Annotated in this window: 52 protein-coding genes and 1 pseudogene (2 of these 53 only partly in view); 23 read left to right on the forward strand and 30 right to left on the reverse strand. The window is 73.5% G+C overall.

The window, feature by feature from the left end; translation table 11 throughout:
• Positions 1–204 carry the end of a MucR family transcriptional regulator gene (locus H288_RS0114325; protein WP_020093268.1) on the forward strand. 225 nt of this gene lie to the left of the window's left edge, so the window shows 204 of its 429 coding nt (coding positions 226–429); the start codon falls outside the window, past its left edge; its stop codon occupies positions 202–204.
• Positions 205–424: 220 nt separating this feature from the next.
• Here H288_RS0114325 and H288_RS0114330 read toward each other — a convergent pair whose 3' ends face one another.
• Entirely contained in the window at positions 425–1,378 is a 954-nt protein-coding gene (locus tag H288_RS0114330) for a PAS domain-containing protein (protein WP_020093269.1), read from the reverse strand.
• A gap of 63 nt (positions 1,379–1,441) precedes the next feature.
• Between H288_RS0114330 and H288_RS35115 the strand changes: the two genes are divergently transcribed.
• The 3 genes from H288_RS35115 to H288_RS32390 all read left to right on the forward strand — a co-directional run bounded on the left by H288_RS35115 (position 1,442) and on the right by H288_RS32390 (position 3,997).
• Positions 1,442–1,660: a hypothetical protein gene (locus H288_RS35115; protein ID WP_158684214.1), complete on the forward strand. Its 219-nt coding sequence runs from the start codon at positions 1,442–1,444 to the stop codon at positions 1,658–1,660.
• Between the two features lie 496 nt (positions 1,661–2,156).
• Positions 2,157–3,092, forward strand: a complete 936-nt coding sequence (locus H288_RS0114335; protein ID WP_020093270.1) for a sugar kinase — start codon at positions 2,157–2,159, stop codon at positions 3,090–3,092.
• Between the two features lie 119 nt (positions 3,093–3,211).
• Positions 3,212–3,997: a DUF502 domain-containing protein gene (locus H288_RS32390; RefSeq protein ID WP_234083002.1), complete on the forward strand. Its 786-nt coding sequence runs from the start codon at positions 3,212–3,214 to the stop codon at positions 3,995–3,997.
• Between the two features lie 311 nt (positions 3,998–4,308).
• Here H288_RS32390 and H288_RS0114345 read toward each other — a convergent pair whose 3' ends face one another.
• Both H288_RS0114345 and recG read right to left on the reverse strand, forming a co-directional pair.
• Positions 4,309–4,632: a hypothetical protein gene (locus tag H288_RS0114345; protein WP_012318646.1), complete on the reverse strand. Its 324-nt coding sequence runs from the start codon at positions 4,630–4,632 to the stop codon at positions 4,309–4,311.
• Positions 4,633–4,929: 297 nt separating this feature from the next.
• The gene (gene recG, locus H288_RS0114350; protein WP_245274505.1) at positions 4,930–7,149 is read right to left on the reverse strand and encodes an ATP-dependent DNA helicase RecG; all 2,220 of its coding nucleotides are present in this window, start codon (positions 7,147–7,149) and stop codon (positions 4,930–4,932) included.
• A 98-nt stretch (positions 7,150–7,247) separates the two neighbouring features.
• On the opposite strand from recG, the gene H288_RS0114355 reads away from it, so the two are divergent.
• Positions 7,248–8,132: an alpha/beta hydrolase gene (locus H288_RS0114355; protein WP_020093273.1), complete on the forward strand. Its 885-nt coding sequence runs from the start codon at positions 7,248–7,250 to the stop codon at positions 8,130–8,132.
• A 281-nt stretch (positions 8,133–8,413) separates the two neighbouring features.
• Positions 8,414–9,628: a UbiH/UbiF family hydroxylase gene (locus tag H288_RS0114360; protein ID WP_020093274.1), complete on the forward strand. Its 1,215-nt coding sequence runs from the start codon at positions 8,414–8,416 to the stop codon at positions 9,626–9,628.
• A 177-nt stretch (positions 9,629–9,805) separates the two neighbouring features.
• Here the strand turns inward: H288_RS0114360 and H288_RS0114365 are convergent, their stop codons facing one another.
• Positions 9,806–10,150 (reverse strand): hypothetical protein, encoded by a 345-nt coding sequence (locus H288_RS0114365; RefSeq protein ID WP_020093275.1) that lies wholly within the window; start codon positions 10,148–10,150, stop codon positions 9,806–9,808.
• A 161-nt stretch (positions 10,151–10,311) separates the two neighbouring features.
• Positions 10,312–11,643 (reverse strand): AMP-binding protein, encoded by a 1,332-nt coding sequence (locus H288_RS0114370; RefSeq protein WP_234080755.1) that lies wholly within the window; start codon positions 11,641–11,643, stop codon positions 10,312–10,314.
• 487 nt (positions 11,644–12,130) lie between these two features.
• On the opposite strand from H288_RS0114370, the gene H288_RS0114375 reads away from it, so the two are divergent.
• Positions 12,131–12,910, forward strand: a complete 780-nt coding sequence (locus tag H288_RS0114375; RefSeq protein ID WP_020093277.1) for an invasion associated locus B family protein — start codon at positions 12,131–12,133, stop codon at positions 12,908–12,910.
• An 89-nt stretch (positions 12,911–12,999) separates the two neighbouring features.
• On the opposite strand, the gene H288_RS0114380 is transcribed toward H288_RS0114375, so the two are convergent.
• From H288_RS0114380 to H288_RS0114395, 4 genes are all read right to left on the reverse strand, one after another.
• On the reverse strand, positions 13,000–14,082 hold the full coding sequence (locus H288_RS0114380; protein ID WP_020093278.1) for a DUF4424 domain-containing protein: 1,083 nt from the start codon (positions 14,080–14,082) through the stop codon (positions 13,000–13,002).
• A 12-nt stretch (positions 14,083–14,094) separates the two neighbouring features.
• Complete coding sequence (gene hspQ, locus H288_RS0114385; RefSeq protein ID WP_012318638.1) at positions 14,095–14,433, reverse strand: heat shock protein HspQ; 339 nt, start codon at positions 14,431–14,433, stop codon at positions 14,095–14,097.
• Positions 14,434–14,480: 47 nt separating this feature from the next.
• A complete protein-coding gene (locus H288_RS32395) occupies positions 14,481–14,771 on the reverse strand; it encodes a hypothetical protein (RefSeq protein WP_020093279.1) in 291 nt (96 codons plus the stop codon).
• 96 nt (positions 14,772–14,867) lie between these two features.
• On the reverse strand, positions 14,868–15,590 hold the full coding sequence (locus H288_RS0114395; protein WP_020093280.1) for a DJ-1/PfpI family protein: 723 nt from the start codon (positions 15,588–15,590) through the stop codon (positions 14,868–14,870).
• 54 nt (positions 15,591–15,644) lie between these two features.
• Here H288_RS0114395 and H288_RS0114400 point away from each other — a divergent pair, with 54 nt between their 5' ends.
• Positions 15,645–16,628, forward strand: coding sequence for a helix-turn-helix domain-containing protein (locus tag H288_RS0114400; RefSeq protein WP_026604942.1), 984 nt, complete (start codon positions 15,645–15,647; stop codon positions 16,626–16,628).
• Here H288_RS0114400 and H288_RS35945 read toward each other — a convergent pair whose 3' ends face one another.
• The 7 genes from H288_RS35945 to H288_RS0114435 all read right to left on the reverse strand — a co-directional run bounded on the left by H288_RS35945 (position 16,629) and on the right by H288_RS0114435 (position 26,058).
• Positions 16,629–17,216, reverse strand: a complete 588-nt coding sequence (locus H288_RS35945) for a DUF559 domain-containing protein (RefSeq protein ID WP_244534921.1) — start codon at positions 17,214–17,216, stop codon at positions 16,629–16,631.
• Positions 17,217–17,335: 119 nt separating this feature from the next.
• Positions 17,336–18,385, reverse strand: coding sequence for a CoA ester lyase (locus tag H288_RS0114410; RefSeq protein WP_020093283.1), 1,050 nt, complete (start codon positions 18,383–18,385; stop codon positions 17,336–17,338).
• 142 nt (positions 18,386–18,527) lie between these two features.
• Positions 18,528–19,928, reverse strand: coding sequence for a DUF2778 domain-containing protein (locus H288_RS0114415; RefSeq protein WP_020093284.1), 1,401 nt, complete (start codon positions 19,926–19,928; stop codon positions 18,528–18,530).
• Between the two features lie 187 nt (positions 19,929–20,115).
• Positions 20,116–21,468, reverse strand: coding sequence for an MFS transporter (locus tag H288_RS0114420; protein ID WP_020093285.1), 1,353 nt, complete (start codon positions 21,466–21,468; stop codon positions 20,116–20,118).
• A 65-nt stretch (positions 21,469–21,533) separates the two neighbouring features.
• Positions 21,534–25,124, reverse strand: coding sequence for a transcription-repair coupling factor (mfd, locus tag H288_RS0114425; RefSeq protein ID WP_020093286.1), 3,591 nt, complete (start codon positions 25,122–25,124; stop codon positions 21,534–21,536).
• 381 nt (positions 25,125–25,505) lie between these two features.
• Complete coding sequence (locus H288_RS0114430) at positions 25,506–25,736, reverse strand: hypothetical protein (protein WP_020093287.1); 231 nt, start codon at positions 25,734–25,736, stop codon at positions 25,506–25,508.
• 25 nt (positions 25,737–25,761) lie between these two features.
• Positions 25,762–26,058, reverse strand: a complete 297-nt coding sequence (locus tag H288_RS0114435) for a succinate dehydrogenase assembly factor 2 (protein ID WP_020093288.1) — start codon at positions 26,056–26,058, stop codon at positions 25,762–25,764.
• Between the two features lie 190 nt (positions 26,059–26,248).
• Between H288_RS0114435 and H288_RS0114440 the strand changes: the two genes are divergently transcribed.
• The 3 genes from H288_RS0114440 to H288_RS0114450 all read left to right on the forward strand — a co-directional run bounded on the left by H288_RS0114440 (position 26,249) and on the right by H288_RS0114450 (position 28,162).
• The gene (locus H288_RS0114440; protein WP_020093289.1) at positions 26,249–27,226 is read left to right on the forward strand and encodes a quinone oxidoreductase; all 978 of its coding nucleotides are present in this window, start codon (positions 26,249–26,251) and stop codon (positions 27,224–27,226) included.
• Between the two features lie 9 nt (positions 27,227–27,235).
• On the forward strand, positions 27,236–27,862 hold the full coding sequence (gene pncA / locus H288_RS0114445; protein ID WP_020093290.1) for a bifunctional nicotinamidase/pyrazinamidase: 627 nt from the start codon (positions 27,236–27,238) through the stop codon (positions 27,860–27,862).
• A gap of 99 nt (positions 27,863–27,961) precedes the next feature.
• Positions 27,962–28,162: a hypothetical protein gene (locus H288_RS0114450; protein WP_020093291.1), complete on the forward strand. Its 201-nt coding sequence runs from the start codon at positions 27,962–27,964 to the stop codon at positions 28,160–28,162.
• Positions 28,163–28,210: 48 nt separating this feature from the next.
• Here H288_RS0114450 and H288_RS0114455 read toward each other — a convergent pair whose 3' ends face one another.
• The 3 genes from H288_RS0114455 to rimO all read right to left on the reverse strand — a co-directional run bounded on the left by H288_RS0114455 (position 28,211) and on the right by rimO (position 31,362).
• Positions 28,211–28,435, reverse strand: coding sequence for a hypothetical protein (locus H288_RS0114455; protein WP_020093292.1), 225 nt, complete (start codon positions 28,433–28,435; stop codon positions 28,211–28,213).
• 284 nt (positions 28,436–28,719) lie between these two features.
• Positions 28,720–29,802 (reverse strand): DNA polymerase IV, encoded by a 1,083-nt coding sequence (gene dinB, locus H288_RS0114460; RefSeq protein WP_020093293.1) that lies wholly within the window; start codon positions 29,800–29,802, stop codon positions 28,720–28,722.
• 213 nt (positions 29,803–30,015) lie between these two features.
• Positions 30,016–31,362: a 30S ribosomal protein S12 methylthiotransferase RimO gene (gene rimO / locus H288_RS0114465; RefSeq protein ID WP_020093294.1), complete on the reverse strand. Its 1,347-nt coding sequence runs from the start codon at positions 31,360–31,362 to the stop codon at positions 30,016–30,018.
• A 357-nt stretch (positions 31,363–31,719) separates the two neighbouring features.
• Between rimO and pabB the strand changes: the two genes are divergently transcribed.
• The 6 genes from pabB to H288_RS0114495 all read left to right on the forward strand — a co-directional run bounded on the left by pabB (position 31,720) and on the right by H288_RS0114495 (position 36,028).
• Positions 31,720–33,093 carry an aminodeoxychorismate synthase component I gene (gene pabB, locus H288_RS0114470; RefSeq protein ID WP_020093295.1) on the forward strand — a complete coding sequence of 458 codons (1,374 nt, stop codon included), beginning with the start codon at positions 31,720–31,722 and terminating at the stop codon, positions 33,091–33,093.
• On the forward strand, positions 33,090–33,704 hold the full coding sequence (locus H288_RS0114475; RefSeq protein ID WP_020093296.1) for an aminodeoxychorismate/anthranilate synthase component II: 615 nt from the start codon (positions 33,090–33,092) through the stop codon (positions 33,702–33,704). Before pabB ends, H288_RS0114475 begins: the two co-directional genes overlap by 4 nt.
• Positions 33,691–34,554 (forward strand): aminotransferase class IV, encoded by an 864-nt coding sequence (locus tag H288_RS0114480; RefSeq protein ID WP_020093297.1) that lies wholly within the window; start codon positions 33,691–33,693, stop codon positions 34,552–34,554. Before H288_RS0114475 ends, H288_RS0114480 begins: the two co-directional genes overlap by 14 nt.
• Positions 34,551–35,057 carry a DoxX family protein gene (locus tag H288_RS0114485; protein WP_020093298.1) on the forward strand — a complete coding sequence of 169 codons (507 nt, stop codon included), beginning with the start codon at positions 34,551–34,553 and terminating at the stop codon, positions 35,055–35,057. Before H288_RS0114480 ends, H288_RS0114485 begins: the two co-directional genes overlap by 4 nt.
• 126 nt (positions 35,058–35,183) lie before the next feature.
• Entirely contained in the window at positions 35,184–35,366 is a 183-nt protein-coding gene (locus H288_RS0114490) for a hypothetical protein (protein ID WP_026604943.1), read from the forward strand.
• Between the two features lie 116 nt (positions 35,367–35,482).
• Positions 35,483–36,028, forward strand: coding sequence for a ferritin-like domain-containing protein (locus tag H288_RS0114495; protein ID WP_020093300.1), 546 nt, complete (start codon positions 35,483–35,485; stop codon positions 36,026–36,028).
• Positions 36,029–36,106: 78 nt separating this feature from the next.
• On the opposite strand, the gene H288_RS0114500 is transcribed toward H288_RS0114495, so the two are convergent.
• The 6 genes from H288_RS0114500 to H288_RS0114530 form a co-directional block, all read right to left on the reverse strand.
• Entirely contained in the window at positions 36,107–36,436 is a 330-nt protein-coding gene (locus H288_RS0114500; RefSeq protein WP_020093301.1) for a hypothetical protein, read from the reverse strand.
• 206 nt (positions 36,437–36,642) lie between these two features.
• A complete protein-coding gene (locus tag H288_RS0114510; RefSeq protein ID WP_020093302.1) occupies positions 36,643–37,020 on the reverse strand; it encodes a hypothetical protein in 378 nt (125 codons plus the stop codon).
• A 136-nt stretch (positions 37,021–37,156) separates the two neighbouring features.
• On the reverse strand, positions 37,157–38,074 hold the full coding sequence (gene mazG, locus H288_RS0114515; protein WP_020093303.1) for a nucleoside triphosphate pyrophosphohydrolase: 918 nt from the start codon (positions 38,072–38,074) through the stop codon (positions 37,157–37,159).
• A 98-nt stretch (positions 38,075–38,172) separates the two neighbouring features.
• Positions 38,173–38,409 carry a hypothetical protein gene (locus H288_RS0114520; protein WP_020093304.1) on the reverse strand — a complete coding sequence of 79 codons (237 nt, stop codon included), beginning with the start codon at positions 38,407–38,409 and terminating at the stop codon, positions 38,173–38,175.
• Positions 38,406–38,783, reverse strand: a complete 378-nt coding sequence (locus H288_RS32400; RefSeq protein ID WP_020093305.1) for a hypothetical protein — start codon at positions 38,781–38,783, stop codon at positions 38,406–38,408. Before H288_RS32400 ends, H288_RS0114520 begins: the two co-directional genes overlap by 4 nt.
• A gap of 130 nt (positions 38,784–38,913) precedes the next feature.
• Positions 38,914–40,797, reverse strand: coding sequence for a glycosyltransferase family 2 protein (locus H288_RS0114530; RefSeq protein WP_020093306.1), 1,884 nt, complete (start codon positions 40,795–40,797; stop codon positions 38,914–38,916).
• Between the two features lie 45 nt (positions 40,798–40,842).
• Between H288_RS0114530 and H288_RS0114535 the strand changes: the two genes are divergently transcribed.
• The 4 genes and pseudogenes from H288_RS0114535 (at position 40,843) to H288_RS0114545 (ending at position 44,799) form a co-directional block, all read left to right on the forward strand.
• A complete protein-coding gene (locus H288_RS0114535) occupies positions 40,843–41,790 on the forward strand; it encodes a transporter substrate-binding domain-containing protein (protein WP_026604945.1) in 948 nt (315 codons plus the stop codon).
• 73 nt (positions 41,791–41,863) lie between these two features.
• Positions 41,864–42,077: pseudogene (locus H288_RS35950) on the forward strand (hypothetical protein); the annotation flags it as partial.
• Between the two features lie 396 nt (positions 42,078–42,473).
• Positions 42,474–44,180 carry a lysine--tRNA ligase gene (locus H288_RS0114540; RefSeq protein WP_020093308.1) on the forward strand — a complete coding sequence of 569 codons (1,707 nt, stop codon included), beginning with the start codon at positions 42,474–42,476 and terminating at the stop codon, positions 44,178–44,180.
• Positions 44,181–44,187: 7 nt separating this feature from the next.
• Positions 44,188–44,799: an MSMEG_1061 family FMN-dependent PPOX-type flavoprotein gene (locus H288_RS0114545; protein WP_020093309.1), complete on the forward strand. Its 612-nt coding sequence runs from the start codon at positions 44,188–44,190 to the stop codon at positions 44,797–44,799.
• Between the two features lie 123 nt (positions 44,800–44,922).
• Here H288_RS0114545 and H288_RS0114550 read toward each other — a convergent pair whose 3' ends face one another.
• From H288_RS0114550 to H288_RS0114560, 3 genes are all read right to left on the reverse strand, one after another.
• The gene (locus H288_RS0114550; protein ID WP_020093310.1) at positions 44,923–45,822 is read right to left on the reverse strand and encodes a transglutaminase family protein; all 900 of its coding nucleotides are present in this window, start codon (positions 45,820–45,822) and stop codon (positions 44,923–44,925) included.
• Positions 45,823–45,937: 115 nt separating this feature from the next.
• Positions 45,938–48,475 (reverse strand): circularly permuted type 2 ATP-grasp protein, encoded by a 2,538-nt coding sequence (locus H288_RS0114555; RefSeq protein ID WP_020093311.1) that lies wholly within the window; start codon positions 48,473–48,475, stop codon positions 45,938–45,940.
• A gap of 169 nt (positions 48,476–48,644) precedes the next feature.
• Positions 48,645–51,935, reverse strand: a complete 3,291-nt coding sequence (locus H288_RS0114560; protein WP_026604946.1) for a transglutaminase family protein — start codon at positions 51,933–51,935, stop codon at positions 48,645–48,647.
• A gap of 197 nt (positions 51,936–52,132) precedes the next feature.
• On the opposite strand from H288_RS0114560, the gene H288_RS0114565 reads away from it, so the two are divergent.
• Positions 52,133–53,329 carry a putative zinc-binding metallopeptidase gene (locus H288_RS0114565; RefSeq protein ID WP_026604947.1) on the forward strand — a complete coding sequence of 399 codons (1,197 nt, stop codon included), beginning with the start codon at positions 52,133–52,135 and terminating at the stop codon, positions 53,327–53,329.
• A gap of 80 nt (positions 53,330–53,409) precedes the next feature.
• Here H288_RS0114565 and mntR read toward each other — a convergent pair whose 3' ends face one another.
• On the reverse strand, positions 53,410–53,871 hold the full coding sequence (mntR, locus tag H288_RS0114570; RefSeq protein WP_020093314.1) for a manganese-binding transcriptional regulator MntR: 462 nt from the start codon (positions 53,869–53,871) through the stop codon (positions 53,410–53,412).
• Positions 53,872–54,044: 173 nt separating this feature from the next.
• Here mntR and H288_RS0114575 point away from each other — a divergent pair, with 173 nt between their 5' ends.
• Positions 54,045–55,373: an Nramp family divalent metal transporter gene (locus H288_RS0114575; RefSeq protein WP_020093315.1), complete on the forward strand. Its 1,329-nt coding sequence runs from the start codon at positions 54,045–54,047 to the stop codon at positions 55,371–55,373.
• Positions 55,374–55,430: 57 nt separating this feature from the next.
• On the opposite strand, the gene H288_RS0114580 is transcribed toward H288_RS0114575, so the two are convergent.
• On the reverse strand, positions 55,431–56,108 hold the end of the coding sequence (locus H288_RS0114580; protein WP_020093316.1) for a thiamine pyrophosphate-binding protein. It continues 1,011 nt past the right edge of the window; only the last 678 of its 1,689 coding nucleotides appear in the window; the start codon falls outside the window, past its right edge; its stop codon occupies positions 55,431–55,433.

Raw genomic sequence — 56,108 nt, forward strand, 5'->3', positions numbered from 1 at the left:
ATCCAGCAGGACGGCCTGATCAGCTTCATCGACGGCCGGTCCTACAAGACACTGAAGCGTCACCTCACGGCGCACGGCCTCACGCCGGAGCGTTACCGGGCGAAGTACGGCCTGCCGGCCGACTACCCGATGGTGGCCCCGGGCTACGCCGCCAAGCGCTCGGAGATCGCCAAGGCGATCCAGCTCGGACACAAGGCGGCCTGAGGCGGCCAGGCCCGCACCGCCCTGGATCGGCGGCCCCGTCCGGGCCGCCGCGGGACACGGGCGCGGGAATGCCTGACGGCGGATCGCCCGATCCGCCCGTCCCGGTCTCCGCGCTGGGGTCGGGGGGCCCCCGGGGGGGCCAGCGCGGAGACCGACCCCGATGACCCGGTGGGGCGGGGCAGGGCGGATCCCGCGAGCGCCCGCCGGTCGCGGGATCCGCTCAGACCCGGGCGACCGCCAGGGTCCCGTCATCGATGGGGACGAACCGGACGCCCGCCCGGCGCAGCGCCTCGACCGCGTGCAGGCGGGACCGGCTTCCCCGATGCTCGCTGTCCTCTTCCAGACGCCGCACGGTGGAATGCGACAGGCCGCTCGCCTGAGCGAGCTCCATCATCGACCAGTCGAGGAGCGCCCGCGCGGCCCGCAGGTGGTAGCCGCTCACGGAATGCTCCAGCCCCTCGTGCAGGCCGCCGGGGGGCGGGGCGTGGTTGCGGACGGGGTATTTGAGCCCGCAGCGCCCGAGATAGGTCCCGTCCGGATCCCAGACGGGCATCGTGAGGATCCGGAAGTGCCAGAGCTCGCCGTTGGCGAGGCGCTCGTGGGCGCCCCCCTGGAAGAACGCCCGCCGCTCGATCTGCTCCAGGGCCGCTGCCCGGAAGCCCGCGCGCTCCTCGGGAACGATCAGGATATACGGCTCGGCGCAGATCTCCTCCAGCGGGAGCCCGTGGACCTGGGCGACGGCGAACGGGATGTCCCGGACGCGGTCGAGCCCCATCGAGAAGGTCGTGATGTGCTCCGTGAGGTAGAGCGCGCTCTGCCGGCGGCGCTCTTCCTGCCGCAGGCGCGCCAGCTGCTCGCGGTCGCTCACGTCGAGCGCCGTGCCGCTGAGGGCGACGGGCCGCCCCTCCGCCGAGACGCGCACCTCCATCGTCAGCGAGAGCGTGCGCACCGTGCCGTTCGTCCGGATCACCCGGACGATGACCTCGCGGGGCACGTGCCCCTGCCGGATGTCCGCCAGCGCCGGCATGAGAGGCCGGTCCTCGGGATGGATCAGGCTCAGCAACAGGTCGTAGCGCGCCTTCGCGGCGTTCGGAACGAGCCCGAGCAGCCGGTAGAACCCGGGCGACCAGACCTGCTCCTCGCCCGCGAAGATCCAGCTCCAGGCCCCACTCACGCCCCGACTTTCCGTGAGAGTCAGGAACTCTCCCGACGAGAAAGTCAGAGCGCTTAAAGCAGTATGGAACATCTCAGCACCGTTCGAACCGTATCACCGTTCCCGCCGTTCGGCCACGAGAATTTTTTCGGCACAACACTTCACCATTCATCCGGAATTTCTTCAGATCCGGCACGTATCTCCATCGATATGGCGCCCGCGATCGACAAACATCTTGCATCGACATTCCAGCCCGAGGCGGTTTGTTCCCGATCGAACGGATTCGTTCCTGCCGCGCTGTGAACGGAGGTTTCCGGGATCCCCGACCGCATCCCGCCCCTCCGCGCGTTCGGCACACACCGTCACGACAGCAACGCGACCGGATCTCGCTCGACAATGACCCCTGTCGCGAAGTAACTTCTCTGACCTTCGGTGTTTAAGAATGGTGATTTTCCGCTCTGGCATTGAATCGAACTTCAGAAAAGCGCGACGTCGATGTTCTATGACGAGTCATGCACGCATATTACAGATTTTATTGTGAATTTTATTGATTGTATATGATTCATAATCGGTCATTGTGCGAATATTACAATACGTTTGCCAAATTATCGATATGCAAATCCCACGAAATCGAGCGACTGGCGCGCTGATCCTTGGATCGTCGAGGCTCCTCAGACGGGCGCGCGACGGGGCCACGCGAGCGCGGCCGGCGCGGCGAGGTCGGAACCGGGACCGGTGGCGATTGACAGGCCGGGCCGTACAATGCGGGGACACGGGGTCGCGCACCGGGAGGAACCGCATGAGGGTCGCCTGCATCGGCGAGTGCATGGTCGAACTGTCCGAACGCCCGGACGGGAATCTGGTCCGGGGCTTCGGCGGCGACACGCTGAACACCGCGCTCTACCTCGCGCGCCTCGGCGTCGCGGTGGACTACGTGACCGCGCTGGGCGACGACATCTGGAGCGACGAGATGGCGGCGGCCTGGGGCCGCGAGGGCATCGGCCTCGACCGGGTCCGGCGCCTGCAGGGCCGGATGCCGGGCCTCTACATCATCCGCACGGATGCCGACGGCGAGCGCAGCTTCCACTACTGGCGCGACCGGGCCGCGGCCCGGGACCTCTTCACCGAGCCGGGCGCCGCCGAGACGGAGGCGGAGCTGGAGCGCTACGACCTCGTCTACCTGTCCGGCATCAGCCTCTCGCTCTACGGCGAGACCGGGCGCGCCGCCCTGTTCGAGACGCTGTCGCGCCTGCGGGAGCGGGGCGGGCAGGTCGCCTTCGACACCAATTACCGTCCCCGCGGCTGGCCCGACCGGGACGAGGCCTGGGCGGCCTTCCGCGCGGCCCTGGACCTGGCCGACGTGATCTTCGCCTCGGCCGAGGATCTGGACTGGCTGTTCGGCGCGGCGGGCGAGGACGAGGTGCTGCGCCACCGCGGCCGGGCCGAGATCGTGCTCAAGACCCTGGACGGATCCGGCCCCGTCGCCCGGGTGCTGCACGGCCCGGCCGACACCGCCGTGCCGGCCGGGCGCGCCGCGCGGGTCATCGACACGACGGCGGCGGGCGACAGTTTCGCGGCGGGCTACCTCGCGGCGCGCATCGCCGGGCTGGCACCGGAAGCCGCCGCCGCTGAGGCGCACCGCCTGGCCGGGGCGGTGATCGGGCATCGCGGCGCCGTGATTCCCCGGGACGCGATGCCGGTCCCCGCCGCCCGACCGCCGGGTCCGGACGTCTGAGGGAGGCGGGGCCGCCCTTGAGGCGGACAAGCGCAACCGCTACCTCTCTGCCAGCGGGGGACGGCTCCCGCAGCGTCATCGCCGCGCGTGGTGCGGCCGAGAGGGCACCCGTGGCGCCGATTCCCCCGCCGATCCAGGTTCCCGAACCCGACGCCGCGGCGGGCGGCGGCGCGCCGAAGACGCGGGTCAGCGCGCGCGGCCGGCTGCGCACCTATTTCCTCACCGGAATCATCGTCGCCGGCCCGCTCGCCATCACGGCCTACATCACGTGGTGGTTCATCGCGCTGATCGACTCGTTCGTGAAGCCGCTGGTGCCGGCGAGCTACCTGCCGGACCATTACCTGCCGTTCTCGATCCCGGGCCTCGGCCTCGTGATCGCGTTCCTGGCGGTGACGCTGCTGGGCTTCCTCACGGCGAACCTCGTCGGACGCTCGGTGATCGAGTTCGGCGAGGTCCTGCTGGCGCGGACCCCCGTGATCTCCGGCCTCTACAAGGGCCTGCGGCAGATCTTCGAGACGCTGTTCTCGGCCAACGGCACCTCGTTCCGCACGGTGGGGCTCGTGGAGTTCCCCGTGAAGGGCACGTGGTCGGTGGTGTTCCTGTCCGCCCCGGCGGCCCACGAGGTCGAGGGGGCGCTGCGGGCCCGGGGGGCGCCGGCGGACGACCTCGTCGGCGTCTTCCTGCCCTGCGCGCCGAACCCGACCACGGGCTTCTTCTTCTACCTGCCGCGCGCGGAGGTGGTGGAGCTCGCCATCAGCGTCGACGACGCCGCCAAGCTGGTGATGTCGGCCGGGGTGATCCAGCCGGAGGACCCGCAGGGCCGCCTCAACGCCATGGCGGCCACCCTGCGGACGGCCCAGCAGGCCGGCGGACCGCTGCCCCGCCGGGAGCCGCAGGACGCGTGATGCGGCGCCCGGTCGCCGGCTTCGTCGCCGTCTCGGCGGCCTGAGCCACCCCGTCTCGCGCCACGGTGCAGGACGTCCCGCTGCCCTGGGTCGCTTCGCTGCGCTCGCGATGACGGCAGCGTCGAAGCGGAGGCGACCTCCGGTCCGCTCAAGGGGCCTTCCCGAGGCGCCGGCGCGCGATCCAGGCCTCCTGCGCGCCGAGCTCACCGCTCCTCGGCTTGAGGGAGACCGTGGGATTGGCGGCCATCGTCCACGAGAAAGGCCGTCCCGCGCGCGCGGGACGGCCCTGAAATGATCAGACTGCTATCGGCTCAGCGCTGCAGCGAGGCGGTCTGCGGCGCGATGGTCGGCGGCGTCGCCTGCGCGACCGTCACGGCGCTGCGGGGCGCCGTCGGGCCCCAGCCGGAGGCGCATTGCAGGGTAAGGGCGAGGCCCAGCGCGATGCAGAGCCCGTTGGCGGCCAGCCAGAAGGGCCGGGACGCCCGACGCACGGCGGCCTGCAGCTCGTCCGCGGTCTTGCCCGCCGCCTCGGCGGCGCGATCCGAGATCGGCAGGAGCCAGGGCTCGGTCGGCAGGGCGTGGGCACCGGCCATCTCGTGGGAGCCCGGCAGGCCTTGGAACAGTCCGTTCGACATGTCCGTCCTCCAGATTCGTCCGTGATGTCCCGGCTTACCGGGCCATTCGTTCATCTCCAGTTAAGGGAAGAATATGGCTGATGCAAGGTCACGAGGCCTGTCCGGAGCCTCTTGGACCGCCCGTACGGCGCCGCCAAGCTTCCGCGCGATCCCGTCAAACCTCTGAAACGAAACACTTTTTCAGAGAGCCTGTGACATCGGCGCATCGGAGTACCGATCCGGTCGCGCGGCGGCGATTCCGGATCCGGCCGTTCAGGAAGGCCGGACTTTCCTGAACGGATCCGTTCAGGAAACCGTTCATCCGGCCCCGATCAGCCGGATCGCGGCCTCCCGCTCGAACAGGTAGAGCAGCACCCGCAGCGCCTGTCCCCGCGGACTCTTGAGGCCGGGATCGCGCTCCACGATCATCCGCGCGTCGTCGCGGGCGGCCTCCAGCAGGGCGGCGTCGCTCTCCAGCCGCGCCAGCCGGAACGCCGCCATGCCGGATTGCCGGGTTCCGAGCACCTCGCCCTCGCCGCGCAGCTTCAGATCGGCCTCGGCGATGCGGAAGCCGTCCTCGCTCGCGCGCATCATCTCCAGCCGGGCCCGGGACACCTGCCCGAGGGGCCCCCGGTAGAGCAGCAGGCACGAGGAGGCCTTCGAGCCGCGCCCGACCCGGCCGCGGAGCTGGTGCAGCTGCGCCAGCCCGAAGCGCTCCGCGTGCTCGATCACCATGATGGTGGCCTCGGGCACGTCAACCCCGACCTCCACCACCGTGGTCGAGACCAGGAGCTTGGTCTCCCCGGCGGCGAACCGCGCCATGGCGGCGTCCTTCTCGGGGCCGGGCATCTTGCCGTGGATCAGCCCGACCGCGTCGCCGAAGTGCTTCCGCAGATCGTCGAAGCGCTCGGCCGCGGCGGCGAGGTCGACGAACTCCGATTCCTCCACCAGCGGGCAGATCCAGTAGACCCGCTCGCCCCCGGCGATCGCCCGGGCGAGGCCGGCCACGACCTCGTCGATCCGCTCGGTCGGCAGCGTGATCGTCCGGATCGGCTGCCGGCCGGCGGGTTTCTCGTCGAGGATCGAGACGTCCATGTCGCCGAAGAAGGTCAGCGCCAGGGTGCGGGGGATCGGCGTCGCGGTCATGACCAGGAAGTCCACCGCCTCGCCCTTGGCGCCGAGCGCGAGGCGCTGGTGGACGCCGAACCGGTGCTGCTCGTCCACCACCGCGAGGCCGAGGTCGCGGAACGTCACCGCCTCCTGGAACAGGGCGTGGGTGCCGACGAGGATGTCGATCTCGCCCGCGGCGAGGTCGGCCAGCGTGCTCTTGCGCTCCGCGGCCCGGTCGCGGCCGGTCATCAGGCGCAGGCGCAGGGGGCCGGCCAGCGGCCTCAGCCGCTCGAAATGCTGCCGCGCCAGGATCTCGGTGGGCGCCATCAGGGCGGCCTGACGCCCGGCCTCGACCGCCGAGGCCATGGCGAGCAGGGCCACCGCGGTCTTGCCCGAGCCGACATCGCCCTGGAGCAGGCGCAGCATCCGCCGGGGCGCCGCGAGGTCGGCGCGGATCTCCGCCACCGCCCGGCCTTGCGCGCCGGTCAGCGCGAAGGGGAGGGCGGCCTCGAGGCGCCCGCTCAGGGCGCCGTCGCCGGCATTGACCCGGCCGGCCTTGCGCCGCTGGCGGGCGCGCAGGAGCGCCAGCGCCAGCTGCGAGGCGAGGAGCTCGTCGTAGGCGAGCCGCTTCCGGGACGGCGTCGCGGGCGGCGGCTGGAGCGGGTCCTCGGCCTTCGGCGGCGCCTCCTCGGGGCGGTGCTCGAGGCGGAGCGCGTCCGCGAAGGCGGGCAGGCGGTTCCGCTCCAGCCAGGCCGGGTCCTGCCATTCCGGCAGGACCGGCAGCCGGTCGAGGGCCGCGACCGCGAGCTTGTTGATCGCCCGGGAGGTCAGCCCCTCGGTGGCGCCGTAGACCGGCTCGACGGCGGGGAGTTCCGCGAGGCCCGCCTCGTCCACGATCCGCGACGGGTGGATCATCTGGCGGGTGCCGTCCCAGAGGTCGATCCGGCCGGTGATGTAGCGGTGCGACCCGAGCGGCAGCATCTTCTCCACCCGGGCGCGGGGCATGCCGAAGAAGACCAGGGAGATGTCGCCGGAGGCATCCTCCACCAGCACCCGGTGCGGGCGCCGGCCGGGCCCGGCCTGGGCCGGGCGGTGCGCCACCACGGTGACGCCGATCGTCACCGGCTCGCCGGTGGGGGCCTCGCTGATCGAGCCCATGAGCTTCCGCGCCACGCCGCCCTGGGGCAGGTGGAACAGCAGGTCCACGACCCGGGCCTCGCGCTCGGGGGTGCCGAGCAGCTTCTCGATGAGCGGCGCCATCTTCGGCCCGATCCCCGGCAGGGCGCGGGCCGGCGCGAAGAGCGGGTCGAGGATGCTCGGCCGCAGGGGCGGGGCGACGGCAGGCGCGGGGGCGGCCTCCGCCGCCGGCGCCTCGGCCGCGTCGGAATCCTTCAAGGCCGGGTCCTGAGTCGCGCGTGCATCTGTCATGGCGGTTCGGCGGACATGGTGCCGGAGGCGCCTTATCATCCGGTGCATCCCGGCGCGCCAGTGCGGCAGGATGGAGACCGACCCCGGAGACCGAATCCATGGCCCGCGACTTCCTGCCGGGTTTCGACCGGCACCGGATCGAGACCGCGCCCGGCGTGACGATCAACGCCCGCTCGGCCGGGTCCGGGCCGCCGGTGCTGCTCCTGCACGGCCACCCGCAGACCCTGTCGACGTGGCTCCACGTCGCGCCGCGCCTCGCCGAGCGGCACGCCGTGGTGGCGATGGATCTGCGCGGCTACGGCGATTCGGCCAAGCCCCCGGGCGGCGAGCGCCACGTCGCCTATTCCAAGCGCGCCATGGCGGCCGACGCGGTGGCGGTGATGCGGGCGCTCGGCCACGAAAGGTTCGCGGTGGTCGGCCACGATCGGGGCGGGCGCGTCGCCCACCGCCTCGCCCTGGATCATGCGCAGGCCGTGGAGCGGATCGCCGTGTTCGACATCGCGCCGACCGCGACCATGTACGCGCGCACCGACAAGGATTTCGCCACACGCTATTTCTGGTGGTTCTTCTTCATCCAGCCCTATCCCCTCCCGGAGACGCTGATCGGGGCCGATCCGGAATACTTCCTGCGCCACCACGTCGAGGGCCAGTCGAAGACCCCCGGCTCGACCCCGCCGGAGCTCTTCGCCGAGTACCTGCGCTGCTATTCCGACCCGGCCTGCCGCCACGCGATCTGCGAGGATTACCGGGCGGCCGCCGGGATCGACCTGGAGCACGACGCGGCCGATGCCGAGGCCCGGATCACCGCGCCGCTGCTGGCGCTCTGGGGCGCGAAGGGCGTGGTCGGCCGGACCTACGACGTGCTGGAGACGTGGCGCGAGAAGGCGACCGACGTGTCGGGCCGGGCGCTGGATTGCGGCCACACCCTCCAGGAGGAGCGGCCGGACACGGTTGTCTCGGAGCTTGCGGCGTTCCTGGGTTGACGGACTGCGGCGCCGTGGCCCCGCGTCGCCGGTCTTGGCAGATCCGCTGAAAAGCGCAGATACGAGACGTGCCGGGCTCGCGAACAGCGTCCCCGGTTGATGACTTCGACACCGCCGTCATCGCGAGCGGAGCGAAGCGACCCAGGGTGGCACCAGGCTTCCTGACGTCCCGCTGCCCCGGGTCGCTCCGCTCGCGAGGACGGGGCCGCGCATCAACCGGAACCTTGGGAAGCCCGACGCCACACTGTCCCGAGCGGGACGCGTCGATCGTGCAGGACACCATGCCGGAGGACACAAACACCGTCTTCGAGGTCGCCGTGGTCGGGGCCGGGGCCGCGGGGCTCGCCGCCGCCCTGGCGGTCGCCCGCGAAGGGATCCCCACGGCGCTGGTCGGGCGCCACGCCCCGGTGGCGGACGGACGGACCGTCGCGCTCCTCGACGGGTCGGTGCGCTTCCTGGACGCGCTCGGCGCCTGGGAGGCGGTGGCGCCGCACGCGAGCCCGCTCTGCACGCTGCAGATCGTCGACGACACCGGCAGCCTGTTCCGGCCGCCGCCGGCGCGGTTCCGCGCCGCCGAGATCGGCCTCGACGCCTTCGGGTGGAACGTCGAGAGCGCCCGCTTGGTCGAGAGCCTGCGCGCCCGCGCCCGGGCGCAGGACAACCTCACCCTGGTCGAGGCGGACGCCGCCGGCGCCGTGCCCGGCGAGGCGGCCGCCCGCGTCGCGCTGGCGGACGGGCGTGCCGTCGAGGCCCGGCTCGTGGTGGGGGCCGACGGGGCCCGCTCGCCGCTGCGGGCCGCCAGCGGCGTCCGCGTGCGCGACTGGACCTACCCGCAGAGCGCCATCACCACGATCCTGGCCCACGCGCGCCCGCACCGCGACGTCTCCACCGAGTTCCACACCCGGTCGGGGCCCTTCACCCTGGTGCCGCTGCCCGGCGGCCACCGGTCCAGCCTCGTCTGGGTGACCGGGGAGGGGGCGGCCCGGCGGCTCGCCGCCCTCGACGACGCGGCGCTGGGGCAGGCGGTGGAGCGGCAGGCCCGGGCGATGCTCGGCGCCATGCGGGTCGACGGCCCCCGCGGCCTCGTGCCGATGCGCGGCCTCGCGGTGGCGACCCCCGTGGCCCCGCGGCTGGCGCTGATCGGGGAGGCGGCCCACGTCTTCCCGCCGATCGGCGCGCAGGGGCTCAATCTCGGCCTGCGCGACGCCGCGACCCTGCGCGACGCGGTGCTGGCCGCCGTCCGCGACCGCCGCGATCCCGGCTCCCGCGCCGTGCTCGACGGCTACGCGCGGGCGCGCCGCGTCGACACGGCCGCGCGCACCGCCGCGGTCGATCTCCTCAACCGCAGCCTGCTCACCGACCTGCTGCCGGTCGACGCGCTGCGCGGTCTCGGCCTGCTGGCGATGACGCAGCTCGGACCGCTGCGGCGCCTGGTGATGCGGGAGGGCGTGCTGCCCCGGATCGGCGCGCCGGAGCTGATGCGCGCGGCGCGCTAGGACCGTTCCCGATCGTCTCGCGCCAGCGGCGCCCCCTTTCCCGCGCGGGAGAGGGGACCCGCGCCTCGTGCGGCACCGGCAGTGACAGGGAGCGGTCGGACGGCGCTTCCCGGAGGCGGCCTCAGGCCCGGCGCGAGCGCCCGGACGCCGCGACCTCGGCGCGCGCCGGGGCGGGCCTCAGAGATCCGGCTGGGCGGCGACGTAGGCGCCGAGCCGGGTCGCGAGATCGACCGGGCCGCCGCCTCGGGCCTCGCCCGAATCACCGATGAGGATCACCGGGATGCCGCGCTCGCGCAGCTGGCCGCGGAGGCGGGCCGCGCGGCGGGCGTAGGCGGGATTCCGGCGGGTGGGCGCCTGGAGCAGCACGGCCGCCGGACGGGCGATCACGGTCAGGACGTCGTCGGCCGCCTCCATCGAGGCGGTCACGCTCGCGTATCCGAGGCTGGCCAGCTCGCCCGAGAGGGACCGGTCCACGGCGCGGACGCCGTCGTCGACCACGAGCACTTGTTGCAGCGCACCCATAAGCTTGAGCGGTACTCCATCCCGGACGGCTTGGAAAGATAGCCGTCACGACAATCCGATGCAGAACCCGCGAAGAGGCGGATCGGATCCGTCGGTTCGTGTGCAGATGCGAGATTATCCGCGCCGCCTGAGTGCCGGATGAACCGGCGATCGTCCGCCGTTCAGGCGGAGGGGACGGTCGCGACGGTGGCGGCGATCGCCGCGACCGCCCCGTTCGCGCCCCCGTCCGCGCGGAGCGGGCGGAAGCCCGTGCTTCGCCACGCCAGGGGGTCCGTCGCCGGGATCACGCCGCGGGTGAGCGGGGAGGCGGCGCAGGCCGCCCCCCGGCAGGCGAGGTCGCCGTCGGCGCCGGCGGCGAGGTCCAGGAGATCGCGGGGTAGGAAGGCCTGCCCGGGCTCGGCCAGGGTCGCGGCGAGGTCGTCCGGGCCGGGGCGGGTCAGTACGAGCGCCTCACCCAGGACCAGCGAATCGAGGCGCTGCGGGCCCGCGGGCCCGGCGCCCCGCGGGGTCAGCCGGGCGGGCGCGCGGTGGACCACGTCGAGGACCCGGACGGTCCAGGGCAGCGGCAGGGCAGCGAGAGCCGATTCGACCCGCGCCGGGACCACCAGCCGGGTCGGAACCGGCCGCAGCAGGGCGGCGCGGAACCCGGTCTCGTCGAAGGGCAGAACGGTCTCCAGGCCGGCGCCGGCCGCCAGGGCGGTGCCCAGGCCGGTCACGAGGCCGCGCAGGTCGTGGCCGGGCAGGAGCGTCAGGACCCGCTCGTCCGCGGTCAGGGGCAGCGCGTCGAGATGGGCGGCGACCGCCGCCGCCAGCGCCGCGGCGGTGCGGTAGACCGGCCGGCCGGGATCGCCGCCCGCGAAGGTGACGAGGCCGCGGCCCGGCGCCGGCTCGACCACACCCCGCTCCAGGGCCATCGCGTCGAGGCTGATCACGCCGTCCGGCACGCTCGGGCCGAAGGCCGCGAGGTAGCGCAGGGCGAAATGGCGCATGGCCGCGCGGGTGAGGTCCTCGGCGGGCCGGCGCGCGCCGCGGCGGCCCTCCGTCAGCACAGCGACGAGGCCCGCGGCCTCGATCCCGGCAGAGAGCTCCGCCTCGTCCCAGAGGGCGGGCATCGCGCAGGGCAGGTGGCCGGCCGCCTCGACGGCGAGGTGGGCGAGGGCCGATTCGGCACCGCCCGAATACCATAGCCCGATCCGGCTGCCGGCCGGGAGCCGCCACGCGGCGATCCCGCGGGCGAGCCGACCGACGATCTCGGCGGCGGCCGCGTAGGTCCAGGTGATGGACGGGCGCCCGCACCACGCGACCCGGTCCCCCGAATCACGCAGGAGGGTGCGCTGCGGGCCCGCCAGGGCGGCGGCGAACAGGCGGGTCGCGAGACCGTCGGACAGGCGTCCGGACAGGACTCCGGACAGGCCGTCGGGCCCGTCCTCGGATCGCGCGGACGCGTCCGGTGCGGCGTCTTCCGCCCACTCCGCCACCGCCAACGCGCTCAAACCCGCCGCCCCCGCCGATCCTGCAGAACGCCTATCATCTCGGCCCGACAGGGTTAACCGACCGCTAAGAGCGGCCGCGCCGCTGGACGCCGCCGATCGCTGCCGGAGGGCGTCCGGAAGGCCTTCGGCGGCGTCCGGCGGCGCGGCCCGATCACGCGCTCGTGCCTCGCGGCCGCGCAACGTCGCGCTTGCGGCCGGGCGGATGGGAGCCTATCGGGGGCCGGGCGCGGTCGGGACGGTTCCGACAGCTTCCCCGGCCGCGGTGTCATGCCTTCGCCTCATTCGAGGGGAAAGGCAGGCCGCCCGGTCGCCGGGGAGAGGGATGCGCGCAGACGGCGCCCGTCCCGCCCGATGGCCGGACCGATTCATCCGGAGTTCCGGGCGGCGCGCCAACGCGGCGGGCAGCCGGACGCTCCGGCGGACCTGCCGCCAGGCCGGCTCCGCATCCTGCCAGCCACACCACGTCTCTTCCAAGGGGTCAGAGCCGATGTCCTTCACCCGCACCGCGACGCTCGCCCGCGCCGCCCTCCTCGGCCTCGCGGGCCTCGGTCTCGCGGCCGCGCCGGCCCTGGCGCAGCCGAAGAAGCCCGCCGCGCCCGCGCCGGCCGCCCCGGCGCCGACCGCCCCGGGCACCCCCGCGGCCAACACCCCGGCCGCCCAGACGGGCCCGCAGATCGTCGCGGTGAAGTCCGAGCCGAGCCAGGCCGACTGGACCAAGGTCTGCGGCAAGGACCAGGGTTCGGGCACCGACATCTGCTACACGACCCGCGACTTCGTGTCCGACCAGGGCCAGCCGGTGCTGGCCGTGGCGGTCTACGAGATGAAGAACGCCGCCCAGAAGCAGGAGGTGCGCGTGGTGCGCTACCTGCTGCCGCTCGGCCTGCTGCTGCAGCCGGGCATCCGCTTCAGCGTCGACGGCCAGGCGGCGACCGCCGGCCGCTTCGCGGTCTGCTTCCCGAACGGCTGCTTCGCCGAGGCCGGCGGTGTCGATGCCGGCGTGATCGCCGCGATGAAGAAGGGCACGACCCTGAACGTCTCGGTTCAGAACCAGACCCAGCGCGAGGTCACCTTCGCGGTGCCGCTGGCCGGCTTCGGCAAGGCCTTCGACGGCCCGGCCATCGACCCGAAGGTCCTCGAGGAACAGCAGAAGAAGCTCCAGGCGGAGCTGGAGAAGCGCTCCGAGGATATGCGCAAGAAGCTCGAGCAGCAGCAGGGCGCCGCCCCGGCCGCCGGCGCGGCTCCGGCGCCGGCCCCGGCCGCCAAGTAAGCGCCATCGACCCGCCGCGCGGCGGGTCCGTACCGGGGGCCGGGCCGCGAGGTCCGGCCCTTCGCGTTCGAGCCGCCCGGCGACGGGACCTAACGCGTCCCCGGGGTCGCCGAAGCCGGCTGGACGATCAGCACGCGCAGGTCCTGGTCGGGCACGTAGTCCCGGGCCTCCCAGCGGAACGTGGTCGGCCCGGTCTTCCGGATGTCCGTGCGGCAGAAGCTGACGACCGCCTCCGGGCTGCCCTTGTCGACCGTCAGGGTGAAGCGCCCGATCGGCGCGGCCCAGTTGCGCGCCGTGGTGACGATGTAGGGCACCACGGTCGCCCGCAGGGTGCCGCCGGGATCCGGCGCCTTCGCGTGCAGGCGCCGGATCGCCGCGAGCCCCGCCTCGTCCAGGCAGTAGGTCGCCCGGTAGGCCGCCCGGGATGCCGCCTTCGGGTCGAGCAGGTGGAAACCGGTCACCGGCGCGTAGCTGTGCGCGATGCGGACCTCCTGCCCGGGCGGGAAGGTCTGGAGCCAGTGGAACTTGGCCTCGCCGCGCCACAGCCCCTCGGTCATCCGGTCCGGCGTGTCGGGGACGTCGGGGAAGAGCCCGGCCTTGACCAGCGCGGCCCATTCGGGCGCGCCGATCCGCTTGGCCGCCGCGCTGATCGCCTCGAAGCGCAGCGGGTTCAGCGGCAGGCCGTGACGGCGCAGCAGGTCCGTCACCTCGCGCTCGCCCACGAAGGCGCGCTCCTCCAGCTCGGGCTCGAGGGGCTTGCCGTCCACCGTGACGGTGAAGCCGACGAAGTTCGGGCTGTCGGGCCGGGGCAGCGCCAGGGCCGAGAAGCTGAGTTCCCGCCCGTCGATCGGCGGCAGCGGGAAGGCGATCCGGACCGTGCGCGCCTCCTGAACCTGATTGCGGAACAGGTAGGACACGTCGATCCGGTCGCGGGCGATCGACAGGTCCTCGCTCACCAGCGCGATCCCGGGCTCGCGCCGCAGGACGAGGCCGCCGGCATCGAGTTCGGCCGCGCTGTCGTTGGCGCGCGCCGTGCCCGTGAGCAGGCCAGCGAGCAGGCCAGCGCGCAGGAACGCGGCGGCGAAGCGCGGTTTGGCGACTATCAGGCGGGCTCGTCCGACGGCACGGGCCGTCGCGGCAGACGAGCGCCCGCCGCTTGCCAGGACCTTCACGGACCGGGCGCCTCAGTTCGTGGCGCGGTCGCGCATCCGGTACGCGCCGGCGGCGTCGCGCTCGAACATCTCGGCGATGCCGGCGTGGCGCAGGGCCTCGCCCGACGTGTCGGGCAGGAGGTTCTGTTCCGACACGTAGGCCACGTACTCGGTCTCGGCGTTCTCGGCGAGCAGGTGGTAGAACGGCTGGTCCTTGCGCGGCCGGACCTCCTCGGGGATCGACAGCCACCATTCCTCGGTGTTGTCGAACACCGGGTCGACGTCGAACACGACGCCCCGGAACGGGTAGATCCGGTGGCGCACCACGGCGCCGATCGCGAATTTCGCGGTTCTCAGTGTTACGTCCGACATGGTTCAACCCGTCCAGATCGGACAGATAGGTCCGATGACGGATCGTGTCACCCGGTCGCCGCGGAAGTCGGCGTTTCCGCGGCGCGGGCCAAGCGGTCCCGGACGGCGATCGCCTCCGGCAGCGGCCGCCACGGGACGGTCATCTCGGCGATGCGCCCGGCCGCGTCGAGGCACCGCTCATCCATCCCGTCGAGCCGCTGCGGGCCGGCCGCCGCGCCGAAGAAGGCGGCGGCGTGCACGGGGCCTTCCAAGATCGCGCGGCTCTCGAAGGCGTCGACCACCGGCCGGATCGCCGCCGTCTCGCGCACGGGCTCGGCGGCGAGCGGGGTGTCGAGCACGCCCCCTCGGCCATCTGCGCCAGCATGGCGTCCCGGTCCTTCGCCGCCAGGACGGCCGCGAAGGCGCGAACGCGGGTCAGGTCCATCGGAGGTCCCCTACGGGATCCGGATGCCGAGCTCGGTCGCGATCGCCCGGGCCGTGGCCTCGCGCCGGGCCGTGATGTCGGCCGCCGCCGCCCGCACCCGCGCCACGGTGTCCGGGGAGGCCGTGTGGGGCGTGCCGCTGTCGAAAGGGGGCTCGGGGGCGTACTGGATGCCGAGCTGGATGGTCCGGGCGGCCTCCTCGCCGCGCAGCGCGGCGGCGAGCTGCAGCGCCCCGTCGATGCCCGCGGTGACGCCGGCCGCGAACACCCAGGTGCGCCCGTCCGCGTCGCGGTCGATCACCACGCGCGCGTCCACCGGCTCGGCGCCGAAGAACGGCAGCAGGTGCACGGCGTTCCAGTAGGTCGTGGCCCGCCGCCCGACCAGCAGGCCGGCCGCGCCGAGGATCAGGGCGCCGGTGCAGACCGAGAGGACGTGGCCGGCCCCGGCCGCCTGGTCGCGGATCCAGCCGAGCACGGCCGGGTCCCGCATCAGGGCCTCCTGGCCGGTGCCGCCCGGGACGTGCAGCACGTCGAGCCGCGGGGCTTCCGCGAGCGTGGCATCCGGCAGCATCCGGAGGCCGCGGACGTCGCGGACGGGCTCCGGGCCCGGCGCGTAGACCCGGTAGGTGCTGTTGGGCACCCGGGACAGGACCTCGAACGGGCCGGTGAGGTCGATCTGGTCCAGCCCCTCGAACAGGAGCGAGCCGATCTGCAGGTGGGTGTCGGGCGGGATCATGCCGGGTCTCCGTGGTGGACAGGGTTGATCCTAGCGCGTCAGGATCTGGCCGAAATGCCAAAGAGCCCTCGTTTCTCGCCAGATCCGCCGCGCCCGGTCGAGGTGCTGGCCTTCCCGTCGGTGCAGCTCCTCGACGTGGCCGGGCCGCTCCAGGTCTTCGCCACCGCCAACGAGCACGGCGGCGCCGGGATGCCCTACGCGCCGCGGGTGATCGCGGCCGGCGACCCGGGGCTCACCGCCTCGGCGGGCCTGCGGCTGGTCGCCGACCCATTGCCGGATCCCGACGCGCCGGTGGACACGCTGGTGATCGCGGGCGGCCCCGGCGTCGTCGCGGCCTGCGACGACGCCGCTCTGGTGGCCTGGGTGCGGGCCCGGGCGGGCCGGGCCCGCCGGGTCGCGTCGGTCTGCACCGGCGCGTTCCTGCTCGGGGCGGCGGGGCTCCTCGACGGGCGGCGGGCCGTGACCCACTGGAAGCATTGCGGGGCGCTCGCCGCCCGCTACCGGCGCGCCCGGATCGAGCCCGACCCGATCTTCGTGCGCGACGGCCCGGTCTGGTCCTCGGCGGGGGTGACGGCGGGGATCGACCTGGCCCTGGCGCTGGTCGAGGAGGATCTCGGCCGCGCGACCGCGCTGACGGTGGCGCGCCACCTCGTGATGTTCCTCAAGCGCCCCGGCGGGCAGGCGCAGTTCAGCGCGGCGCTGGCGCTGCAGGCGGGCGAGGAGCGGTTCGGGCGGCTCCACGCCTACGTCGCCGAAAACCTGGCGGGCGACCTGTCGCTGCCGGCGCTCGCCGCAGCGGCCGGGATGAGCGCGCGCAGCCTGAGCCGGCACTATCACGCGGCGACCGGTCTGACCCCGGCCAGGGCCGTGGAGCGCCTACGGGTGGAGGCGGCGCGGCGCGCGCTGGCCGAGACGGCGCAACCGGTCAAGCGCGTCGCCCGGACCTGCGGCTTCGGCTCCGAGGAGACGATGCGGCGCAGCTTCCTGCGGCACGTCGCGGCGACGCCGCAGGAGTACCGGGCGCGGTTCGGCGGGTGATCACACGGTCTCGCGGCGTTCAAGAGCCGCCAGGATGGTCTCGCGCACGCCTTCAAGATGTTTGTGGATGTCCGCATTCGGGATGCGGAGGAGGGCGAAGCCGAGCGACTCAAGGATTTCGGTCCGCGCGGCATCCCGAGCGATCTCGGCGTCCGTCGAATGCGTCGCCCCGTCCACCTCGACGATGAGTCCGGCCTCGATGCAGGCGAAGTCGATGATGAATCGGTCGATCGGGTGCTGTCGGCGAAACTTCCAGCCGTTCAGGGCGCGGTTTCGCAGGACGCGCCAGAGCTTGGCTTCGGCCGAGGTTTGAGTGCGGCGCAGGTTGCGGGCCTGCGGGATTGACTTATTCACCGCCCGGCTCCGGCAGTTCGGCCGCTCATTCAGCGAATGATTTGGCCGTTCCGCTTGCGTGGGCCTGTCTCGACGAACCTCTCGGATCGGACGTCGACGCTGGCGGCAAAGCGCGACGCGCCCCCTCTCCCGTGCGGGAGAGGGTTGGGGTGAGGGTCGAGAAAGTCCAGGATAGGGCACGCCGTCGACGCGCGTGTAGGCACACGCCTTCTTCGGACAGACTTGATCCCTCACCCTGTCCCTCTCCCGCACGGGAGAGGGGACCCGCGCTTCATCCTGCCGCTGCTGTGCCGCACACGATGCGCCAATCGAGTAGTCCGCACGGGAAAGGCGTATCGCGGGCTCGGTAACCCTCACCCCAGCTTGTAGACCGCCGCCAGATCCGGGTCCTTGGCGGCCACGAGCTTCGCCAGGTCCACGATGACCTTGGCCTGCTTCCAGGTGGCGTCGTCCTGCATCTTGCCGTCGAGCATCACGGCGCCGGTGCCGTCCGGCATGGCCTCGACGATCCGCGCCGCGAAGGCGACCTCGGCCGGGTCCGGCGCGAAGACCCGCTTGGCGATCGCCACCTGGCTCGGGTGCAGCGTCCAGGCGCCGGCGCAGCCCATCAGGAAGGCGTTGCGGAACTGCGCCTCGCAGGCATCGCCGTCGGAGAAGTCGCCGAACGGGCCGTAGAAGGCCTTGATGCCGTTGGCCATGCAGGCGTCCACCATCCTGGCGATGGTGTAGTGCCAGAGATCCTGCTGGGCGGTGGCGCGGGGGGCATCGCCGGAGGGATCGCTGAGCACCCGGTAATCCGGGTGGCCGCCACCGACCCGGGTGGTCTTCATGCCGCGCGACGCCGCGAGGTCCGCCGGCCCGAGGCTCATGCCGTGCATCCGCGGCGAGGCCGACGCGATCGCGTCGACGTTGGCGACGCCCTCGGCGGTCTCCAGGATCGCGTGGACCAGGATCGGCTTCGTCACCCCGTGGCGCGCCTCGAGCTGGGCGAGCAGCTGGTCGATGTAGTGGATGTCCCACGGTCCCTCGACCTTGGGCACCATCACGACGTCGAGCTTGTCGCCGACCTCGGCCACGATCGTGAACAGGTCGTCCAAGATCCAGGGCGAGTTGAGGGCGTTGATCCGGGTCCAGAGGCCGGTGCCGGTGGCGGCGAAATCGGTGGCCTGGGCCATGGCGACGAAGCCCTTGCGGGCCGCCTCCTTCTGGTCGGCCGGGACCGCGTCCTCGAGGTTGCCCAGCACCACGTCGACGGTCCCGGCGAGCTCCGGCACACGGGCCCGGACCTTGTCGTTGTGGGGCGGCACGAAGTGGATCATCCGCTCCAGCCGCACCGGCAGTTCGCGGAACGGGGCCGGCGCGCCGGTGGCGAGGGGCTGGAAGAAGCGGCGGGGCAGTTTCATCGGGTGCCTCTTGTCAGGGCTGGCGTCTGAGCCCCGTTAAGGCAGCTTGGGCGGGCGCGTAAAGCCGCGCCGCGCGGAAGTGATCTCGGACTTTCGTGACGCTCGGGCTTCCGGCCCGGCGCGCCGCAGGGCCCGCGGAGCCTCAGCCCCGGCCGCCCCGGCGCCCGGCGAGGCCGATCCGGTTGAGGATGCCGCCGCCGTCGCCGCTGCCGGCCACCACCACGAGGCGCCGGACCTCGCCCCGCAGGAAGGCCTGCAGGAAGCGGTTGTAGTCGCGGAACGAGACGCAGCCGTTCGAGGCGCCGGGCTGCCGCAGCATGTAGGTGTGGGCCAGCAGGCCGTCGCGGCCGTGGATCGCGGCGCTGCCGCCCACCGGGTTGAGCCGGATCGCCCGGACCCCGTGGAACAGGCGCTCGCGCTCGGTCAGCGTGTAGGTGCCGGGCGGGGTCGAGCCGCGCATGCGCAGGTGGACGTAGCGCGGGTTGTCCATGTGCTCGCCGAGGCCGGAATGGGCCTCCAGCACCTCGCCGGAGGGCAGCGTCACCGTGCGGGCGGTGATGTCGTAGACGGCCGTTCCGGCCACCGAATCGGGCTCCGGGCTGATCCGGGTGCGCGGCGCCTCCTGCGGCAGGGCGTCCGGACTGGCATAGGCCAGTGCCTGACGGGGCTCCTGGCGGCTGTCCTGGCGGCTGTCCTGGCGGCTGTCCTGGCGGTTGTCCTGAGACGGCGCCGCGGCGCCGACGCCGAACAGCTTCTCGAAGAAGGACGGCTCCTCGGCCATCGCGGCGCGGAACACGTCGCGGGTCCGGGGCAGGGCGCGGCTCGCCACCCGCGCGGGCGGCGCCGGTGCGCGCCGCAGCTCGGGCGGGCGGGCCACCGGCAGCGGCACGAGGGCGGGAACGGGGGCGGGTGCGAGGGCGGCGGGCGTGGGCTCGGCCGCGGCCATCCGGACCGGCGCCCCCGTCCCCGTCTCGCCGGTCCTCTCGCCGGCCCTGTCCGCGACTCTCTCGGCGACTTTCTCCGCAGCTTTGACCTGGGCCATCCGGACCTGGGCGGCCCGCGCCCGCTCCGCCTGCGCGACCTGCCGGGCGATCTCCCGGACCGCCGGGGACGGGGCGGCGGCGACCTGGAAGCCGGCGACCGGCGGGGTTTCGCCCCCGAAGGCCGTGGCGGTGCCGGCGCCCAGCGCCGGGCTCCGGTCGAGCATCCAGGCGAGGCTCGGCCGCGGCGCCGCCGCGGCCTGCGGGACCGGGACGGCGGCCGGCCCGGCCGCCGCGACGGACTCCGCCTCGGGGCGGGCCGGCCCCTGCGGGTGGCTGAACACGGCCCAGCCGGCGAGGCTCACGCCGGTGAGAGCGATGAGCGTCGTCAGCCGGGCGCGGCGACGGGCGCGCCGCATGGCGCTCGGGTAGGGCGCCCGGGTGCGGACGACCGGGTCGTAGGCGGTCTCGACGTAGCTGGGGCGCGGGGGCGCCGGTCGCCGGGATTCCGCGCTCGGATACGCGGTCTGGAACGCGGCGAGGGACAACGCAGCCTGGGCCATTCGGGAACTCGCGTACGCGCTTCCCCTGGGCAGCCGCCGCCGTTCGCCCGCGAGAGCCGTTCTCGCGCACGTGGCCCGGGTCACCCGTCTGGGGAGGACATCAACCGTCCACCCCATTAAGCCGTGCTGTGGTTAATCCCCGCTAAAGAGACAGTTTCCGCCGGCGTTCCCGTGTTGGGACACAGCCTCAGGTGGCCCGATTCGGCGCGTCCCCGGCCGCGTCGGCCGCCGGCTCCATCGGCCCGTGCCGGCGCGCGACCAGCAGGCAGAGCAGGGCCACCGGCACGCCGATGAGGGACGTGCCGACGAAGAACCACGCGAACCCGGTCCACTCGATCACGAAGCCCGAGAACCCCGCGAGCAGGCTGCCGGGCAGGGCGCAGAGCGAGGTCAGCAGGGCGTACTGGCTCGCCGCGTGCGCGGTGGCCGAGAGCCGCGACATGTAGGTGATCAGCACGATCGACGCGAAGGCGTAGGCGAAGCCGTCGATCCCGACGGTCAGCGCGAAGGTCCAGAACGCCGCGCCGCCGTGGCCGCCGTGCCAGGCGAGGTAGGCCAGCGCGAGGTGGGAGGCCGAGGCCGTCACGGTGCCGATGAGCAGGCTCGCCATCATGCCGATCCGCGGGATGATGGCGCTCGCCAGGAAGGTGCCCCCGAGCGCGATCCAGAAGCCGAACAACTTCGTCACCGTCGCGATGTCGGTGTTGGTGTAGCCGAGCGTCTTGAACAGCGGGATCGCCATGGCATTCGAGACGTAGCCGGGCATCCGGAAGCCCGCGACCAGCGCCAGCACCGGCAGGGCGAGCGGCCCGAGCCGGGCGAGGAGATCGCGGATCGGCGCCCAGACGGTCTCGACGAAGCCGCCGGTGGCGGGGGTCTCGGGGACGGGGGGTTCGGGCGCCAGCAGGGCCGCGACCGTGCCGGGCGCCATGAGCGCGGCCATGCACAGGTAGGCCACGCGCCAGCCATACGCGTCGGACAGGTAGAGCGCGCCGGCGCCGGCCGCGAGGTTGCCGATCCGGAAGCCGATCTCGGCCCAGGACGACATCAGCGCCTGCTGCTCGGGGGGCGCGGCGGTGATGCGCCAGCCGTCGATCACCACGTCCTGGGTGGCGCCCGCGACGCCGAGCGCCAGGGAGAACGCCACCGTCCAGGCGAGCCAGTGGGCCGGGTCGCCGAAGGCGACGCCCGCCAGCGCCAGGGCGACGAGGATCTGCGTGGCGACGATCCAGCCGCGGCGCCGCCCGAGCCAGCGGCCGATGAGCGGCGCGTCGTGGCGGTCGAGGAAGGGGGCCCAGAGGAACTTGAGCTTGTAGGCGATGGTGAGCTCGCTCATCAGCCCGATCGTGGCGAGCGGCACCTTCGCCTGGACGAGCCACGCCGACTGCGTCGCGTAGACGAGCAGGAACGGGATACCCTGCGCGAAGCCGAGCCCCAGCACCGCGGCGACGCGCCGGTCGGTGAACAGGGGCGTGAGGAAGGCGCCCGGCGCGGCCTTCACCGGCTCGGGCGCGCCGGTGATCGGCGCCGGGTCTGCCATCCACGCGTCTCCTCAAGCCGCCCCGCAGGATGAGGGGTCTCGCCGGGGCGCGACGCCCCCGCCCCTCACGCCGCCTTCTTCCCCCGCTCGGCGATCTTCACGAGACTGCGCAGCACCTCGGTGGCGGTCTTGAGCCGCGCCGGGACCGTGGTCAGCTCGCGCACGAACACCACGCTCATGTCGGGCCGCACCTTCGCGAACGAGGCCTGCTCGGCGACGAAGGCCACGAGACCCTGCGGGTTGGCGTAGGACTTGTCGCGGAAGTGGACCACCACACCCTTCGGCCCGGCCTCGACCTTCTCGACGTTCGCCTTGAGGCACAGGATCTTGATCGTGCCGATCTTGAGGAGCTGCTCCACCTCCGGCGGCAGCGGCCCGAACCGGTCGATCAGCTCGGCGCCGAAGCCCTCCATCTCGGCATCGTCCTGGATGGTGGCGAGCCGCCGGTAGAGCGCCAGCCGGACGCCCAGATCCTCGACGTAATCCTCCGGGATCGTGACCGGCGCGCCGAGCGCGATGGTCGGCGACCACGCCTCCTCGGGCACGTCATCGATGCCGGCCTTGAGCGCGGTGACCGCGTCCTCCAGCATCTGCTGGTAGAGCTCGTAGCCGACCTCCTTGATGTGGCCCGACTGCGCGTCGCCGAGCAGGTTGCCGGCGCCGCGGATGTCGAGGTCGTGGGAGGCGAGCTGGAAGCCCGCGCCCAGCGTGTCGAGGCTCTGGAGCACCTTGAGGCGCTGCTCGGCCTGGGCGGTGAGCTGGCGGTTCGCCGGGGTCGTGAACAGCGCGTAGGCGCGCGCCTTCGAGCGCCCGACCCGGCCGCGCAGCTGGTAGAGCTGCGCGAGGCCGAACATGTCGGCCCGGTGGACGATCAGCGTGTTGGCGGTGGGGATGTCGAGGCCGGATTCCACGATCGTGGTCGAGAGCAGGACGTCGAACTTGCCCTCGTAGAAGGCCGTCATCACGTCCTCGAGCTGGCCGGCCGCCATCTGGCCGTGGGCGACCGCGACCTTGATCTCGGGCATCTCGGCGTCGAGGAATTTCTTGACCTCGGCCAGATCCTCGATCCGCGGCACGACGTAGAAGGACTGGCCGCCGCGGTAGCGCTCGCGCAGCAGGGCCTCGCGGATGGTCAGCGGGTCGAACGGCGTCACGAAGGTGCGCACCACCAGCCGGTCGACCGGCGGGGTGGCGATGATCGAGAGCTCGCGAACCCCCGTCATGGCGAGCTGGAGCGTGCGCGGGATCGGCGTCGCCGAGAGCGTCAGCACGTGGACGTCCGCCTGGAGCGCCTTCAGCCGCTCCTTGTGGGCGACGCCGAAATGCTGCTCCTCGTCCACGATGATCAGGCCGAGATCCTTGAAGGCGATGTTCTTCGCCAAGAGGGCGTGGGTGCCGACCACGATGTCGACCGTGCCGGCGATGAGCCCGGCGCGGGTCTGCTTCATCTCCCCCGCCGAGACGAAGCGGGAGAGCTGCGCCACCTGGACCGGCAGCCCTTTGAAGCGCTCGGCGAAGGTCCGGTAGTGCTGGCGGGCCAGCAGCGTGGTCGGGACGATCACCGCCACCTGCTTGCCGGAGATCGCCGCCGCGAAGGCGGCGCGGAGCGCCACCTCGGTCTTGCCGAAGCCGACATCGCCGCAGACCAGCCGGTCCATCGGACGCCCGGCATTGAGGTCGTCCAGCACCGCGTCGATGGCGTTGGCCTGATCCTCGGTCTCCTCGAACGGGAAGCGGGCGGCGAACTCGCCGTAGAGCCCCTCGGGCGCCTGCAGGGACGGGGCCTTCCGGACGAAGCGCTGGGCCGCGACCTTGATCAGCTCGCCCGCCATCTCGAGGATGCGGCGCTTCATCTTGGCCTTGCGGGCCTGCCACGCGCCGCCGCCGAGCCGGTCGAGGGCGACCTCGGAATCCTCCGAGCCGTAGCGGGTCAGGAGCTCGATATTCTCCACCGGCAGGAGCAGCAGGCCGCCGGTGTATTGCAGTTCCAGGCAATCGTGCGGGGCGCCGGCGGCGTGGATCGTCTTGAGGCCGACGAACCGGCCGATGCCGTGGTCGGCGTGGACTACGAGGTCGCCGGGCTGGAGCGCCTGCACCTCCAGGATCACGTCCTGGGGCCGCTTGGCCTTGCGCTTCTGGCGGACCAGCCTGTCGCCCAGGATATCGCCCTCGGAGACGACGGCGAGTTCGCCCGCGGTGAAGCCCGCCTCCAGGCCCCAGACGGCCACGGCCGCGTCGGTGCCGCGCTTGAGCGCGTAGACGTCGGTGAGCCGGGTGATCGCCACGGGCTTCCTCAGGCCGTGGTCGGTGAGCACACCGCAGAGCCGGTCGCGCGACCCGTCGGACCAGGCTCCCAGGATCACGTGATGACCGGATCCCTGGAGATCGCGGATATGCGCCACCGCGGCGTCGAACACGCTGGCATTCTCGTCGGCCCGCTCGGGGGCGAAGCTCCGTCCGGCCTTGGCGCCGCAATCGATCACCGCGCGCTCGGACGATTCGGGCTGCGCGAACGGGGTCAGCCGCGCCACGGTGGCGGTGCCGATCCGCTCCTTCAGCTCGTTCGGCGTCAGGTAGAGGGCGCGGGGCGGCAGGGGCTTGTAGGGGGCGACGCCGGGCTGCGGCGTCTTCATCGCGCCCTCGCGGGCCTGGTAATAGTCCTGGACGAGCGCGATCCGCTCGGCGGCAGCGTCCTCCACCTGCGGGTCGAAGACCAGCGGCACGCCGCCGAGATAGTCGAACAGCGTGTCGAGGTGGTCGTAGAACAGCGGCATCCAGTGCTCGAGGCCGGCGTAGCGCCGCCCCTCGCTCACCGTCTCGTAGAGCCGGTCGTCCCGGGTCGCCGCCCCGAAGCTCTGGATGTAGTTCTGGCGGAAGCGGCGGATGGTCTCCGTGGTGAGCTGGACCTCGCTCATCGGCATCAGGTCGAGCGAGCGGAGCTGCCCGGTGGTGCGCTGCGTCTCCGGGTCGAAGGCGCGGATCGATTCCAGCGTGTCGCCGAAGAAGTCGAGGCGGATCGGGGCCGGCAGGCCGGGGGGCGACAGGTCGAGGATGCCGCCGCGAACCGCGTACTCGCCGGTGTCGCGCACCGTCCCGGTGCGCAGGAAGCCGTTGGCCTCGACCCAGGCCACCACGTCGTCCATCGACACGACGTTGCCGATCGCCGCCGAGAACGCCTCCTTGGCGATGTGGGCGCGGGGCGGGACCCGCTGCACCAGGGCGTTGACCGTGGTGCAGAGGATGCGCGGGCGGTCCTCGGCCGAGCGGGTGCGGGCGAGGCGGGCGAGCGCCGTCATCCGGGCGGCGGCGACCGCCGTCGTCGGCGAGACCCGGTCGTAGGGCTGGCAGTCCCAGGCCGGCAGGCTCATCACGTCCATCTCGGGCGCGACGAAGCCGAGGGCCGCCTGGAAGGCCGCCGAGCGCCCGGAATCGCGCGCCACGTGGACCAGCACCGCCGGCGCGTCGACGGTGGGCGCCAGGGCGCGGGCGAGGTCGGCGAGCGCCAGCGCGTCGAAGCCCTCCGGGGCGTTCGCCAGGACCGGGCTGTCGCCGCGCTTGAGGGCGTCGATCGCCCGGGCGAGCGCGGAGGATTTCGGCAGCGCGAAGCGCGCGACCTGCGGCTTGGCGGCGGGGGGCTTCGGCTGAGGCTTGGCCATCGGGTCTTTCGCGGGAAATCCCGCCGGGCGCGTCAGGGGAGGAGGTCGGGTGGCGTTAGCCGATCGGGCCGCCGCGATAAAGCGTCCCCGCGGTCACGGCTGAACGCATCCTATATGGCGGTTCTGCCGCGGCATGGAACGGCTGTTCGGCCGCGCTTCGGGGACACGCATGGCCCGGCCCAGAGCACCTTGCGGATCGCCTCTCCCAGGGGAGAAGAGACAGCCCCATCGTCTTTGCGAGCGCAGCGAAGCAATCCAGCGCCGCCACACCTTCGGACGTCGCGCTGCCATGGGTCACGTCGCTGCGCTCGTGATGACGGAGCGGGCCGCATCGGCCGAGAACTCCGATCGGATGAGACGGAAGCCCGCGGCTTACGCCCCTCAGGCGTCCGGCCCGACGATCTCCGCCAGCGCCGCCTCGACCCGGCCGCGGAAGAAGTCCGCGTTGGGCATGTGCTCGGTCATCGCGGCGGCGCGCGCCGTCGCCTGCCGCAGGATCTCGGCGCGGAGCGCCGGATCGGAGCGCTCCATCATCTCCAGCATGATGCGCACCACCAGCTCGGTGGCGATCGACCGGGCCGGGTGATCGTAGTTGGGCTTCGGTTCGTCCATCGCGGGCTCTCTCGACCGGTCGCTCTCAGGAGTGGATCGGCGCGTCGTGCCGGTGGAACGCCCGCACCCGCCGCCAGACCGACGTGTCGTAGTTCGTGGGCGTCTCGACCTCGCCGGTCAGCCACTTGAACAGGTCGCGGTCCGGCACCTCGATCAGCGCCTCGAACTGGTCGAGCTCCGCTTCCGAGAGGTCGCCGATCTCGGCATCGGCGAAGCGGCCCATGATCAGGTCCATCTCGCGGATGCCCCGGTGCCAGGCGCGGTAGAGGAGGCGGCGGCGGCGCGGATCGAGGTCGGCGCTCGTGCGGGTGGTGCCGGACATGGATGTCGGACCTCGGCTCAGGGAATGGCAGGGCCTAGATAGGCGTCCGGGTCCGGCGGATCCAGAACGGGGCCGCGGCCGGGCGGGTTACAACCGGGGCGCGAGAGGCCAAAAACGAATTGCCTCCGGCGGGCGGTCCGTTATCTCGGGCTGCAACGCCCCGGACGGGGCGGCGAGCGGGAGTCCAACGATGCCGAAGGCGATCCGGGTCTACGAGTACGGCGGTCCCGAGGTGATGCGCTTCGAGGACGTGCCCCTGGCCGAGCCGGGCCCCGGGCAGATCCGGGTCAGGCAGGCCGCCATCGGCGTCAACTTCATCGACATCTACTTCCGCACCGGCGCCTACAAGTCCCCGCACATGCCCTACACCCCCGGCAAGGAGGGCGCCGGCACCGTCACGGCGGTGGGCGAGGGCGTGACCCAGTTCAAGGCCGGCGACCGGGTCGCCTACGGCTCAGTGGCAGACGGCTGCTACGCCGAGGAGCCGGTGATCCCGGCCTCGGCGGCCGTGCCGATCCCCGACGGGGTCGACGAGAAGACCGCCGCCGCCATGATGCTCAAGGGCCTGACCGTCGAGTACCTGCTGCACCGGACCTACGCGGTGAAGCCCGGCGACACGATCCTGTGGCAGGCCGCCGCCGGCGGCGTCGGCCTGATCGCGTGCCAGTGGGCCAAGCACCTCGGCGCCACCGTGATCGGCACCGCCGGCAGCCCCGAGAAGGCGGAGCTCGCCAAGCAGAACGGCTGCGACCACGTCATCCTCTACCGCGAGGAGGACGTGGCCAAGCGCGTGCGCGAGATCACCGGCGGCAAGGGCGTGCCGGTGGTCTACGACGGCGTCGGGCAGGCGACCCTGATGGGCTCCCTGGACAGCCTCGCGCCGCTCGGCCTGCTGGCGAGCTTCGGCTCGGCCTCCGGGGCGATCACCGGGCTCGACCTCGGCCTGCTGGCCCCGCGCGGCTCGCTCTACGTGACGCGCCCGACGCTCGCGACCTTCTCGTCGAACCGCGCCACCCTGGAGGAGGCGGCCGCCCGCCTGTTCAAGGTGGTCCGCGACGGCGCGGTGAAGATCGCCGTCAACGCCACCTACCCGCTGGCCGAGGCGCAGCAGGTCCACCGCGACCTCGCGGGCCGGGAGACCACCGGCTCGATCGTGATGCTGCCGTAGGGAGCGGCCGTGACGCCCGGCAACGCCGACCTGCTCCTCGTCGTCGACGTGCAGGTCGACTTCCTGCCGGGCGGGGCGCTCCCCGTCCCGGGGGGCGACGCGGTGATCGGCCCGATCAACGCGCTCCAGCACCGCTTCCGGCACGTGGTGCTGATGCAGGACTGGCATCCGGCCGATCACGTCTCCTTCGCCGAGACCCATCCGGGGCGGGCCCCGTTCGAGACCGTGACGCTGCCCTACGGACCGCAGGTGCTGTGGCCGCGCCACTGCGTCCAGGGCAGTCGCGGGGCCGCCTTCGCGCCGGACCTCGCCACCGACCGGGCGAGCCTGGTGGTGCGCAAGGGGCTGGATCCGCGGGTCGACAGCTACTCGGCCTTCCTGGAAGCCGACCGGGCCACGCGCACCGGCCTCGCCGGGGCGCTCCGGGAGCGCGGCATCACCCGCGTCGCCGTGTGCGGCCTCGCCACCGATTTCTGCGTCGCCTGGAGCGCGCTCGACGCGCGCGACGCGGGGTTCGACGTCCTCGTGGTGGCGGACGCGGTGCGCGGGATCGACGTGGACGGGTCGCTCGCGCGGGCCTGGGCGCGGATGGAGGCGGCGGGCGTCCGCCGGATCGCCGCGGCGGAGATCGCTTGAGGGCGTGCAGGGACCGGGAGGCGAACCGCCGCACGCCGCGCGGGAGACCGGCCCCGCGCCGACGCGTTGGCCCGACATCAGCATCCGACAGGAGCCTGCATGTCATCCAAGCACCCGAAGACCGACACGCCCACGGACGCCGACCTCAAGGGCAATCCCGGGATCGGCACCTCGAAGGGGATGAGCGGCGCCGACCCCGCGGATCTGCAGGCGGATTCGACCTTCGAGGGCGACGTCGACAACGAGACGAAGCTCGATGGCGGCATCGACCCCGACCACCGGCCGCGCAAGAACGCGTGACCGAGAACGCGTGACCGGATGCCCGGGCCGGTGCGGCCCGGGTCGATCTCAGCGACTGCGCGCCGGCGCCTTCGGCCGGTGCGGTGCGGGGGCCGCGGGCCTGGCGCTCGGGCCGCCTGCCGGAACGTAGACCTGGGCCGGGCTCGCGGTGTAGCCCCGGAGCTGGGCCGCGTTGGCGGCCCCGAAAGCGGATGTGCCGTCCGCGCGGGCGGCGCCCGCCGCGAGGGCCGATAGAAGCGCGGCGGCCAGGGCCAGGCGGGCGTGCTTCGGCATCGACAGGGTCCTCGTGTTCGCGCGGGCTCGAGAAACCCTGATCCGTACCGGATCGCTCCGCCCTGCGATCGACCCGGCCTTCCCGACGTGCGGAACCGCACAGGCGCCGTGTCGTGCATGACGGCGGCGGCTCCATCGCTTTCCGGTTGATCGCTTCCCCACCGTCGTCGTTGCGAGTGGAGCGAAGCGATCCAGGGTAGCGCCACGCTGACCGATGTCCTGCTGCCCGGGGCCACTTCGCTGCGCCCGTGATGACGGAGCGGGGGCCTGCCCCGGAGGCCGTGTCAGAGCGCCAGCCCGAGCTGGAGCGGCGCCTCGGGCGCGTCCTGCGCGAAGCCCGACAGCGACACCCCGATCAGCCGCGCGCTGCGGCGCAGGGGGAACAGGCCGGCGAGCAGGTCGAGGCCGATCCGCTCCAGGGCGGCCCGGTCGGCCACCGGCACGGCGAGGGACTTCGCCCGGGTGACCTGCGCGAAATCCGAGAACTTGAGCTTCAGGGTCACGGTCCGGGCGCGCATGCCCTTGGCGTCGGCGCCCGCCCAGACCTTGTCGAACAGCGGCGCCAGCCGGGCGGCCAGGACCTCGAAAGCGGCGGTGTCGTCCGAGAAGGTGGTCTCGGCCCCGATCGACTTGCGCACCCGGTGGGCGCGGACCGGCCGCGCGTCGATCCCGCGGGCGACCGCGTGGTAGTAGGCGCCCGCGGAGCCGAAGGTCTCGCGCAGGCGCTCCGGCGTCCAGGCGCGCAGATCCGCCCCGGTCTCGATCCCGAGCCGCTTCATCTTCGCCTCGGTGACCGGGCCGACGCCGTGGAACCGGCCGATCGGCAGCGCCGCCACGAAGTCCGGCCCCATGGCGGGGGTGATGACGAACAGGGCGTCGGGCTTGCGGTGGTCGGACGCCACCTTGGCGAGGAACTTGTTGTACGAGACCCCGGCCGAGGCGATGAGTCCGGTCCGTTCCAGGATCTCGGCCCGGATCGCCTTCGCCACGGCCGTCGCCGTCGGGAGGCCCAGGAGGTTCTCGGTGACGTCGAGATAGGCCTCGTCGAGGGCCACCGGCTCGATGATGGCCGTGTGCCGGGCGAAGACCGCCCGGATCTCCTCGGAGACCGCCCGGTAGACCTCGAAGCGCGGCTTCACGAACAGCAGGTCCGGGCACAGCCGCCGCGCGGTGGCCGACGGCATGGCGGAGCGGACACCGAATTTTCGGGCCTCGTAGCTCGCAGCGGCCACCACCCCGCGCTCCCGGGAGCCGCCGACCGCCAGCGGCCGGCCGCGCAGCGACGGGTCGTCGCGCTGCTCCACGGAGGCGTAGAACGCGTCCATGTCGATGTGGATGATCTTTCGGAGCGCGACCTCCGGATCCATCGCCGCCTCGGGTCCCGACCAAGTTCCTGATCTGTTCCGAAAGACCGCGCGGGGCGGGCGGGGTCAAGCCGCGCCGGACGCGGCGTCAACAGGAGTCCGCCCGGCGCCCGTCGCGAGCGCAGCGAAGCGAAGCGACGAGAGGGCAGCGCGACGTCCCCGAGCGCAGCGCATCCCTGGATTGCTTCGCTGCGCTCGCAAAGACGGGGTCTGCCGTCAGGCGACGCTGCCGTAGAGGTCGTAGGCCTCGGCCCGGTCGATCTTCACCGTGACGATGTCGCCGACCCGCACCGGGCGCCGGAACGCGGCGTGGACATTGCCGTCGATCTCCGGCGCGTCGGCCTTGGACCGGCCCCGTGCGACCCCGCCCTCGACGGAATCGACGATGATGGGCAGCCGCTTGCCGACCTTGGCCCGCTGCAGCCGGAGCGCGATGCCGTTCTGGGTCTCCATGAACCGGCGCTTGCGCTCGGCCTTCACCGCCGGGGGCACGAGGTCGCCCAGCGCGTTGGCGGTGGCGCCCGCCACCGGCTCGTACTCGAAGCAGCCGACCCGATCGAGCTTGGCCTCCTGCAGCCAGGCCAGCAGCTCCTCGAACTCGGCCTCGGTCTCGCCCGGGAAGCCGACGATGAAGGTCGAGCGGATCGCCAGCTCCGGGCAGATCTGCCGCCAGCTGCGGATCCGGTCGAGCTGGCGCTCCTGGTTGCCGGGGCGGCGCATGCGCTTGAGCACCGAGGGGCTCGCGTGCTGGAGCGGCATGTCGAGGTAGGGGAGCACCTTGCCCTCGGCCATCAGCGGGATGACCTCGTCCACGTGCGGGTAGGGGTAGACGTAGTGCAACCGCACCCAAGCGCCGAGCTCGCCGAGTTCCCGGGTCAGGTCGTAGAACTTCGCCCGGACCTGCCGGTCGCGCCACGGGCTCTCACTGTAGCGGATGTCGACGCCGTAGGCGCTGGTGTCCTGGCTGACGACCAGCAGCTCCTTCACGCCGGCCTTCACCAGCTTCTCGGCCTCGCGCAGCACGTCGGCGGCGGGGCGGCTGACGAGGTTCCCGCGCAAGCTCGGGATGATGCAGAAGCTGCAGCGGTTGCTGCACCCCTCCGAGATCTTCAGGTAGGCGTAGTGGCGCGGGGTGAGCTTGATCCCCTGCGGCGGCACGAGGTCGAGGAACGGGTCGTGGGCCGGCGGCACCGCCTCGTGGACGGCCGCCACCACCGACTCGTAGGCCTGGGGCCCGGTCACCGCCAGGAGGTCGGGGTACTTCTCGCGGATCTCCTCCGGCTGCGCGCCCATGCAGCCGGTGACGATGACGCGGCCGTTCTCCGCCATGGCCTCGCCGATGGCCGAGAGCGACTCCGCCTTGGCGGAATCGAGGAAGCCGCAGGTGTTGACGATCACCACGTCGGCGCCGTCGTGCCGCCGGGCCAGCTCGTAGCCCTCGGCGCGCAGATGGGTGAGGATCCGCTCGGAATCGACCAGCGCCTTCGGGCAGCCCAGCGAGACGAACGAGATTTTCGGGGCGGCGCCGGGAGCGGGGCCGCGGGGAGCGGGCGTGGCGGTCATGGCATTCGGGTCGGACAGTCCGGCGGGGCGATCGGCCGCCCGGCGCGCGGGACCAGGAATTCGGGGTCGCGCTCCTATACAGGCTCCCGCGCCTCCGCGCGAGGCCGGCCGCCGCAGGGGTGCCCGGCCCTGCGCGCGAGCCTGAGCCCGGGCGCGGATCCTATCGCTACGGCAGAGCTTTGCGGCCGGCTCCTCAGACCCCACATCAGGATTGGGCGGCGCGGCCCTGCGCCCCGGACACGGCCCGCCCGCGCGCGGCGGCGGGGCCTGCGTGGAACTGCCGCTTCCCCCGCGGCATCGCCTGTGCGACGGCAGCGGATGACGCACAGCCCGAGGATAACGGCCCCGAACCCGGTCATGTGGACCCGAGAGATCCCCTTCATCGATCCCGTCGCGGCGGCGGCCCGGCTGCGCGCCCTGCCCGGGCTCGCCTTCCTCGACAGCGCCATGCGGCACGACCCGCTGGGGCGGCACTCGATCGTGGCCGCCGACCCGTTCGCGCGGTTCCGCTACCGCGACGGGCGCGCGACCCTCGACGGGAGGCCGGTGGCGGGCGGCCCGATGGCCGCGCTCCGGGCCTGCCTCGAACCCTACCGGCTCGAGGCAGGCCCGGAGCCGTTCCCCGGCGGGGCGATCGGGTACCTCGCCTACGACCTCGGCGCGGCGCTGGAGCGGGTGGCGCCGCCCGCCCGGCGGGCGGGGCTCACCCACGACATCGCGCTGAACCTCTACGACACCGCGCTGGTCGTCGACCACGCCGCCGGCACGGGCCGGCTCGTCGCCACGGGTTTCCCCGAGACCGCGCCGGACGCGCGGCGGGCCCGCGCGGAGGCGCGGCTCGCCCGCTTCGCCGACCTGCTCGGCGGCGCGGAGCCGCCGGTCCCGGCCCCCGCCCGGACGGCCCAGCCGCTCGCGTGGCGCTCGAACTTCGACCGACAAAGCTATGAAGAAGCAGTCGAAAAGGTCCGCACCTACATCCGGGCCGGCGACATCTACCAGGCCAACATCGCCCAGCGCTTCGTCGCCGACCTGCCGGCCGGCTTCGACCCGTTCGCCCTCTACCGGCGGCTGCGCGAGACCAACCCGGCGACCTTCGGGGCCTACCTGGAACAGGAGGGCCTGACCGTCGCCTCGTCCTCGCCGGAGCGGTTCATCCGCCTCGACGGACGGCACGTGGAGACGCGCCCGATCAAGGGCACCGCCCGCCGCCTCGACGACCCGGCGGCCGACCGGGCGGCGGCCGAGGCGCTCCAGGCCAGCGTCAAGGAGCGGGCCGAGAACGTCATGATCGTCGACCTACTGCGCAACGACCTGTCGCGGGTCTGCCGGCCGGGCACCGTCGCCGTGCCGACCCTGTGCGGCCTGGAGACCTACGCCAACGTCCACCATCTGGTGTCGGTGGTGACCGGCGACCTCCGCGACGGGCTCGACGCCCTCGACCTCCTGGAAGGGACCTTCCCGGGCGGCTCGATCACGGGCGCGCCGAAGATCCGCGCCATGGACATCATCACCGAGATCGAGGGCGACGCGCGGGAACTCTACTGCGGCGCCATCGGCCGGATCGGCTTCGACGGGGCGCTCGACACGTCGATCGCGATCCGCACCGTGTTCATGGACGACCGGCAGGCGGTCCTGCAGGCCGGGGGCGGGGTGACGCTGCTGTCGGAGCCCGGCCCGGAATACGACGAGACCCTGGCCAAGGCCGCCCGCGTGTTCGAGGCCTTCGCATGATCCTCGTCCTCGACAATTACGACTCGTTCGTCTTCAACGTCGTCCGTTACCTGGAGGAGCTCGGCGAGACGGTCCGGGTCGTGCGCAACGACGCGCTGGACGTCCCCGGCATCCGGGCGCTGGAGCCGGAGGCCCTGGTGGTCTCGCCCGGGCCCTGCACCCCCGCGGAGGCCGGGATCTCCCTGCCGGCGATCCGCGACCTGTCGGGCGCGGTGCCGATCCTCGGCGTCTGCCTCGGCCATCAGGCGATCGGCGCGGCCTTCGGCGGCACGGTCGCGCGGGCACAGCGCCCCCTCCACGGGCAGATGACGCCGATCGCCCATACCGGCGAGCGCCTGTTTTCCGGAATCCCGGCGCCGATGCCGGTCGGGCGCTACCACTCGCTGGTCGTGAATCCCGGCCCCGACATGGAAAGATACCTCTCGGTCGACGCGGTCTCGCAGGAGGGGGAGGTGATGGCGCTGTCGCACCGGACCCACCCGACCTACGGCATCCAGTTCCACCCGGAATCGGTCCTGACCGAGGGCGGCCACGCCCTGTTCGCCAATTTCCTGGATCTCGCCCGCGCGTGGCGGGAGAGGCCGGAGGGGCGCCGCGATGCTGTGGCGTGACGGGGCGCTTCTGCCCGGAACCACGGCTCCGCTCGACCACACCGACCGCGGCCTGACGCTCGGCGACGGCCTGTTCGACACCGCACTGGCGCTCGGCGGCCGCGTCGCCTTCGAGGACGCCCATATCGCCCGGCTCGTGGCCTCCGCGGAGACGCTGGGGATCCCCGCCGAACCCGAGCGGATCCGTGCGGCCATGCGGGACCTCGCGGGTCAGGGGGAGCGGCTCGCGATCCGGACCACGCTGACGCGCGGCTCCGGCCCGCGCGGCCTGAGACCGCCGGACGCGCCGAACCCGACCCTGTTCGCCACCGCGGCCGCGAGCGCCAGGGCCGCGTCCTTCGCGCCCCTGCGCCTGTGGCCGACGGCCATCGCCCGCAACGACACCTCCCCCGCCGCCCGCCTGAAGACGCTGGGCTATCTCGACGCGGTGCTGGCCGCCCGCGAGGCCGCCGCCGCGGGGTTCGACGAGGCGCTGTTCCGCAACACCCGGGGCCGCGTCGCCTGCGCGGGCACCGGCAATCTCTTCGCCCTGTTCGGCGCCAATCTGGTGACGCCCCCGCTCGGGGACGGCGTGCTCGCCGGCATCGTGCGGGCGGAGGTGCTGGGTCTCGCCGCCGGATGCGGGCTGCGGGCCGAGGAACGGTCGCTCGGCCTGCCCGATCTCCTCGGCGCGGAGGCCGTGTTCCTGACCAACTCCCTGCGGCTCCTGGCCCCCGTGACGGCCATCGGCGACACGGCCTTCCCGAGCGCCGGCCCAGGCGCCGGCCATCCGGCGGTGACCCGCCTCGTGGCGGCCCTGCGCGCCCGCGTGGCGCAGGCCTGCGGCGTCACGGAGGACGCGGTCGCGTGACCGAGGCGTCAATCGAGACTTGGCGGCGCCGGCTGCGCTACGCGCTCGCGGCGATCTACGGGTTCATCGGCGTGGTCCACCTCGTGGCGACCGACGCGATGCTGCCGCTCATGCCCGACTGGGTGCCGCAGCCGCGGCTCGTCATCCTGGCGACCGGCCTGTGCGAGATCGCGGGCGCGGTCGGCCTCCTCACCGGGCGGTTCCGCCGGGCGGCCGCGCTCGGCCTCGCCCTCTACGCGGTCTGCGTCTACCCGGCGAACCTCAAGCACGCGTTCGAGCACGTCCACGTCGAGGGCATCCCGGATTCCTGGTGGTACCACGGGCCGCGGCTCGCGTTTCAGCCGGTCTTCGTCTGGGCGGCGCTCTGGGCCGGCGGCCTGATCGACTGGCCGTTCGGCGGCCGCTGCGGGTCCGGACAGGGCGCGACCGAGATCTCCGGTGATCCGGCACGGCCGCCGAAAGGTCCGGATCCCGACGCGCCGGCAACCATCCGCGAACCTTGATCACAGGATCCCGGGATCCCCGGATCCCGGCAGGCTTTGATCCCAGGATCCTGGCCGATCGACCGGCCGGAAGCCGCCGCGCGGGCCGGAAGACCGGTCGGCCCGGCGGCGATACGGGCGGACGACATGCCGAAGCGCCGCGACCCGGGCCGATCGCCCCCGCCTCCGCCGGACGCGGTGCCGGAGACCGTGCCGGACCGCGACGCGGTGGAGCGCGCCCTGGAAACGGTCCTCGACCGCCTGCGCCCGAAGCCGGGCGGCGCGCCGCGGGGCAGCCGGAAGCCGCGCCCGGACGGGGCGGGCGGCTGAGCCCCGAAAGGTTCCTCCACAGGGCGAAGATATCGCCCGGATACGGCCGGCCGGACCGGAGTTCCCCGGAGGACGCCGCCGAACACGGCGCGTGGACCCCAGCGGAGACAGACCGAATGGCCAAGCAGAAGACGCTGCAGGACGCCTTCTACGAGACCTTGAAGGACGTCTACTACGCCGAGAAGCAGTCGGTGAAAGCCCTCAAGAAATCCGCCAAGGCGGCGGAGCACGACGAGCTGCGCCAAGCCTTCGAGACCCACGCCGAGGAGAGCGCCCAGCAGGTGGAGCGCCTGACGCAGGTCTTCGAGATCATCGGCAAGCCGACCCGGGCCAAGACCTGCGAGGCGATGCAGGGCATCGTCTCGGAGATGGAGGAGGACCTCGACGACTTCGCCGACAGCCCGGCCGCCGACGCGGTGCTGGCCGCCTGCGCCCAGGCGGTGGAGCACTACGAGATCGCCCGCTACGGCACCCTGAAGACCTGGGCGGCCCAGCTCGGCTACGCGGACGCCGCCCAGCTCCTGGACGAGACCCTGCAGGAGGAGAAGCGGACCGACGCGCTGCTCTCGAAGATCGCCGAGTCGATCAACGCCGCGGGCGAGCCCGGCGGGGCGGAGCCGGACGCGGAGCCGTCGAAGGGCCGGGGGAAGAAGGCCGCCTGACCGCGCACCGGCCGCGCGGGCGGGCCGGCGCCCCCGGGCGCCGGTTCGCCGCCGCCCCGCGGGGGCGTCAGTTCGCCGTCAGTTCGTCTTCTCGATGGCGCTCAGCGGCGTCCAGTAGCAGCGATCCTGCGTGTCCTTCAGGGCGAGGCAGCCGTAGCTCATCGTCCGGGACTCGAGCCGGACCTCCTCGCCGGGCTTGAACGACCGGCACTCGCCGCTGGCGAGGCTGCCCTGCAGCAGCTGGCCGAACCCGGACTCGTCGCCCGCCATGACCAGCTTGAACAGGCGGTCCGTGACCTCCTGGGTGTGGCACCCGAACCGCTCCTGGAGGATGGTCTCGGCCGCGGCCGGCCGGGACAGGGCGGCGGTGACGGCGAGGACGGCGAGGGCGGGCAGGGCGAAGCGCATGCGCGGAACATATCCGCGCGCCGCGACGTGTCGAGCCCTCGCCGCGCGGGGGCGCCGCGGAGGATCGCCGCGGGGATCGCCGCGGGGATCGCCGCGGGGATCGCCGCGGGGATCGCCGCGGGGATCGCCGCGAAGGCAGCCGCGAAGGCAGCCGCGAAGGCAGCCGGCCCGGTCGGGCGGCGCGTCCGGGCGAGGGCCGATCCGCGCTACCCGGCGACGGGCCTGACCACGACGTCCTCGGCGTAGACGAGGGTTGCCATGACACCGGACCGGATCCGATCGAAGACCGCGTCGAGATCCCCCACGCTCTGCATCAGCACGGCGCACGAGAGGGCGACGATCTGCGGGGTGCACTCCGTCCCTTCGGCGAGGAACTCGCGGATCGCGTCGACGAGGGACGCGGTGGCGTCCGCCTCCGCGGAGACGTCGAGGACGTGCAGGCAATCCTGCCGCAGGGACACGAGATCGCCGTCCACGACCGAGACCCATTGCCGGTCGTGATCGTAGATGAGCCAGCGCACCGACCCCGCCGCCACGGGGGCCAGTCCCGCGAGGTAGCGCCGAGCGGCCGCGTCGTCGAACATGGCACGGGTTTAACGCCCGCCCGCCGGAACGCCAACGCGTCGGATCACCGTTTCGGAGCCCGACGGATCCGCCGCGACGAGCCGGCATCTCGGGCCGCGAGCGGGCAGGGCGGGGCGGGGCGGCCTGACAGCGCCGCTACGCCTGTCCCGCCGCCTCGTCGCGCTTGGCCGCCTGCCACGCCGCCTCCATGGCGGCGAGGTCGGAGCGGCCGAGGGCGCCCCCGGACGCCGCGAGATGCCGCGCCATGGCGGCGAAGCGCCGCTCGAACTTGGCGGTGCCGTCGCGCAGGGCGGTCTCCGGGTCGATCCCGGCGTGCCGCGCGAGGTTCGCCACCGAGAACAGGAGGTCGCCGATCTCCTCGGACAGGGCCTCCGGGTCGCCCGCCGCCAGGGCCTCGGCGACCTCGTCGGTCTCCTCGCGGACCTTGTCGACGACCTGGGCGGCGTCGTCCCAGTCGAAGCCGTAGGCGGCCGCCCGCCGGGAGATCTTCTCCGCCCGGGCGAGGGCCGGCAGCGCCCGCGCGACGCCGCCGAGGGGGTCGGGCGCCGGGTCCGGCGCGAGCCCCGCGTCCCGCCGCTCCGCCTGCCGGGCCGCCCGCTCCTGCGCCTTGATCGCCGCCCACTGGGCCTCGACCGCCGCGGGGTCGCGCAGGGGCGAGCCGGCGGGCAGGGGCGCGCCGTCCGGGGTGAAGACGTGGGGGTGGCGCCGGACCAGCTTGTCGCCGATGGCGCGGGCCACGTCGTCGAACGCGAAGGCGCTCCGCTCCTCGGCCATGCGGGCGTGGAACACCACCTGGAGCAGCAGGTCGCCGAGCTCGTCGCGCAGGTCGCCGAGGTCCCCCCGCGCCACCGCGTCGGCGACCTCGTAGGCCTCCTCGATCGTGTAGGGCACGATGGTGGCGAAGCTCTGCGCCACGTCCCAGGGGCAGCCGGCGACGGGATCGCGCAGGGTCGCCATCAGGCGCAGGAGCCGGCCCAGGGGCGCCTCCGCGGCGGGATCGGCGTCCCGCCCCCCGCTCGCCCCGGACCGGCCCGCGTCGCGTGTCTCGCTCATGCGGACGGGGTTAGAGCATGGCGCGGCGCAGGGAAATGCGTCTCACGGATCGCCGGTCCTCAGCGTCGGTCCTCAGCGCCGGGCCTCAGCGCCGGGCCTCAGACCCGGCTCGGGTCGCGCTCGCGCACCTGCTCGGCCTGCAGGCCGTTCAGGTAGCCGGTGAGGCGGCCGCTGACCGCCGGGTCGGCGCACTGCACCCAGAGCGGCGCCGGGAGGGCGCGGACGGGCAGGCGCAGCAGGAAGGCCTCGGCCGAGAGGGCCGCCTCCCGCTCGGAGGCGGCGGCCAGGAGGCGCGCCCCCGCCTGCGTGCCGATCAGGATCGCGATCGTGCTCATGGCAGCTCTCCCGGCAGCTCGCTCGGCCGCGCTCTCGGCCTCTCCGGGCCGCGCCCGTGCGGGACAACGGCGCGCGGGCCGCGGGCGTTGCGCGGCGCGCCGATCCGCGCGGGTTCCGTCGGGGCCCTCAGCTCGTCGGCCGGACGCAGAGCGGCTCCCGGGCCAGCGCCAGGGTGAACGACCACAGGATCCGGCCGAAGGGAATCGGTCAGCACCGCCCCGGTCAGGAGCATGTTGGCGGCGGTCCGGCACAGGTCGCGGGCGCGGCGGATCGCCGCCTCCGCGTCGTCCGCCTCCAGGCGGTCGCTGGCGAAGGCGAGGCCGCAGCGGCCGTCCGCGTGCTCGAGGGTGCGTCGGAGGTGATAGGCCGGCATCGCTTGGACCACCGCGAGGCGAATCACCGGCCGCCCGCGGCGCGGGCGGGAGCCGGCTGGCCAAGCTAGCGGCCCGGCGCGGGCCCGCGACTGATCCAGATCAAGCCGACGCGCATCCGCTGCCGCCCGGTCACGTCCCGGTGTCGCAGGCTGTCGCAGGGTACGCCCGCCGCCGGCGGCCGCTGCGGGAGGTCCGCGCGAGGCCGTGCCGGGTCTTGTTCCAGCGCAGCGGCGCCCGGACCAGCTCGATCAGCGCCAGCCACGCGGCGAGGCTGACCAGCAGGAAGTAGACCGGCATCCACGGGACCGACCGGGCGAGGTCCCCCCAGCCGCGCCGGGCGCAGCCGACGAGGGCGGGCAGGACCAGGGCGGCGAGCCCCGTCCCGAACAGCGTGATGGCGAGCCCCGTGGAGAGGTTGTCCAGGAAGACGGGGGCGGCCGGGATGTCCCGGACCAGGAAGGACCACGCCGCCGCGGCGAGGCAGGCCGGGTAGGCGAGCGCCGAGACCACCGTCCCGGGGACCAGGGCGGCGGCGCAGAGCGTCTCCAGGCCGCCGAGCCTGCGGGCGTTGGCCAGCGGGTGCCGCCCGTGGGTGAGGCTCGTCTGGACCAGGCCCTTCAGCCAGCGGGTGCGCTGGCCGAGCCAGGGCCCGAGGCGGGCCGGCGCCTCCTCGAAGGTGGGGCTGGGAAGGTCGCCGACGGTGTAGCCCGCCAGCGCGAGGCGCAGGCCGAGATCCGCGTCTTCGGTGACGTTGTGGGCGTCCCAGCCGTGCAGAGCCCGCACCACGTCGGTGCGCAGGTGCATCGAGGTGCCGCCCAGCGGGACCGGCAGGCCGCAGCGGGCGAAGGCCGGGTTCAGCACGTCGAACAGCCCGGCATATTCGAGGGCGAAGGCACGGGCGAGGCGCGAATCGCCGGCATTGTCGATCACGAGCCGCCCCTGGAGGCAGGCGGTCCGCGCGGGCAGGCGCGCGAACAGGGCGGCCGCCAGCCGCAGTTGCCCGGGATCGGGCACGTCCTCGGCGTCGTAGACCGTGATCAGGGTGCCGCGAGCCAGCGGCAGCGCGGCGTTGAGCGCCCGCGGCTTGGTGCGCGGGCCGCCCGGCGGCACCGTGATCACCTCGAACCGGGCCGGGAGGGTGTCGCGGGGGAGGGCCGCGGCGGTCTCCGCGTCGTCCGCCTCGAGCAGCAGCTTGATGTCGAGCTTGGCGGCCGGATAGTCGAGGGCGGAGAGCGCCCTGAGCAGGTCCGGCACCACCGCCGCCTCGCGGTGGAGGGGGACGAGGATCGTGTAGACCGGCAGGTCGGCCTCGGCGAGGGGCACCACCGCCTCCGCGGCGACCGGAGCCGCGATGGCGAGGGCCGCGATCCGCAGGGTCGCCATGGCCAGGAACAGGACCTGCCCGGCCGTCATCACCGCGCGCGCCAGCGGGGCCGGCAGCGCCGCGCACAGGCAGAGCGCGGCGGTCCCGCCGAGGGCGAGGACCAGCAGCCAGCGGAAGGCCGGCTCGGGGGCGGCCGCCCACTCGGGGCCGTGCCGCCGCAGGTCGTGCGCCGCGTGATCCGCCACCTGCCCGGGCACGGACGCGAACACGGCCTCGCGCAGGCGGGTAGGGCTGGTGATCGCCGGCACGGCGGCGTGGCCAGCGGCGCGGCCGGCGGCGTCGAGGAGGTCCGCGATCGCCCGCCCGCGGGGCGCCAGGACCCAGGGCGCCACCGCGCCGGGCGCCAGCGGCGCGAGGCCGGCCACGAGGCTGTCGGGGAAGCGCAGGCCCAGGCCGAACGGGATCGGGCCGTCGAGGTAGGGGGCGCCGAGCGCCCGGGCCAGGGCCGCGTAGTAGGCCGATTCCGCGATCAGGCCGGCATTCATCAGCGCGGTCGCCGCGTCGGTCCCGGCCGCGGTCGCCGCGGCGGCGGCCCGGACCAGCAGCCGCGCGTCGACGCCCTCGTCCAGCAGGAAGGCGATCTCCGGCGGCAGGCCCTCCGGCCCCACGGGCGGGCGCTGGAACGACACGCCGCGCGCTCCCCCGGCGGCCCGAGGACGTGGTAGAGGAGGGGGGTGAGCCAGTCCCCGCCCCCGCGCTCCGACAGGAGCACCGCCCCGTCCCCGTCGTCAAGAGGCGATAGGACAACCATCCCATCCCGGATCGCGGCGGCCGCGGTCGCGGCGCTCCTCGCGGGGCCGGCCGCCGCCGCGGCGCCCCCGGCCGCGCCGGCCACGGGCGTCACCGCCACCCCCGCCGTCACGATCCCGGATTTCTGGAACCCGCGCAGCCGGGGCGAGCGCGTGGAGGCGCCGCAGACCGGCCGGGCGGTCCGCTTCCTCACGGACGACGAGTTCCCGCCGCTGCACTTCGCCGGCCCCGACGGCAACCCGACGGGCTTCGTGGTCGAGCTCGCCCGGGCGGTCTGCGAGAAGCTGACGATCACCTGCACGGTGCAGGCGCGCCGCTTCGACACCCTGCTCGACGCCCTCGACGGCAAGCAGGGCGACGTGGTCGCGGCCGCCATCCCGCTGACCGCGTCCCTGCGGTCGCGATTCCTGGCGACGCGGCCGTATTTCCGCTGGCCGGCGCGCTTCGCGGCCCGGGCCGACAAGGGCCTGCCGGTCCCCTCCGCGGCGGCGCTCGCCGGCCGCAGCGTCGGGGTCATCGCCGGCAGCGCCCACGCGGCCTACCTCAAGGCGTTCTTCCCGAAGGCCGTACCGAAGGACTTCACCGATCTCACGGCGGCCGAGAGCGCGCTCAAGCGCGGCGAGATCGACTACCTGTTCGCCGACGGCCTCAACCTCGCCCTGTTCGTCGGCGGCCAGGACGCGGAGAGTTGCTGCGCGCTCACCGGCGGCGACTACCTCGAGAACCGCTATTTCGGGGAGGGGATCGGCCTGATCACGCGCCAGGAGGACGCTGCCCTCTCCCGGGCGCTGGACGACGCGCTCCAGCGGGTCTGGGACGACGGCAAGTACACCGAGCTGTACCTGCGGTTCTTCCCCGTTAGCCCGTTCTGAGGGCTTTCGTCGCCACCAGGAATGGGGATCCTGCTGCCGGGCTTCGGTTGTCGGACGGCACGCGGACGGCACCGTGGCGGATCTGCTCGAGCAGGCGGTGGCGAAGGCGCGACCCGTCCCCGGACCTTCAGGACGAGAGCGCCCGGCTCATGCTGGCCTTCGCGGGGGACGAGGCCCCGGTTTACCGGTTCACCCCGGAGGAAGAGGCGGAGCTCGACGAATCCGGGGCCGCCGAGGCGCGCGGCGATCGCGCCACCGATGCGGAGATCCGCGCCATCTGGGCCAAGGTTCGGCGCCGAGAGCCTGTTCGACTCGGGACTTCCCCTCCTCGCCCTCATCCTGAGGTGCCGCGCAGCGGCCTCGAAGGAGAGCTCCAGCCAGCGCAGCGGTCACTGGAGGGCTCCTTCGAGGCCTCCGCTGCGCTGCGGCACCTCAGGATGAGGGCGAGATTCGGAGATCCGGGATTCGCGATTCGGCCTGGCACGCGCAGGAAGCCGAGCGGATCGGGCGTGCGTCTGCCAAGCCGAAACCGGCCCACGCTGTCATAGGCCGCACGCACAGGCCTCACGCGCGAGCCCGCGATGGAACCCCGCATTGCACCTCCGGGCGTTCCGCTCCGATGCGAACCGCTCTAGGGTGCGCGCTCCCCAACGCGTTCAGCCCTGAAGATCGTCTCCAACGACATGCCCGCCGCTCCCCCAGCCCTGACCCTCGACGCCGACGTGATCGAGGCCGCCGCCAACGCCGCCGCCTGGCCCTTCGAGGAGGCGCGCAAGCTCGTGGCGCGGCTGGAGAAATCCGGCAAGACCGAGGTGCTGTTCGAGACCGGCTACGGCCCGTCGGGCCTGCCGCATATCGGCACGTTCGGCGAGGTCGCCCGCACCTCCATGGTGCGCCACGCCTTCCGGGTGCTCACCCGCGACGCGGTGCCGACCCGGCTGATCGCCTTCTCGGACGACATGGACGGGCTGCGCAAGGTTCCCGACAACGTCCCGAACCGGGAGATGCTGGCCGCGCACCTCAACCAGCCGCTCACCCGCGTGCCGGACCCGTTCGGCACCCACGACAGCTTCGGCGCGCACAACAACGCCGAGTTGCGCCGCTTCCTCGACGCCTTCGGCTTCAGTTACGAGTTCCGCTCGGCGACCGAGTGCTACCGCGCGGGCGTGTTCGACGCGACGCTGCTGCGCGTGCTGGAGCGCTACGATTCCGTGATGGAGATCATGCTGCCGTCGCTGCGGGCCGAGCGCTCGGCGAGCTACTCGCCGTTCCTGCCGCTCCACCCGGTCACCGGCCACGTGATGCAGGTGCCGATCGACGAGGTGAGGGCGGAGAGCGGCACGATCGTGTGGCGCGATCCCGCCACGGGCGAGCGCTACGAGACTCCGGTGACCGGCGGCCACGCCAAGCTGCAATGGAAGCCCGACTGGGCGATGCGCTGGGTGGCGCTCGGCGTCGATTACGAGATGGCCGGCAAGGACCTGATCGATTCGGTCAAGCTCTCGGCCAAGATCGCCCGGGCGCTCGGCGGCGAGCCGCCGGAGGGCTTCAACTACGAGCTGTTCCTCGACGAGAAGGGCCAGAAGATCTCCAAGTCGAAGGGCAACGGCCTGACGATCGACGCGTGGCTCACCTACGGCACGCCGGAATCGCTCGCCCTGTTCATGTACAACAAGCCGCGCGAGGCCAAGCGCCTGTTCTTCGACGTGATCCCCCGGCACGTCGACGAGTATATCGGTTTCCTCGACCGCTACGCCGGCCAGGACGCGAAGCTGCGGCTGGGCAACCCGGTCTGGCACCTCCACGCCGGCAACCCGCCGGAGCCCGAGAAGGTCGAAGGCGCGAGCCTGACCCTCGCGATGCTGCTCAACCTCGCCGCGGTGGCCAACACCGAGGACCCGGCGGTGCTGTGGGGCTTCATCCGCCGCTACGCGCCGCAGACCGGGCCGGAGACCCATCCGGGCCTCGACCGGCTGGTGAAGCACGCCCTGAAGTTCTTCTCGGACTTCGTGCGGCCGGCCAAGACCTACCGGGCGCCGACGCCCGAGGAGCGGGCCGCCCTGGAGGACCTGTCGGAGACGCTCGGGGACCATGCCGGCTCGACCGACCCGGAGGCCCTGCAGGCGGCGGTCTACGAGGTCGGCCGGCGCCACTTCCCCGACACGTCCGGCAAGGCCAAGAGCCCGGACGGGCGGCCCGGCGTGTCGCAGGCGTGGTTCACGAGCCTCTACAACGTGCTGTTCGGCGAGGCGCGCGGACCCCGGTTCGGCTCCTTCGTGGCCCTCTACGGCGTCGACGAGACCCGGGGCCTGATCGCCTCGGCGCTGTCGGGGGCGCTGGTCGCCGAGCACGAAGCCTTCGCGGCCGGCAAGGCCGCCCCGGTCGCGTGAGGGCGCAATGATCGTCGACGATCTCGCCGCGCTGGAGGCGCTCTACAGCGCGCCCCTGGCACCCGCCTCGACGGTGAAGGTGGCGGCCGCGATCACGCCGGACTACGCGGCGCTGATCGCGGCCTCGCCCTTCGCGGTGCTGGCGACCGCCGGTCCCGAGGGGCTCGATTGCAGCCCGCGCGGGGACCGGCCGGGCTTCGTGCGGGTCGCCGACCCGCGCACGCTGATCCTGCCCGACCGGCGGGGCAACAACCGGATCGACTCGCTCCGCAACGTCGTGCGCGACCCGCGGGTAGCGCTGCTGTTCCTGATCCCGGGATCCGGCACGACGCTGCGGGTGAACGGCCGGGCGGTGATCTCGGCCGACCCGGACCTGCTCGCCTCGTTCCGGGTCGACGGCCACGCGCCGCGCACCGCCCTCGTGATCACCGTCGCGGAGGTGTACTTCCAGTGCGCCCGGGCGATCATCCGGGCCGGGCTGTGGGATCCGGAAGCCCGCGTCGACCCGGGAAGCCTGCCGACGCCGGGGGCGATCCTGGCGGCGCTGACCGCGGGCGAGGTCGGCGGCCAGCGCTACGACGCGGAATGGCCGGAGCGGGCGGCCAAGTCGATGTGGTGAGGGTGGCGTCCGCGACATCCCCGTCCTTGCGGGCGGAGCGGAGCGATCCGGTGTCGCGCCACCTTCGGGGATGTCGCGCCGCCCTGGGTCGCTTCGCTGCGCTCGCGATGACGGAGCGTCACCTCATCCCACCAGCGCGAGATCCCGCGTCTCGGTGTCGGGGATGACGTCGACCTCGACCTTGAGGCGCTGCTTGCCCGAGCCGCTGACGATGCCGTCGACCGGCGCCACGTCGCCGTAATCGCGGCCGCGGGCCACCACGATGTGGTCGTCCCGCACCGCGACGCCGTTGGTCGGGTCGAGGCCGAGCCAGCCGGTGCCGCACCAGACCGCCACCCAGGCGTGGCTCGCATCCGCCCCGCGCAGGCGCGGGCGGCCGGGTGGCGGCACCGTGCGCAGGTAGCCGCTGACATAGGCCGCGGGCAGGCCCATGCCGCGCAGGGCCGCGATCATCACGTGGGCGAAGTCCTGGCAGACCCCGGCCCGGAGCGCGAAGGAGTCGGCGAGCGGCGTCGAGACGGTGGTGGCCTTGGAATCGAAGCGGAAATCCCGGCCGATCCGCAGCATCAGGTCGTGGGCTGCCCCGTAGGCGCTGCGGCCCACGGCGAAGCTCGGGCGCGCGTAGTCGGTGATCGCGGGCAGCAGCGGCACCCGGCTGCTCGGGAACAGGAAATGCACCGGCGCCCGGCCGCCGAGGTCGCGCCCGGCGAGAACGGCGTCGCGGACCCGCTCCCAGGGCATCCCGGATTCGGGCGGCGGCGGGGCCGGGCGCTCGACCCGTACGGTGGAGAGCGCCTCGACGCTGAAGGTGGTGTGGGGCGTCTCCAGGGTGATCGCCACCGCGTCGATCCCGAGATAGTCGCGCCGCATCACCGCGCGGGCGGGGCTCGGGTCGATCGTGACCGCGCTCGCCAGCACGCTCTGGCCCTCGCAATCCTGCGGTTTGAGCCGCAGGGTGCAGCGGGCGAAGTGCACCGGCCGGCCGTAGCGGTAGGCGGTGCGGTGGCGCAGCGTGTAGATCATCCCGGCCACCGCCCATCGCGACGTCCGTCGCCTGCGGTCGCCGGCAAGCGCGAAGGCGCGCCGCAGCCCGTGCTGCGGATCGTCCTTGAGGCGGCAGCGTCAAGGACACACAGCATCAAGCCAGCCCCGTCAGCTTCTCGGGGCGCAGCGCGTTCGGCCCGGTGGGGAAATAGCGGGCCGCGATGCCGTCGGCGAGGCGCTCGAGGTCGGTCGCGAGCGCGGTCAGGCGCACGGCGTCGAAATCCGCGGCCTCGCCGCTGCGCAACTCCGCCAGGATCCGGGTCGCGAGGCGGCAATGGGGCTCGGGGATCCCGTCCGCGGCGAGCGCCGGCAGGTCGGCGAGGTGCCGGGTGATCGCCTCCGCCTGGAAGGCGATCGAGCGCGGGTTGTAGGGGTCGAGCAGCACCATGTCGCGCACGGGGTCGAGGGCCGCCCCCTGCAGGTAGCGCCGCCCGTAGCTGATCTGCGAATCGCACAGGGACAGCATCACCCCGAGGCAGCCGGGGGTCGCCTCGTCGTTGGCGAAGGCCAGCGCGAAGGCGCCGGTGTTGATCGCCCGCTCGATCCGCCGCCCGAGCTCGATGAAGTGCCAGCCCTCGGCGCGGCTCATGTTCTCGTGGGTGAGGCCGGCGAGCGCCGCGAGCTGGCTCAGGGCCCGCTCGGCCCGGCCCGCGAGCTGCGACTCGGTGAAGGCCCGCTCGGTGTTGAGGGACAGGAACTCGTTCAGGTCGGCGAGCACCCGCCACGCCTCGCCCGACAGGCGGGCGCGGAGCGCGGCGGCGTTGCGGCGGGCCGCGATGACGTGGGACCGGGCCGAGCCCGGCCGGTCGCGCCCGGCCAGCGCCTCCTGGGCGAGGCTGGCGGTCGGCAGGTCGGCGGCCGCGATGGCGCCCCACTCGTGCAGCAGCGCCCGGAGCGCCAGGGCCGCCGGCGTGTCGAGGGCGCCCGAGATGTCGGTCCCGACGGCGTCGCCGACGCTGCGCAGGTGGGCCAGCACCAGCCGGATCACCGCCTCGCCGCGCTCCAAGTAGCGGCCGAGCCAGAACAGGCCGTCGGCGGCCCGGGCGGGGAGGTGCCCGCCGACCCGCCGCACCCGCGGCGCCGCCTGCGTGCCGATCAGGGGCGCGGCGACCGGCTCCTCGGACAGGACCCAGACGTCGGCGGAGCGGATGCCGAGCCGCAGCTCGATCGGGTCGACGTCCTCGCGCTCCGAGACCCGGCAGAAGCCGCCGGGCATGACCTGCCAGCCGAGGGGCGTCCGCGCGGCGAAGACGCGGACCACGAAGGGGCGGGGCGTCAGGAACAGGCCGTCCGGGCCGCGCTCCCAGCCCGGCATCGTCGAGAGCGGCGCCGCCTCCTGGGCGACGTAGTCGAAGGGCCGGTCGCGCAGGGCCGCCACGACCCGCTCGCGCTCGGCTGCCAGGACCGGGCCCGCCAGGATCGCGTCGCGCCCCGCCCCGCGCTGGGGCGTGGCGGCCGGGCGCAGGGTCAGGCTGTCGAGGTTGGCCCGCGCGTGCGCCAGGCCCTCGAGGTCGCCGCACCACCACGTGCGCGGGTGGCCGAGCCGCAGGGGCTCGCCGAGGACGCGCCGGGCGATGCCGTCGAGATAGGGGGCGAGGGCAGCCGACTCGACGAGCCCCGCGCCCGGCATGTTGGCCATCACCAGGGAGCCGTTGCGCAGGGCGTCGAGGATGCCGGGCACGCCGAGGCGCGAGGCCGGGTTCAGCTCCAGGGGGTCGAGGAAGTCGGCGTCGATCCGCCGCCACAGGGCGTCGGCCCGCTTCAGGCCTGAGACGGTGCGCACGTGCAGGCGCCCGTCGCGCATGACGAGGTCGTCGCCCTCCACCAGCATCAGGCCGAGGTAGCGGGCGAGCGCCGCCTGCTCGACGTAGGTGCTGCTGTAGGGGCCGGAGGTCAGCAGGCAGATGCGCGGGTCGGCGCGCTCCGCCCCCAGCGCCAGCCCGTCGCGGAACGCCTGGAAGAAGGCCGGCAGGCGCTCGACGTGGAGGTCCTGGAAGAAGTCCGGGAAGGTCCGGGCCAGGACCATGCGGTTCTCCAGCGCCCAGCCGAGGCCCGAGGGCGCCTGGGTCCGGTCGGCGAGCACCTGCCAGCGCCCGTCCGGTCCCCGGCCGAGATCGGCCGCGTAGAGCTTGAGGTAGTGGCCGCCGGGGGGCGCGACCCCGTGGAGCGGGTGCAGGAACTCGGGCGTGCCGGCCACGATCGCGGCGGGGAGGAGCCCCTCGGCGACCAGCCGGCCCTCGCCGTAGGCGTCGGCGAGGATCGCCTCCATCAGCTCCGCGCGCTGGACGATGCCGGCGCTGAGCGCCGCCCATTCCGGCCCCTCGATCACCAGGGGCAGGCAGCCCAGCGGCCAGGGGTGCTCGCGCTGGTCGCCGGCGATGCGGAACGAGATGCCCGCGTCCCGGATGTGCCGCTCCGCCGCGACGAACCGGGCCATGATCTCCGGCTCGGTGAGGCCGCCGAGACGGTCGAGCAGGCGCGGCCACGCCCCGCGGGGCGCGCCGTCGGCGCCCAGGAACTCGTCCGGCCGGCCGGGGGCGGGGCGGTAGCCCGCGCTCCAGCGGGCGACGCGCTCGCGCGCGCCCTCCGGCCGCTCGGCCCGGCCGCGGCTGCCCGCGAGCGCCGCCTCCATCACGGATCCCGGGTCATCGCGGCTCGCGGATCCACGCAGCGTGGACGACGACGCGGCCGCAGAGCGGAGCGCGGGTCCCTCTCCCGCACGGGAGCGGGGGCGGGGGCGGGGGCGCGTCGCGCTCTGTCGACCGCGCCGGTGTCCGCCCCGGATGTCCGAACATCGCGGGTCATTGCGGGGCCGGCGTCCGCAGGTCGAGGGTCAGCGGGAACTCGGCGCTCGATTCCGGGCGGGGCATCTCCAGCCGGCCGGGCGTGTGGCCGTTCGGCTGGAACCGGGCGAGGCGCCGCCCCTCCGCCTCGTAGGCGTTGACCGGGTGGGTCTCGTAGTTGCGCCCGCCCGGATGGGCGACGTGGTAGCGGCAGCCGCCGAGGGAGCGGCCGCTCCAGGCGTCGAGGATGTCGAAGGTCAGCGGCGAGTGCGCGGGGATCGTCGGATGCAGGGAGGAGGCCGGCTGCCACGCCTTGAAGCGCAGGCCTGCCACGGCCTCGCCGCCGCGGCCGGTGGAGGTCATGGGCAGGCGGCGGCCGTTGCAGGCGATGACGTGCCGCTCGGGCACGAAGCCCTCGACCCTGACCTGCAGCCGCTCGACCGAGCTGTCCACGAAGCGCACGGTGCCCCCGCTGGTCCCTTCCTCGCCCATCACGTGCCAGGGCTCCAGCGCCTGGCGGAGTTCCATCCGGACCCCGCCCTGCTCGACCGTGCCGAAGACCGGGAACCGGAACAGGGCCTGCGCCTCGAAGGCGACCGGATCGAAATCGTACCCCGCCGCCCGGAGATCCTCCAGCACCGCGAGGAAGTCGGACCAGAGGAAATGCGGCAGCATGAACCGATCGTGGAGGTTCGTGCCCCAGCGGACACAGCCGCCGGTCTGCGGCTCGCGCCACAGCCACGCCACGAGGGCGCGGAGCAGGAGCTGCTGCGCGAGGCTCATCCGCGCGTCCGGCGGCATCTCGAAGGCGCGGAACTCCAGGAGGCCGAGGCGCCCGGTCGGCCCGTCCGGCGAGTAGAGCTTGTCGATGCAGATCTCGGCCCGGTGGGTGTTGCCGGTGACGTCGACGAGGATGTTGCGGAAGATCCGGTCGACGAGCCAGCGCGGGATGTTGGGCGCGTCCGGGGCCGGCACCTGGGCCAGCGCGATCTCCAGCTCGTAGAGCCCGTCGTGGCGGGCCTCGTCCATGCGCGGCGCCTGGCTCGTGGGCCCGATATAGAGGCCCGAGAACAGGTACGAGAGCGCGGGGTGGCGCTGCCAGTAGAGCACGAGGCTCTTGAGCAGGTCGGGCCGGCGCAGGAACGGGGAATCGTCCGGCGTGACGCCGCCCATGACCACGTGGTTGCCGCCGCCGGTGCCGGTGTGGCGCCCGTCGGTCATGAACTTTTCCGCGCCGAGCCGGGTCTGGCGGGCCTCGGCGTAGAGGTCGGTGGTGATGGCGACCGCCTCCCGCCACGAGGCGGCCGGGTGGACGTTCACCTCGATCACGCCGGGATCGGGCGTCACCTTGATGACGCCGATCCGCGGGTCGTAGGGCGGCTCGTAGCCCTCGAGGTGGATCGGCAGCTTCAGCGCGGCGGCGGCCGCCTCCAGGTGGCCCGCGAGTTCCAGATACTCGTCGGCGCGCTGCACCGGCGGCATGAACACCCGCACCACCCCGTCCCGGGGCTCGAACGACAGGGCCGTGCGCACCGCCACGCCGGTGATGCCGGAGCCGTTGACCACAGCGGCGCCGGGATGGCCCTCGGGGTGCCCGTCGGGGAGGGCGGCGCGGGGCTCCAGCGGGTCCTGCGGCTGGTAATAGGGATAGTGCTCCGGCGGCACGTAGGGCAGCGACGACAGCGGCAGGCGGAAGCCCACGGGCGAGTCCCCCGGCACCAGGAAGGCGGCGCCGCGCCGGAAGTCCCACGTCTCCGAGATCCAGACGCGGTCGGCCTCGCCGCCCTTGCCGGTGGGCAGGCTCGCCAGCGGCAGGACGTAGCCGGCCGCCTCCCCGAGGCCCCGCGCGTAGACCCGCCTGATCCGGGCGTCGAACTCCACCGAGCCCGACTTGGCGTCGGCCGGCGTGACGTTGACCGGCAGCGCCGCGGTCTTCCGCTCCCAGAGCTCCCCGTCCTCGAAGGCCGGGAAGACGTAGTCGGCGAGGCCGAGGCGGCGGGCCAGCGCGTCGGCGAGCGCCTCGGCCTGCGCGATGGTGGCGTGCCCCGCCTCCCCGGCGGCCACCTCCGGCGCGATCAGGTCCGGGTCGCGCCAGATCGGCTTGCCGTCCTTGCGCCAGTAGAGCGCGAAGGCCCAGCGGGGCAGGCTCTCGCCGGGATACCACTTGCCCTGACCGTAATGGAGCAGCCCCCCCGGGCCGAACCGGTCGCGCAGGCGCCGGATCAGTTGGTCGGCGAGCCCGCGCTTGGTCGGGCCGACGGCCGCGATGTTCCACTCGGGCGATTCGAAATCGTCCACCGACACGAAGGTCGGCTCGCCGCCCATGGTCAGCCGCACGTCCTGCGCGGCGAGGTCGGCGTCGACCCGCTCGCCCAGCGCGTCCATGGCGGCCCAGACGTCCTCCGAGAACGGCTTGGTGATCCGCGGCGTCTCGGCGACGCGGGTGATCGTCATCGCGAAGTCGAAGGTGGTCTCGGCCGGCTCCATCGCCCCCGAGATCGGCGCGGCGGAGTGGTAGTGCGGCGTCGCGGCGAGCGGGATGTGGCCCTCGCCGGTGAGCAGGCCCGAAGTCGCGTCCATGCCGACCCAGCCGGCGCCCGGCAGGTAGACCTCGGCCCAGGCGTGCAGGTCGGTGAAGTCCGCCGACGCGCCGGTCGGCCCGTCGACCGCGGTCGTGTCGGGCACGAGCTGGATCAGGTAGCCGGAGACGAACCGGGCGGCGAGGCCGATCCGGCGCAGCACCTGCACGAGCAGCCACGCCGAGTCGCGGCAGGAGCCGCTCTTCAGCCGCAGGGTCTCGGCGGGGGTCTGCACGCCCGGCTCCATGCGGACGCCGTAGGCAGTCTCCCGGGCGATCAGGCCGTTCAGCGCCACCAGGAACTGGACCGTGCTGGTCTCCTCCGGGAGACGGGCCAGCAGCGCCTCCATCTCGGGACAATCCGCGTCGACGGGCGTGAGATACGGGGCCAGCTCCCCGGCGAGGGCGGGGTCGTACGCGAAGGGCCGGACCTGAGCGTAGTCCTCCACGAAGAAGTCGAACGGGTTGATCACCGCCATGTCGGCCGTGAGGTCGACCTCGATCCTCAGCTCGTCGGTCTTCTCGGGGAAGACCAAGCGGGCGAGCCAGTTGCCGCTCGGATCCTGTTGCCAGTTCAGGAAGTGGTTGGCGGGCGTCACCGTGAGCGCGTAGGCCGGGACCTTGGTACGGGCGTGGGGGGCCGGGCGCAGGCGGATCACCTGGGGCCCCAGGCTGATCGGCCGGTCGTAGCGGTAATGCGTGACGTGGTGCAGGGCGGCTCTGATCGACACGATGGCTCCGTCGAAAGGATCGAACGCGGTCGCGCTGCCGGTCCCTGGCGCCGGCGCCCACCGCACGGTTATGCGACACGGATCGCGCAACAAGCAATTTCCGTGCGTCGCCCGGCCGTCCGGGCCGCTGGCAGGAACTTTGCCGCCCGGCCCCGCTTGACCGGCAGGTGGGCCGGCCGCCGGCCCGGGACCGCGCGATGAAGATCTTCCAGTGCCAGGCCTGCGACCAGCCGGTCACCTTCGAGGCGACCGCCTGCGAGAGCTGCGCGCGGCCGCTGGGCTACGCCTGCGCGGTCCACGAGGTCTCGGCGCTGGAGCCGCAGGGGCTCTCGGCCCACCCGCTGATGGGCGGCGCGCAGATCTTCCACGCCTACGCGGATCCCGGCCGGCGCTACCGGCTGTGCAACAACGCCCTCGCGCAGGCCTGCAACTGGCTGGTGCCGGAGGACAGCCCCGACATCTACTGCACCGCCTGCCGCCACAACCGCGTGGTGCCGGACCTGTCGCAGCCCTGGAACCTCGCCCGCTGGCGCCAGATCGAGGCGGCCAAGCACCGGCTGTTCTACTCGCTGCTGCGCCTGGAACTGCCGCTCGCCACCCGCGCCCAGTACACGGACGGGCTGGCCTTCGACTTCCTGGTCGACCCGTCCGAGAGCGTCTCCGGCGGGCCGCCGGTGCTGACGGGCCACATCAACGGCCTGATCACCATGAACATCGCCGAGGCCGACGACGTCGAGCGGGAGCGCCGCCGGATCCTGTTCGGCGAGCATTACCGCACGCTGCTCGGCCATTTCCGGCACGAGATCGGGCATTACTTCTGGTACCTGCTGGTGCTGAACAGCCCCGACTGGGACGCCTTCCGGGCGCTGTTCGGCGACGAGCGCCGCGACTACGTCCAGGCGCTGCAGGACCACTACGCGAGGGGCGCCCCCGCCGACTGGGACGAGGCCTACGTCTCGGCCTACGCCACGGCCCATCCGTGGGAGGATTTCGCCGAGACCTTCGCGCACTACCTGCACATCGTCGACACGGTGGAGACCGCCTCGACCTTCGAGCTGCACGTGCGCCCGCGCCTGCGCCAGCGGGGGCCTTCCGGGCCGCAGGCGCCGACCGTGATCGACTTCGACCCGTACAACACGGCCGACCTCGACCGGCTGATCGCCGCGTGGCTGCCGCTCACCTACGCGATCAACTCGCTGTCCCACAGCATGGGCCAGCCGGCGCTCTACCCGTTCAAGCTGACGCCCGCGGTGATCGCCAAGCTCGCCTTCGTGCACGAGCGGGTCTACGCCTCCCGCACCGGCACCCTGCCGGATGCCGGCGCGGCGGGCGCCGAGATGCTCCGCGCGGTGATCCTGGGCCTGCGCCAGAAGGTGGCGGCGCCGACGGCGTGAGGGTGTCGGTCGCGGCAGACACAACGTCTCTGCGAGCGTCTCCGCGAGCGGCGCGAGGCGATGACGGTCGGAGGGGCGCCTCACGCCCCCCCGTGCCGCTCCGCGAAGGCGCGGAACGCCGCGAGCGTCTCGGCGCTGACGTGGTGCTCGATCCCCTCCGCGTCCCGCCGCGCGGTCTCGGGGCTCACCCCCAGCGCGCACAGGAAGCGCTCGACGATGCGGTGGCGCTCCCGGGCCTGGGCGGCGAGCCGGCGGCCGGCCTCGGTCAGGAACACGCCGCGATAGGGCCGCTGCTGGACGAACCCGTCCTCGCACAGGCGCTTCAGCATCTTGGCGACGGTCGGCTGCGCCACGCCGAGCCGGGCCGCGATGTCCACCTGCCGCGCCTCGCCGCCGTCGCCGATCAGGTCGTCGATCAGCTCGACGTAATCCTCCACGAGTTCCGAGCGCCGGGCCTCGCGGGCCTGGCGGAAGCTCTCCACGTGGCGCTCGGGATCGACCAGCGCGGTCTCGGGCGAGCCCGGCTCGGACGGTTCCTGCATCGGCTCTCCCCCACCGCGGTCCGCGCGGGCCGCCCCGACCCCTGTCTAGCAAACACCGCCACCTCGAGGGGAGTCCCGCGGGGCCGATACCGGCGGCCGCTGCCAGCCCCTTGAATCCTGGCCGCGAACCCTGAATATAGCCTCCGCTATATCTTTGAGGAGAGGGTTCGAGCATGGTGGCGCCGAACGCCGCGACGGCCCCCGGGCGCGCCGCGCCCGGGGCGATGAGCCGGCGGACCGAGGGCGCCATCCGCGACGTCCTCGACGGCCGTCCCGGCGGCCGGGCCCGGTTCCTGCTGTTCGCCGGCCCCGCCGTGACGGCGTCGATCGCCTACATGGACCCGGGCAATTTCGCGACCAACATCCAGGCCGGCGCCCGCTACGGCTACGGCCTGCTCTGGGTGGTGCTGCTCGCGAACCTGACGGCGATGCTGTTCCAGGCCCTGTCGGCCAAGCTCGGCATCGTCACGGGCAAGAACCTCGCCGAGCACTGCCGGGACGCGACGACGCGGCCGGTGCGCCTCGCCCTGTGGGGCATCAGCGAGGTCGCCGCCATGGCGACCGACCTCGCGGAGTTCCTCGGCGGCGCGATCGGCCTGTCGCTGCTCACCGGCATGCCGCTCATGGCTGGCATGGCGATCACCGCGGTGGTCACCTACGCGATCCTGCTCCTGGAGCACGAGGGCTTCCGGCCGCTGGAGATCGCCATCGGCGCGATGGTCGGCACGATCGGCCTCTGCTACGCGGTCGAGCTCCTGATCGCGCCCGTGGCCTGGGGCGAGGCCGCCAAGGGCCTCGTCACCCCGCGGATCCCGGACGCGCAGGCGCTCACCATCGCGGTCGGGATCATCGGCGCCACCGTGATGCCGCACGCGCTGTTCCTGCATTCGGGCCTGACCCAGGGCCGGGGCAATCCCCGCACCGAGGCCGACCGGCGCCTGCTGGTCCGCTACTCGAACCGCGAGGTGGTGGTGGCGCTGCTGCTGGCGGGCCTCGTCAACATGGCGATGGTGATCATGGCGGCGGCGGCCTTCCACGTCGGCCACAGCGAGGTGGCGGAGATCGGCGAGGCCTACCGCACCCTGACGCCGCTCCTCGGGCCCGCCGCGGGGGCGGCCTTCCTGGTGTCGCTGCTCGCCTCCGGGATCTCCTCCTCGGTGGTGGGCACGCTCGCCGGGCAATTGGTGATGCAGGGCTTCACCGGCTGGCGCATCCCGCTCCTCGTCCGCCGGCTCGTGACCATGCTGCCGGCCTTCGCGGTGGTGGCGATCGGCGTCGACCCGACGCAGGCGCTGGTCCTGTCGCAGGTGGTGCTGTCACTCGCCCTGCCGGTGCCGATGGTGGCCCTGGTGGTGTTCACCCGGCGCCGCAGCGTGATGGGGCCCTTCGCCAACGGCCCGCTCACCCAGGCCGCCGCCGTGGCGGGGGCCGCCCTGGTGCTCGCCCTCAACATGGTGCTGCTGGCGGTCGCCTTCGGGGTGCCGGTGCCGGGACTGGAGTGAGAGCCCCGCCGGCAGATCCACCGGCAGCCCTGCCGACAGCCCCGCCGACGGCCCCGCTCAGGTCGCCCGCACCACCACCTCCACGAGGTTGGCGCCCCCCGAGCGGATCCCGGCCTCGATCGCCGGGGCGATGTCGGCCGCCCGGGTCACCCGCCGGGCGGGCACGCCCATCGAGGCGGCCAGCGCCGGGAAGTCGATCCGTGGGTCGGTGAGGTCCATGGCGATGAAGCGGTTGGCGCGCACCGAGGCGTAGTGCGCCTGGCCCTTCATGAAGGTCTTGAGGATGTTGTACTCGGCGTTGTTGATCACCACGAAGGTGACCGGCAGCTTTTCGTGCGCGGCGGTCCACAGGGCCTGCGGCGAGTATAGCGCGGCGCCGTCGCCCACGACACAAACGACAGGCGCACGATCAAGTCCCAAAGAGAAACCCACCGCGGCCGGCATACCCCAGCCGAGCACGCCGCCGCGCATCGCCGCGTACTGGTGCGCGGAGGGGCTGTCGAGGAAGGTGCGCAGGTGGGTGAGCGTCGCGGGCGCCTCGTCCACGATGGTGGTCTCGGCCCCGACCGCGCGAGCGACCTCCCGGGCGGCGACCAGCGGCGCGATCACCGGATCCTCGAAGGCCGCGTCGGCGGCGGCGGCGAGCTTCGCCCGGCGCTCGGCCCGGGCGGTCACCGCCCCGGCGCGCAGGCCCGCGAAGGCGTCGGCCCGGTCGGCGAGGCGGGGCGCGAGCAG

Source organism: Methylobacterium sp. 285MFTsu5.1 (genome assembly GCF_000383455.1).
In the GTDB taxonomy this organism is placed as follows: domain Bacteria; phylum Pseudomonadota; class Alphaproteobacteria; order Rhizobiales; family Beijerinckiaceae; genus Methylobacterium.

Bases quoted from the DNA above. Each gene is read 5' to 3' on its own strand.
- H288_RS0114455 (WP_020093292.1), bottom strand. From the start codon at position 28,435: ATGCCGAAGCACGCCCGCCTGGCCCTGGCCGCCGCGCTTCTATCGGCC.
- H288_RS0114415 (WP_020093284.1), bottom strand. From the start codon at position 19,928: ATGGCCCAGGCTGCGTTGTCCCTCGCCGCGTTCCAGACCGCGTATCCG.
- recG (WP_245274505.1), bottom strand. From the start codon at position 7,149: ATGACAGATGCACGCGCGACTCAGGACCCGGCCTTGAAGGATTCCGAC.
- H288_RS0114450 (WP_020093291.1), top strand. From the start codon at position 27,962: ATGTCATCCAAGCACCCGAAGACCGACACGCCCACGGACGCCGACCTC.
- H288_RS0114410 (WP_020093283.1), bottom strand. From the start codon at position 18,385: ATGAAACTGCCCCGCCGCTTCTTCCAGCCCCTCGCCACCGGCGCGCCG.
- H288_RS0114355 (WP_020093273.1), top strand. From the start codon at position 7,248: ATGGCCCGCGACTTCCTGCCGGGTTTCGACCGGCACCGGATCGAGACC.
- H288_RS0114490 (WP_026604943.1), top strand. From the start codon at position 35,184: ATGCCGAAGCGCCGCGACCCGGGCCGATCGCCCCCGCCTCCGCCGGAC.
- H288_RS0114360 (WP_020093274.1), top strand. From the start codon at position 8,414: ATGCCGGAGGACACAAACACCGTCTTCGAGGTCGCCGTGGTCGGGGCC.
- H288_RS0114475 (WP_020093296.1), top strand. From the start codon at position 33,090: ATGATCCTCGTCCTCGACAATTACGACTCGTTCGTCTTCAACGTCGTC.
- H288_RS0114435 (WP_020093288.1), bottom strand. From the start codon at position 26,058: ATGTCCGGCACCACCCGCACGAGCGCCGACCTCGATCCGCGCCGCCGC.
- H288_RS0114575 (WP_020093315.1), top strand. From the start codon at position 54,045: ATGGTGGCGCCGAACGCCGCGACGGCCCCCGGGCGCGCCGCGCCCGGG.
- H288_RS0114345 (WP_012318646.1), bottom strand. From the start codon at position 4,632: ATGTCGAACGGACTGTTCCAAGGCCTGCCGGGCTCCCACGAGATGGCC.
- H288_RS0114565 (WP_026604947.1), top strand. From the start codon at position 52,133: ATGAAGATCTTCCAGTGCCAGGCCTGCGACCAGCCGGTCACCTTCGAG.
- mazG (WP_020093303.1), bottom strand. From the start codon at position 38,074: ATGAGCGAGACACGCGACGCGGGCCGGTCCGGGGCGAGCGGGGGGCGG.
- mfd (WP_020093286.1), bottom strand. From the start codon at position 25,124: ATGGCCAAGCCTCAGCCGAAGCCCCCCGCCGCCAAGCCGCAGGTCGCG.
- H288_RS0114495 (WP_020093300.1), top strand. From the start codon at position 35,483: ATGGCCAAGCAGAAGACGCTGCAGGACGCCTTCTACGAGACCTTGAAG.
- H288_RS0114335 (WP_020093270.1), top strand. From the start codon at position 2,157: ATGAGGGTCGCCTGCATCGGCGAGTGCATGGTCGAACTGTCCGAACGC.
- H288_RS35115 (WP_158684214.1), top strand. From the start codon at position 1,442: ATGGAACATCTCAGCACCGTTCGAACCGTATCACCGTTCCCGCCGTTC.
- H288_RS0114430 (WP_020093287.1), bottom strand. From the start codon at position 25,736: ATGGACGAACCGAAGCCCAACTACGATCACCCGGCCCGGTCGATCGCC.
- H288_RS0114395 (WP_020093280.1), bottom strand. From the start codon at position 15,590: ATGATCCCGCCCGACACCCACCTGCAGATCGGCTCGCTCCTGTTCGAG.
- H288_RS0114540 (WP_020093308.1), top strand. From the start codon at position 42,474: ATGCCCGCCGCTCCCCCAGCCCTGACCCTCGACGCCGACGTGATCGAG.
- dinB (WP_020093293.1), bottom strand. From the start codon at position 29,802: ATGGATCCGGAGGTCGCGCTCCGAAAGATCATCCACATCGACATGGAC.
- rimO (WP_020093294.1), bottom strand. From the start codon at position 31,362: ATGACCGCCACGCCCGCTCCCCGCGGCCCCGCTCCCGGCGCCGCCCCG.
- H288_RS0114375 (WP_020093277.1), top strand. From the start codon at position 12,131: ATGTCCTTCACCCGCACCGCGACGCTCGCCCGCGCCGCCCTCCTCGGC.
- H288_RS0114480 (WP_020093297.1), top strand. From the start codon at position 33,691: ATGCTGTGGCGTGACGGGGCGCTTCTGCCCGGAACCACGGCTCCGCTC.
- H288_RS0114365 (WP_020093275.1), bottom strand. From the start codon at position 10,150: ATGGGTGCGCTGCAACAAGTGCTCGTGGTCGACGACGGCGTCCGCGCC.
- H288_RS0114510 (WP_020093302.1), bottom strand. From the start codon at position 37,020: ATGTTCGACGACGCGGCCGCTCGGCGCTACCTCGCGGGACTGGCCCCC.
- H288_RS0114550 (WP_020093310.1), bottom strand. From the start codon at position 45,822: ATGATCTACACGCTGCGCCACCGCACCGCCTACCGCTACGGCCGGCCG.
- H288_RS0114555 (WP_020093311.1), bottom strand. From the start codon at position 48,475: ATGGAGGCGGCGCTCGCGGGCAGCCGCGGCCGGGCCGAGCGGCCGGAG.
- mntR (WP_020093314.1), bottom strand. From the start codon at position 53,871: ATGCAGGAACCGTCCGAGCCGGGCTCGCCCGAGACCGCGCTGGTCGAT.
- H288_RS0114420 (WP_020093285.1), bottom strand. From the start codon at position 21,468: ATGGCAGACCCGGCGCCGATCACCGGCGCGCCCGAGCCGGTGAAGGCC.
- H288_RS0114400 (WP_026604942.1), top strand. From the start codon at position 15,645: ATGCCAAAGAGCCCTCGTTTCTCGCCAGATCCGCCGCGCCCGGTCGAG.
- hspQ (WP_012318638.1), bottom strand. From the start codon at position 14,433: ATGTCGGACGTAACACTGAGAACCGCGAAATTCGCGATCGGCGCCGTG.
- pabB (WP_020093295.1), top strand. From the start codon at position 31,720: ATGTGGACCCGAGAGATCCCCTTCATCGATCCCGTCGCGGCGGCGGCC.
- H288_RS32400 (WP_020093305.1), bottom strand. From the start codon at position 38,783: ATGCCGGCCTATCACCTCCGACGCACCCTCGAGCACGCGGACGGCCGC.
- H288_RS0114545 (WP_020093309.1), top strand. From the start codon at position 44,188: ATGATCGTCGACGATCTCGCCGCGCTGGAGGCGCTCTACAGCGCGCCC.
- H288_RS0114520 (WP_020093304.1), bottom strand. From the start codon at position 38,409: ATGAGCACGATCGCGATCCTGATCGGCACGCAGGCGGGGGCGCGCCTC.
- H288_RS0114500 (WP_020093301.1), bottom strand. From the start codon at position 36,436: ATGCGCTTCGCCCTGCCCGCCCTCGCCGTCCTCGCCGTCACCGCCGCC.
- H288_RS0114440 (WP_020093289.1), top strand. From the start codon at position 26,249: ATGCCGAAGGCGATCCGGGTCTACGAGTACGGCGGTCCCGAGGTGATG.